General features: G+C 69.7%; 65 protein-coding genes and 1 tRNA gene (1 of these 66 running past the window's edge). 39 read left to right on the top strand and 27 right to left on the bottom strand.

Features of this window, described 5'->3' with window-relative positions:
- Positions 1-358, bottom strand: the 5' end (the start) of a protein-coding gene (locus Q8Q71_RS13070) for a serine hydrolase (RefSeq protein ID WP_305760036.1). 752 nt of this gene lie to the left of the window's left edge; the window shows 358 of its 1,110 coding nt (coding positions 1-358); it begins with the start codon at positions 356-358; its stop codon lies off the left edge, out of view.
- 67 nt (positions 359-425) lie between these two features.
- Here Q8Q71_RS13070 and ppk2 point away from each other — a divergent pair, with 67 nt between their 5' ends.
- Complete coding sequence (gene ppk2, locus Q8Q71_RS13065; protein ID WP_305760035.1) at positions 426-1,172, top strand: polyphosphate kinase 2; 747 nt, start codon at positions 426-428, stop codon at positions 1,170-1,172.
- Here the strand turns inward: ppk2 and gluQRS are convergent, their stop codons facing one another.
- Complete coding sequence (gluQRS, locus tag Q8Q71_RS13060) at positions 1,173-2,021, bottom strand: tRNA glutamyl-Q(34) synthetase GluQRS (RefSeq protein ID WP_305760034.1); 849 nt, start codon at positions 2,019-2,021, stop codon at positions 1,173-1,175.
- 78 nt (positions 2,022-2,099) lie between these two features.
- Here gluQRS and Q8Q71_RS13055 point away from each other — a divergent pair, with 78 nt between their 5' ends.
- The 4 genes from Q8Q71_RS13055 to Q8Q71_RS13040 all read left to right on the top strand — a co-directional run bounded on the left by Q8Q71_RS13055 (position 2,100) and on the right by Q8Q71_RS13040 (position 5,057).
- The gene (locus tag Q8Q71_RS13055; RefSeq protein WP_305760033.1) at positions 2,100-2,756 is read left to right on the top strand and encodes a DNA-3-methyladenine glycosylase; all 657 of its coding nucleotides are present in this window, start codon (positions 2,100-2,102) and stop codon (positions 2,754-2,756) included.
- Entirely contained in the window at positions 2,753-3,403 is a 651-nt protein-coding gene (locus tag Q8Q71_RS13050) for a trimeric intracellular cation channel family protein (protein ID WP_305760032.1), read from the top strand. Before Q8Q71_RS13055 ends, Q8Q71_RS13050 begins: the two co-directional genes overlap by 4 nt.
- Positions 3,404-3,536: 133 nt before the next feature.
- Entirely contained in the window at positions 3,537-4,097 is a 561-nt protein-coding gene (locus Q8Q71_RS13045) for an HNH endonuclease (RefSeq protein WP_305760031.1), read from the top strand.
- Between the two features lie 66 nt (positions 4,098-4,163).
- The gene (locus tag Q8Q71_RS13040) at positions 4,164-5,057 is read left to right on the top strand and encodes a transglutaminase family protein (RefSeq protein ID WP_305760030.1); all 894 of its coding nucleotides are present in this window, start codon (positions 4,164-4,166) and stop codon (positions 5,055-5,057) included.
- Here Q8Q71_RS13040 and Q8Q71_RS13035 read toward each other — a convergent pair.
- The 3 genes from Q8Q71_RS13035 to rpmB all read right to left on the bottom strand — a co-directional run bounded on the left by Q8Q71_RS13035 (position 5,023) and on the right by rpmB (position 7,563).
- A complete protein-coding gene (locus Q8Q71_RS13035; protein ID WP_305760029.1) occupies positions 5,023-6,783 on the bottom strand; it encodes a M1 family metallopeptidase in 1,761 nt (586 codons plus the stop codon). The two genes, Q8Q71_RS13040 and Q8Q71_RS13035, sit on opposite strands and share 35 nt — an antisense overlap.
- Before the next feature lie 64 nt (positions 6,784-6,847).
- Entirely contained in the window at positions 6,848-7,180 is a 333-nt protein-coding gene (locus tag Q8Q71_RS13030; RefSeq protein ID WP_305760028.1) for an MmcQ/YjbR family DNA-binding protein, read from the bottom strand.
- Positions 7,181-7,263: 83 nt separating this feature from the next.
- A complete protein-coding gene (gene rpmB, locus Q8Q71_RS13025) occupies positions 7,264-7,563 on the bottom strand; it encodes a 50S ribosomal protein L28 (protein ID WP_305760027.1) in 300 nt (99 codons plus the stop codon).
- A gap of 216 nt (positions 7,564-7,779) precedes the next feature.
- Between rpmB and Q8Q71_RS13020 the strand changes: the two genes are divergently transcribed.
- Positions 7,780-8,259 carry a DUF3617 family protein gene (locus Q8Q71_RS13020; protein ID WP_305760026.1) on the top strand — a complete coding sequence of 160 codons (480 nt, stop codon included), beginning with the start codon at positions 7,780-7,782 and terminating at the stop codon, positions 8,257-8,259.
- Here the strand turns inward: Q8Q71_RS13020 and Q8Q71_RS13015 are convergent.
- Positions 8,256-8,624 (bottom strand): hypothetical protein, encoded by a 369-nt coding sequence (locus Q8Q71_RS13015; protein ID WP_305760025.1) that lies wholly within the window; start codon positions 8,622-8,624, stop codon positions 8,256-8,258. The two genes, Q8Q71_RS13020 and Q8Q71_RS13015, sit on opposite strands and share 4 nt — an antisense overlap.
- A gap of 129 nt (positions 8,625-8,753) precedes the next feature.
- Here Q8Q71_RS13015 and Q8Q71_RS13010 point away from each other — a divergent pair, with 129 nt between their 5' ends.
- Positions 8,754-9,116: a cytochrome c gene (locus Q8Q71_RS13010; RefSeq protein ID WP_305760024.1), complete on the top strand. Its 363-nt coding sequence runs from the start codon at positions 8,754-8,756 to the stop codon at positions 9,114-9,116.
- A 59-nt stretch (positions 9,117-9,175) separates the two neighbouring features.
- Here Q8Q71_RS13010 and Q8Q71_RS13005 read toward each other — a convergent pair whose 3' ends face one another.
- The 6 genes from Q8Q71_RS13005 to Q8Q71_RS12980 form a co-directional block, all read right to left on the bottom strand.
- A complete protein-coding gene (locus tag Q8Q71_RS13005) occupies positions 9,176-9,733 on the bottom strand; it encodes a CarD family transcriptional regulator (protein WP_305760023.1) in 558 nt (185 codons plus the stop codon).
- A gap of 257 nt (positions 9,734-9,990) precedes the next feature.
- Positions 9,991-10,731: a DoxX family protein gene (locus Q8Q71_RS13000; protein WP_305760022.1), complete on the bottom strand. Its 741-nt coding sequence runs from the start codon at positions 10,729-10,731 to the stop codon at positions 9,991-9,993.
- Positions 10,732-10,792: 61 nt separating this feature from the next.
- Entirely contained in the window at positions 10,793-11,134 is a 342-nt protein-coding gene (gene fdxA / locus Q8Q71_RS12995) for a ferredoxin FdxA (protein WP_304928867.1), read from the bottom strand.
- A gap of 147 nt (positions 11,135-11,281) precedes the next feature.
- Positions 11,282-11,566 carry an RNA-binding S4 domain-containing protein gene (locus Q8Q71_RS12990; RefSeq protein ID WP_305760021.1) on the bottom strand — a complete coding sequence of 95 codons (285 nt, stop codon included), beginning with the start codon at positions 11,564-11,566 and terminating at the stop codon, positions 11,282-11,284.
- Positions 11,563-14,058, bottom strand: coding sequence for a helicase-related protein (locus tag Q8Q71_RS12985; protein ID WP_305760020.1), 2,496 nt, complete (start codon positions 14,056-14,058; stop codon positions 11,563-11,565). Before Q8Q71_RS12985 ends, Q8Q71_RS12990 begins: the two co-directional genes overlap by 4 nt.
- 202 nt (positions 14,059-14,260) lie before the next feature.
- The gene (locus Q8Q71_RS12980; protein ID WP_305760019.1) at positions 14,261-14,500 is read right to left on the bottom strand and encodes an excalibur calcium-binding domain-containing protein; all 240 of its coding nucleotides are present in this window, start codon (positions 14,498-14,500) and stop codon (positions 14,261-14,263) included.
- Positions 14,501-14,580: 80 nt separating this feature from the next.
- Here Q8Q71_RS12980 and Q8Q71_RS12975 point away from each other — a divergent pair.
- A tRNA-Arg gene (locus Q8Q71_RS12975) sits at positions 14,581-14,657 on the top strand.
- A gap of 163 nt (positions 14,658-14,820) precedes the next feature.
- Here the strand turns inward: Q8Q71_RS12975 and Q8Q71_RS12970 are convergent.
- A complete protein-coding gene (locus Q8Q71_RS12970; RefSeq protein ID WP_305760018.1) occupies positions 14,821-15,228 on the bottom strand; it encodes a DUF983 domain-containing protein in 408 nt (135 codons plus the stop codon).
- A gap of 121 nt (positions 15,229-15,349) precedes the next feature.
- On the opposite strand from Q8Q71_RS12970, the gene Q8Q71_RS12965 reads away from it, so the two are divergent.
- Positions 15,350-15,862 carry a CinA family protein gene (locus Q8Q71_RS12965; protein ID WP_305760017.1) on the top strand — a complete coding sequence of 171 codons (513 nt, stop codon included), beginning with the start codon at positions 15,350-15,352 and terminating at the stop codon, positions 15,860-15,862.
- A 37-nt stretch (positions 15,863-15,899) separates the two neighbouring features.
- A complete protein-coding gene (locus tag Q8Q71_RS12960; protein ID WP_305760016.1) occupies positions 15,900-18,746 on the top strand; it encodes a hypothetical protein in 2,847 nt (948 codons plus the stop codon).
- A 26-nt stretch (positions 18,747-18,772) separates the two neighbouring features.
- Here the strand turns inward: Q8Q71_RS12960 and Q8Q71_RS12955 are convergent, their stop codons facing one another.
- From Q8Q71_RS12955 to Q8Q71_RS12945, 3 genes are all read right to left on the bottom strand, one after another.
- Complete coding sequence (locus Q8Q71_RS12955; RefSeq protein WP_292029467.1) at positions 18,773-19,051, bottom strand: HU family DNA-binding protein; 279 nt, start codon at positions 19,049-19,051, stop codon at positions 18,773-18,775.
- Positions 19,052-19,169: 118 nt separating this feature from the next.
- Entirely contained in the window at positions 19,170-19,934 is a 765-nt protein-coding gene (gene fliP / locus Q8Q71_RS12950; protein ID WP_305760116.1) for a flagellar type III secretion system pore protein FliP, read from the bottom strand.
- 53 nt (positions 19,935-19,987) lie between these two features.
- Entirely contained in the window at positions 19,988-20,263 is a 276-nt protein-coding gene (locus Q8Q71_RS12945) for a flagellar biosynthetic protein FliO (protein ID WP_305760015.1), read from the bottom strand.
- A gap of 115 nt (positions 20,264-20,378) precedes the next feature.
- On the opposite strand from Q8Q71_RS12945, the gene flgB reads away from it, so the two are divergent.
- From flgB to Q8Q71_RS12930, 3 genes are read left to right on the top strand one after another with little or no spacing between them, the layout of a single operon-like run.
- Positions 20,379-20,786 carry a flagellar basal body rod protein FlgB gene (gene flgB / locus Q8Q71_RS12940; protein WP_305760014.1) on the top strand — a complete coding sequence of 136 codons (408 nt, stop codon included), beginning with the start codon at positions 20,379-20,381 and terminating at the stop codon, positions 20,784-20,786.
- A gap of 14 nt (positions 20,787-20,800) precedes the next feature.
- Positions 20,801-21,220, top strand: a complete 420-nt coding sequence (gene flgC, locus Q8Q71_RS12935) for a flagellar basal body rod protein FlgC (RefSeq protein WP_305760013.1) — start codon at positions 20,801-20,803, stop codon at positions 21,218-21,220.
- A gap of 10 nt (positions 21,221-21,230) precedes the next feature.
- Positions 21,231-21,530 carry a flagellar hook-basal body complex protein FliE gene (locus tag Q8Q71_RS12930; protein WP_305760012.1) on the top strand — a complete coding sequence of 100 codons (300 nt, stop codon included), beginning with the start codon at positions 21,231-21,233 and terminating at the stop codon, positions 21,528-21,530.
- 11 nt (positions 21,531-21,541) lie between these two features.
- Here the strand turns inward: Q8Q71_RS12930 and Q8Q71_RS12925 are convergent, their stop codons facing one another.
- Complete coding sequence (locus tag Q8Q71_RS12925) at positions 21,542-22,396, bottom strand: 2OG-Fe(II) oxygenase (protein WP_305760011.1); 855 nt, start codon at positions 22,394-22,396, stop codon at positions 21,542-21,544.
- An 84-nt stretch (positions 22,397-22,480) separates the two neighbouring features.
- Between Q8Q71_RS12925 and Q8Q71_RS12920 the strand changes: the two genes are divergently transcribed.
- Positions 22,481-22,864: a VOC family protein gene (locus Q8Q71_RS12920; protein WP_305760010.1), complete on the top strand. Its 384-nt coding sequence runs from the start codon at positions 22,481-22,483 to the stop codon at positions 22,862-22,864.
- Positions 22,865-22,867: 3 nt separating this feature from the next.
- On the opposite strand, the gene Q8Q71_RS12915 is transcribed toward Q8Q71_RS12920, so the two are convergent.
- The 3 genes from Q8Q71_RS12915 to folE are packed head-to-tail and all read right to left on the bottom strand — an operon-like array spanning position 22,868 to position 25,390.
- Positions 22,868-24,019, bottom strand: coding sequence for an acyltransferase (locus Q8Q71_RS12915; protein ID WP_305760009.1), 1,152 nt, complete (start codon positions 24,017-24,019; stop codon positions 22,868-22,870).
- A 57-nt stretch (positions 24,020-24,076) separates the two neighbouring features.
- Entirely contained in the window at positions 24,077-24,778 is a 702-nt protein-coding gene (locus Q8Q71_RS12910; RefSeq protein ID WP_305760008.1) for a hypothetical protein, read from the bottom strand.
- 36 nt (positions 24,779-24,814) lie between these two features.
- The gene (gene folE, locus Q8Q71_RS12905; protein ID WP_305760007.1) at positions 24,815-25,390 is read right to left on the bottom strand and encodes a GTP cyclohydrolase I FolE; all 576 of its coding nucleotides are present in this window, start codon (positions 25,388-25,390) and stop codon (positions 24,815-24,817) included.
- A 110-nt stretch (positions 25,391-25,500) separates the two neighbouring features.
- Here folE and fliQ point away from each other — a divergent pair, with 110 nt between their 5' ends.
- The 10 genes from fliQ (at position 25,501) to flhA (ending at position 35,861) form a co-directional block, all read left to right on the top strand.
- Positions 25,501-25,764: a flagellar biosynthesis protein FliQ gene (fliQ, locus tag Q8Q71_RS12900; RefSeq protein WP_141627527.1), complete on the top strand. Its 264-nt coding sequence runs from the start codon at positions 25,501-25,503 to the stop codon at positions 25,762-25,764.
- 8 nt (positions 25,765-25,772) lie between these two features.
- Complete coding sequence (fliR, locus tag Q8Q71_RS12895) at positions 25,773-26,543, top strand: flagellar biosynthetic protein FliR (RefSeq protein ID WP_305760006.1); 771 nt, start codon at positions 25,773-25,775, stop codon at positions 26,541-26,543.
- Positions 26,536-27,612 (top strand): flagellar biosynthesis protein FlhB, encoded by a 1,077-nt coding sequence (gene flhB / locus Q8Q71_RS12890; protein WP_305760005.1) that lies wholly within the window; start codon positions 26,536-26,538, stop codon positions 27,610-27,612. Before fliR ends, flhB begins: the two co-directional genes overlap by 8 nt.
- 95 nt (positions 27,613-27,707) lie before the next feature.
- Positions 27,708-29,333, top strand: a complete 1,626-nt coding sequence (gene fliF, locus Q8Q71_RS12885; protein WP_305760004.1) for a flagellar basal-body MS-ring/collar protein FliF — start codon at positions 27,708-27,710, stop codon at positions 29,331-29,333.
- A gap of 11 nt (positions 29,334-29,344) precedes the next feature.
- Entirely contained in the window at positions 29,345-30,370 is a 1,026-nt protein-coding gene (gene fliG / locus Q8Q71_RS12880; protein WP_305760003.1) for a flagellar motor switch protein FliG, read from the top strand.
- Between the two features lies 1 nt (position 30,371).
- Complete coding sequence (locus Q8Q71_RS12875; protein WP_305760002.1) at positions 30,372-31,025, top strand: flagellar assembly protein FlbE; 654 nt, start codon at positions 30,372-30,374, stop codon at positions 31,023-31,025.
- A complete protein-coding gene (gene fliN / locus Q8Q71_RS12870) occupies positions 31,025-31,357 on the top strand; it encodes a flagellar motor switch protein FliN (RefSeq protein WP_305760001.1) in 333 nt (110 codons plus the stop codon). Before Q8Q71_RS12875 ends, fliN begins: the two co-directional genes overlap by 1 nt.
- 57 nt (positions 31,358-31,414) lie before the next feature.
- A complete protein-coding gene (locus tag Q8Q71_RS12865) occupies positions 31,415-32,809 on the top strand; it encodes a sigma-54 dependent transcriptional regulator (protein WP_305760000.1) in 1,395 nt (464 codons plus the stop codon).
- Positions 32,810-32,811: 2 nt separating this feature from the next.
- Positions 32,812-33,747 (top strand): class A beta-lactamase, encoded by a 936-nt coding sequence (bla, locus tag Q8Q71_RS12860; protein WP_305759999.1) that lies wholly within the window; start codon positions 32,812-32,814, stop codon positions 33,745-33,747.
- 20 nt (positions 33,748-33,767) lie between these two features.
- Positions 33,768-35,861: a flagellar biosynthesis protein FlhA gene (gene flhA, locus Q8Q71_RS12855; RefSeq protein ID WP_305760115.1), complete on the top strand. Its 2,094-nt coding sequence runs from the start codon at positions 33,768-33,770 to the stop codon at positions 35,859-35,861.
- A 15-nt stretch (positions 35,862-35,876) separates the two neighbouring features.
- Here flhA and Q8Q71_RS12850 read toward each other — a convergent pair whose 3' ends face one another.
- A complete protein-coding gene (locus Q8Q71_RS12850) occupies positions 35,877-36,617 on the bottom strand; it encodes a hypothetical protein (RefSeq protein ID WP_305759998.1) in 741 nt (246 codons plus the stop codon).
- An 85-nt stretch (positions 36,618-36,702) separates the two neighbouring features.
- Between Q8Q71_RS12850 and Q8Q71_RS12845 the strand changes: the two genes are divergently transcribed.
- The 5 genes from Q8Q71_RS12845 (at position 36,703) to Q8Q71_RS12825 (ending at position 40,473) form a co-directional block, all read left to right on the top strand.
- Positions 36,703-38,235 (top strand): CHASE3 domain-containing protein, encoded by a 1,533-nt coding sequence (locus Q8Q71_RS12845; RefSeq protein WP_305759997.1) that lies wholly within the window; start codon positions 36,703-36,705, stop codon positions 38,233-38,235.
- A complete protein-coding gene (locus Q8Q71_RS12840; protein WP_305759996.1) occupies positions 38,232-38,657 on the top strand; it encodes a response regulator in 426 nt (141 codons plus the stop codon). Before Q8Q71_RS12845 ends, Q8Q71_RS12840 begins: the two co-directional genes overlap by 4 nt.
- Positions 38,654-39,712, top strand: coding sequence for a sensor histidine kinase (locus Q8Q71_RS12835; protein ID WP_305759995.1), 1,059 nt, complete (start codon positions 38,654-38,656; stop codon positions 39,710-39,712). Before Q8Q71_RS12840 ends, Q8Q71_RS12835 begins: the two co-directional genes overlap by 4 nt.
- Positions 39,713-39,714: 2 nt before the next feature.
- Entirely contained in the window at positions 39,715-40,167 is a 453-nt protein-coding gene (locus Q8Q71_RS12830) for an NUDIX domain-containing protein (protein WP_305759994.1), read from the top strand.
- A 123-nt stretch (positions 40,168-40,290) separates the two neighbouring features.
- Entirely contained in the window at positions 40,291-40,473 is a 183-nt protein-coding gene (locus Q8Q71_RS12825) for a CsbD family protein (protein WP_305759993.1), read from the top strand.
- A 70-nt stretch (positions 40,474-40,543) separates the two neighbouring features.
- Here the strand turns inward: Q8Q71_RS12825 and Q8Q71_RS12820 are convergent, their stop codons facing one another.
- From Q8Q71_RS12820 to Q8Q71_RS12795, 6 genes are all read right to left on the bottom strand, one after another.
- Positions 40,544-40,957 (bottom strand): hypothetical protein, encoded by a 414-nt coding sequence (locus Q8Q71_RS12820; RefSeq protein ID WP_305759992.1) that lies wholly within the window; start codon positions 40,955-40,957, stop codon positions 40,544-40,546.
- An 81-nt stretch (positions 40,958-41,038) separates the two neighbouring features.
- On the bottom strand, positions 41,039-41,545 hold the full coding sequence (locus Q8Q71_RS12815; protein WP_305759991.1) for a hypothetical protein: 507 nt from the start codon (positions 41,543-41,545) through the stop codon (positions 41,039-41,041).
- 35 nt (positions 41,546-41,580) lie between these two features.
- Positions 41,581-42,759 (bottom strand): VWA domain-containing protein, encoded by a 1,179-nt coding sequence (locus Q8Q71_RS12810; RefSeq protein ID WP_305759990.1) that lies wholly within the window; start codon positions 42,757-42,759, stop codon positions 41,581-41,583.
- Positions 42,759-43,619: an energy transducer TonB gene (locus Q8Q71_RS12805; RefSeq protein ID WP_305759989.1), complete on the bottom strand. Its 861-nt coding sequence runs from the start codon at positions 43,617-43,619 to the stop codon at positions 42,759-42,761. The genes Q8Q71_RS12810 and Q8Q71_RS12805 overlap by 1 nt, the downstream gene beginning before the upstream one ends.
- Before the next feature lie 40 nt (positions 43,620-43,659).
- A complete protein-coding gene (locus tag Q8Q71_RS12800) occupies positions 43,660-44,187 on the bottom strand; it encodes a GNAT family N-acetyltransferase (protein ID WP_305759988.1) in 528 nt (175 codons plus the stop codon).
- Between the two features lie 16 nt (positions 44,188-44,203).
- Complete coding sequence (locus tag Q8Q71_RS12795) at positions 44,204-45,208, bottom strand: zinc-binding alcohol dehydrogenase family protein (protein WP_305759987.1); 1,005 nt, start codon at positions 45,206-45,208, stop codon at positions 44,204-44,206.
- Positions 45,209-45,293: 85 nt separating this feature from the next.
- Between Q8Q71_RS12795 and Q8Q71_RS12790 the strand changes: the two genes are divergently transcribed.
- The 10 genes from Q8Q71_RS12790 (at position 45,294) to Q8Q71_RS12745 (ending at position 52,697) form a co-directional block, all read left to right on the top strand.
- On the top strand, positions 45,294-45,671 hold the full coding sequence (locus Q8Q71_RS12790) for a helix-turn-helix domain-containing protein (RefSeq protein WP_305759986.1): 378 nt from the start codon (positions 45,294-45,296) through the stop codon (positions 45,669-45,671).
- Positions 45,668-46,588: a histone deacetylase family protein gene (locus Q8Q71_RS12785; RefSeq protein WP_305759985.1), complete on the top strand. Its 921-nt coding sequence runs from the start codon at positions 45,668-45,670 to the stop codon at positions 46,586-46,588. The genes Q8Q71_RS12790 and Q8Q71_RS12785 overlap by 4 nt, the downstream gene beginning before the upstream one ends.
- A gap of 62 nt (positions 46,589-46,650) precedes the next feature.
- Entirely contained in the window at positions 46,651-47,301 is a 651-nt protein-coding gene (locus tag Q8Q71_RS12780) for a histidine phosphatase family protein (RefSeq protein WP_305759984.1), read from the top strand.
- Positions 47,302-47,317: 16 nt separating this feature from the next.
- The gene (locus Q8Q71_RS12775; RefSeq protein WP_305759983.1) at positions 47,318-47,962 is read left to right on the top strand and encodes a peptidylprolyl isomerase; all 645 of its coding nucleotides are present in this window, start codon (positions 47,318-47,320) and stop codon (positions 47,960-47,962) included.
- Positions 47,963-48,029: 67 nt separating this feature from the next.
- Positions 48,030-48,278 (top strand): exodeoxyribonuclease VII small subunit, encoded by a 249-nt coding sequence (locus Q8Q71_RS12770; RefSeq protein WP_305759982.1) that lies wholly within the window; start codon positions 48,030-48,032, stop codon positions 48,276-48,278.
- Positions 48,278-48,625, top strand: coding sequence for a tRNA-binding protein (locus Q8Q71_RS12765; RefSeq protein ID WP_305759981.1), 348 nt, complete (start codon positions 48,278-48,280; stop codon positions 48,623-48,625). The genes Q8Q71_RS12770 and Q8Q71_RS12765 overlap by 1 nt, the downstream gene beginning before the upstream one ends.
- Before the next feature lie 38 nt (positions 48,626-48,663).
- Positions 48,664-49,533: a polyprenyl synthetase family protein gene (locus tag Q8Q71_RS12760; RefSeq protein ID WP_305760114.1), complete on the top strand. Its 870-nt coding sequence runs from the start codon at positions 48,664-48,666 to the stop codon at positions 49,531-49,533.
- 4 nt (positions 49,534-49,537) lie between these two features.
- On the top strand, positions 49,538-50,101 hold the full coding sequence (locus tag Q8Q71_RS12755) for a demethoxyubiquinone hydroxylase family protein (RefSeq protein WP_305759980.1): 564 nt from the start codon (positions 49,538-49,540) through the stop codon (positions 50,099-50,101).
- Positions 50,102-50,265: 164 nt separating this feature from the next.
- Positions 50,266-52,173: a 1-deoxy-D-xylulose-5-phosphate synthase gene (gene dxs / locus Q8Q71_RS12750; RefSeq protein WP_305759979.1), complete on the top strand. Its 1,908-nt coding sequence runs from the start codon at positions 50,266-50,268 to the stop codon at positions 52,171-52,173.
- A gap of 62 nt (positions 52,174-52,235) precedes the next feature.
- A complete protein-coding gene (locus tag Q8Q71_RS12745) occupies positions 52,236-52,697 on the top strand; it encodes a hypothetical protein (RefSeq protein WP_305759978.1) in 462 nt (153 codons plus the stop codon).
- Positions 52,698-53,078: the final 381 nt, after the last annotated feature.

Raw genomic sequence — 53,078 nt, 5'->3', positions numbered from 1 at the left:
CGGGATCGATCGTGAGGCCGGGCAGGGCCTCGGCCAGCGGCATGGCCCAGCGGGCGCGGCCCTGCTCGACCAGCCGGCCGAAGACGGCGGCGGTCATGGCCTTGGTGTTGGAGCCGAGGTGCCAGCGGTCCCCCAGCGTCGCCGCCGCCTCGTGCCCGGCCCGGCGCACGCCCCGGACCCCGGCCCAGCCGAGGCCCTCGCGCGTGACGACGCCGGCGGCGAGGGCCGGCGGGGCGGTCTCGGCGAAGACGGCGTCCAGCGCGGCTTCGGCCGCCGCTTCGCGGGCGCGGGCCGGAAAAGGGCCGGCGAGGGGCAGGGCGGCGGCTCCGCCCAGCAGGGCGCGGCGCGTGACGATCATGGCGGCCTCCATCGTGATCCGCCCATCCTGCATTGCCCCGCCCGCGGCCGGAGCGCATCGTGCCGGCATGGGCAAGACATCCGATTATCAGACCGAACTGGAACGCCTCCAGCTCAAGCTTGTCGAGGCCCAGGCCTGGGCCATCGATAAGGGCGTCAGGACCCTGATGCTGTTCGAGGGCCGCGACGCCGCCGGCAAGGACGGCTCGATCACCCGGCTGACCGAATACATGTCGCCACGCCAGACCCGGGTCTTCGCCCTGCCCAAACCGGGCGAACGCGAAGCCAGCCAATGGTATTTCCAGCGCTACGTGCCGCATCTGCCCGCCGCCGGCGAGACCGCCATCTTCAATCGGTCCTGGTACAATCGCGCCGGGGTCGAGCCGGTGATGGAGTTCTGCACCCCGGCCCAGCACGACCAGTTCCTGAAGGACGCGCCGCGGTTCGAAAAGCTGCTGACCGATTCCGGAATCCTGCTGATCAAATTCTGGTTCGACATCTCGAAGGCGGAACAGGCCGAGCGACTGGCCGAACGGGTCGCCGATCCGCTCAAGCGGTTCAAGATCTCGCCGCTGGACGCCGAGGCGCAGAAGCGTTGGGACGCCTATTCGGCCGCCCGCGACCGCATGCTGGCCGAGACCCATTCGGCCCATGCGCCCTGGACCATCGTCGCCACCGACCACAAGAAGACCGCCCGTCTGAACGTCATCCGTCATGTGCTGACCCGGCTCGGCGCGCCGGGCGTCGGTGCGGAAAAGCCGGACAAGGACGTGGTCTTCGCGGCGGACAAGGCGGACGGCCGGCTGGCCCCCTGATCAGAAGCCCAGTTCGGCCCGCAGCGTTTCGGGGCGCAGCCCGCCCGCCCTCAGCTCCGCCAGGGTCACGGACCGGTCGCGCTTGGCGTAACGCCTGCCATCCTCGCCGACCAGAAGACGGTGGTGGCGATAGACGGGGGTGGGCCAGCCCATCAGCGCCTGGATCAGGACCTGGACATGGGTTGCCTCGAACAGGTCCCCGCCGCGGATCACATGGGTGACGCCTTGCAGGGCGTCGTCGTGGGTCACCGCCACATGATAGGCCGCGCCGGCGTCCTTGCGGGCCAGCACCACGTCGCCCGCGGCTTCGGGCCGGGCCGGGATCCGGCCCTGCTCTCCCCCGGGGCCACCGCCCTCCTCGACGAAGGCGAGGGCGGTCCAGGCCGCCTCGCCCAGCGCCTCGCGCGCACGATCCAGCGAGAGCCGCCACGCGAACGGCCGACCGTCGGCCAGCAGCGCCGCCTCCTCCCAGCCCGGGTGCGGGCCGGGCCGGGCCGCCTCGACGGGCCCGTGAGGCGCATCGCCGATGGCGTCCAGGATGTCCTTTCGTGTCCGGAAACAGCGGTAGAGCAAACCCCGCGCCTCAAGGTCGGCGACGACCGCCGCGTAGTCGGCGAGATGGTCGGACTGGCGGCGCACCGGTCCGTCCCAATCGAGGCCCAGCCATGCCAGATCCTCGAGGATGCCGGCTTCGAACTCGGGCCGGCAGCGTGTCGGGTCGATGTCCTCGATCCGCAGTAGGAAACGCCCGCCGGCCGCCCGGGCCGCTCTCCACGCCGTCAGGGCCGAAAAAGCATGACCCTTGTGCAGGCAGCCGGTCGGCGAGGGCGCGAAGCGGGTGACGAACATTCCCGCACGATAGCGACAACCGGACGCGATCACACCCGGCGCGCTTGTCCCGGGCGGGACCGGCGCTACGGTCGTCGCATGCAGACACCCTACTGGCTGGACGATATCGAGGCGGCCCGTCGGGCGGTGGTCGGGATCGACCCGGCGCTGGCCCGGGCCCACGCCCAGACCCCGGCTTTCGAATGGCGACGCCGCGTGGGCGGGTTCGAGGGCCTGTTTCACATGATCGTCGACCAGCAGGTCTCGCTCGCCTCGGCCGCTGCGATCTGGGCGCGTGTCGAAACGGGGCTGGGCGGAGAGGTGACGCCCGAACGCATGCTGGCCACGCCCATCGAGACCCTGCGCACCTTCGGCCTGTCGATCCAGAAGGCGACCTACGGCCACGAGATCGCCAGGGCCCACGTCGACGGCCGCATCGACTTCGACCATCTGGAGCGGCTGTCGGACGAGGAGGCCGCCGCCCGGCTGACAGCCATCAAGGGCGTCGGCAAATGGACCGCCGAGACCTTCCTGATGTTCTGCGAAGGCCGGCGGGACGTCTTCCCCGGCGGCGACATCGCCCTGCAGGAGGCGATGCGATGGGCCGACGGCGCCACCCTGCGTCCGACCGAGAAACAGGCCTATGTCCGGGCGGAGATCTGGCGGCCTCACCGCAGCGTGGCGGCGCATCTGCTCTGGGGATGGTATGGAGCGGTCAAGCGCGGCGTGGTCGTGCTGGAGGACCATCCCGCGTGAGCCCCATCGTCGATCCCGCCCTGACCGATCCCGAGACCGTCCTGGGCGCGCTCGACTTCGCCGGGGTGGCCGTGTTCGCCGCCACCGGCGCCCTGGCGGCGGCGCAACAGCGGCACGACCTGGTCACCTTCGCCTTCTTCGGCGCCATCACCGGGGTCGGCGGCGGCACCCTGCGCGATCTGCTGATCGGCGCGCCGGTCTTCTGGGTGCAGGATTGGCGCTACATCGCCGTCTGCCTGATCGCCTCGCTCGCGGTCTGGATGGTCGGAGCCAGGCCATGGCGGTTCCGGGCCCTGCTGTGGCTCGATGCGATCGGGCTGGCGGCCTATGGCGTGATGGGCGCCGCCAAGGCCGAGGCCTTCGACGTCGCGCCGCTGATCTGCATCGTCATGGGGGCCCTGACCGCCTGTTTCGGCGGGGTCGTGCGTGACCTCCTGGCGGGACAGCCCTCGATCCTGCTGCGGCGCGAGATCACCGTCTCGGCCGCCCTGCTGGCCGCCACGGTCTTCGTCGCCGCGCGCGCCCTCGGCCTCGACGCCTGGCCGGCCGCCCTGGTCGCCGCACCGTGCGGCTTCGCCCTGCGCGCCGGCGCCCTGGTCTGGGGCTGGAGCCTGCCGGCGTTTCCGGGGACCCCTTCGCGCGGCTGAACGTTGCGCAAGCGTCGTCCCGTCGTCATCGCCAAGCCGTCGAATCAGGGCTAGGCTTCGACCACAGCCAGGGAAGGAGACGTGTCTTCAGTCCGGTCGCGTCGATGATCCTCTCCCGAGCGGCGAGGGCCTGATGCAGGTCCTGAGCCGCCCCCCGTCCGGCTGGCCCGCGCTGGTGCTGAACGCCGACTTTCGCCCCCTGTCCTACTATCCGCTGTCGATCTGGCCGTGGGAAGAAGTGGTCAAGGCGGTCTACCAGGACCGCGTCGAGGTGGTGTCGACCTACGACAAGGTGGTGCGCAGCCCGTCGATGGAAATGGTCCTGCCCAGCGTCATCGCGCTGAAGAGCTATGTCGACCAGGATCGCCAGCCGGCCTTCACCCGCTTCAACGTCTTCCTGCGCGATGGCTTCGCCTGCCAGTATTGCAACGCCACCGCGGAACTGACCTTCGACCATGTCATCCCCCGCTCGCGTGGCGGGCGCACGACCTGGGAGAACATCGTCGCCGCCTGTTCGCCGTGCAATCTGAAGAAGGGCGGCCGCACGCCGCAGCAGGCCGGCATGCCCATCCGCCGGCCGCCGCACCGGCCCAGCGCCTGGCAGCTGCAGCAGTTCGGCCGCCGCTTCCCGCCGCATTACCTGCACCAGAGCTGGCTCGACTATCTGTACTGGGACATCGAGCTGGAACCGTAGGGTTCAAGGAACGGCGGCGGGCCCGCGCCGTTGACGACAGGCCCGTCCTGCTTCAGTCGAGCCCACATGAAAATCCGTGTCCGCGCCGACCTGGTCTATCGCTTCGATCCGCCGACGGACGCCATCTACAAGATCCAGGTCGCGCACTGGCCGGGCCAGACCCTCCTCGAGGAACGCCTGACCACGACGCCCGCCGTCGACTTCATCGAGGATGAGGACGAGGAGTTCGGGGGCCGCACCCTGCGCGCCCACCTGTCCGGCGAGGTGGCCCTGACCTATGAGGCGACGGTCGACAATGGCGTGCTCAAGGGCCTGCCGCCGGTCACGGTCCAGCACGACTGGAACGACCTGCCGGCCGAGGTGCTGACCTATCTCTGGCCCAGCCGTTACTGCCCTTCGGACCAGTTCGGCCGTTTCGTCGAACGCACCTTCGGCGGCACGACGGGGGGCGACCGGGTGCTGAGGATCCTCGACTGGATCAAGGCCGAGATCGACTACGAGCCGGGCGCCTCGGACAGCGAGACGACGGCGGCGCGGACCTTCATCGACCGGGCCGGCGTCTGCCGCGACTTCACCCACATGGGCATCACCCTGTGCCGGGCCTCGGGCATTCCGGCGCGGGCGGTCAGCGCCTTCGCGCACCAGCTTCAGCCGCCGGACTTTCACGCCATCTTCGAGGTCTGGCTGTCGAACGGCTGGTGGCTGGTCGATCCGACGGGCCTGGCCCCGGTCGAGGGTCTGGTGCGCATCGCCTGCGGCCGCGACGCCGCCGACATCGCCTTCCTGACCACCCAGGGCGCCTGCCAGCTGGTGCGCCAGTCGGTGACGGCGGAGGCGATCCAGGGGCTCAACGCCGCCCCGGTCCGGCCGTCGGTTCGCGGACGGGCCGCGGAGGATGCGTCCCCGGCGAAATCCGACGACCGCCTCAGCTTCCGCCCGCGGCCTTCCATGCCTCAATGAACTCCAGCCGGCGCAGGACCTTGTTGTCCGGGTCGATCAGGACGTGGGCGCCGTCCGGGACCGCGACCCGGTCCCGCCCGCCGGTCATGGCCACTGTCTGGCGGAGTCCGTCGATCTCGATCTCGACCGGCATGGGAAAGGCGGCTCCGTCGCCAGTGACCCACTCCAGGGCCAGTTCCCCGCTCTCGCGGGTCTGACGCAGGTCGGGCAGGGCGGCTTGGTACAGATAGCCGCTGAAGAACCAGGTCAGGTCCCGCCCGGCCTCCTCGTTGACGATGGCCAGGAATTCGTCGGTCGTGCCGTGGCGAGGCGTGAACTCGCCGGGCCGCGGCGTCGCCGTCCCGTAGACCAGCCGGGTCACCGACCGGAAGAAGGCCTCGTCGCCGATCAGCAGGCGCAGCGAATGGGCGATCAGCGAGCCCTTGTTGTACAGGTCCAGCCCCGGTCCGACCTCGTCCTTGTAAACCTCGTCCTCGGCCCGCTCCGTGCCGGAGACGACCGGGAACCGGTTGATCAGGTCGCGGCGCTGGTCCTGAAGCTGGGCCTGCATGAAGCGCTCGCCGTGCAGCCAGCGCAGGTAGAGGGGCTGCATGTAGCTGCCCAGTCCCTCGTGCAGCCACATGTCGTCCGCGTTGCGGTTGGTCATCTGGTTGCCGAACCACTCGTGGGCCAGCTCGTGGTGCAGCAGCCAGTCGTAGCCCTTGCCGTCGAGCTGGTAGGCGTTGCCGTAGGCGTTGATGGTCTGGTGTTCCATGCCCAGGTGAGGGGTCTCGACCACGCCCATCTTCTCGTCGCCGAAGGGATAGGGACCCACCGTCGCCTCGTAGAAGTCCAGCATCGGCGCGAACTGGGCGAACAGGGCCGCGACCTTGTCCGGATCGTCGGACCGCAGATGCCAGTAGGACATCGGGATCACATTGCCGAACCGGCTGCGGTAGTCGGCCCGCACCTCGTCATACGGCCCGATGTTCAGGGCGATGGCGTAGGTGTTGGGATGGGCGGCGCTCCAGTTCCAGGTGGTCCAGCCGTCGCCGTGATCGACCACGTCGAGGAATCGCCCGTTCGACGGCGCCGACAGGTTGGACGGCACGGTAATGTGCAGATCCACCCGGGCGGGTTCGGCGAGGGGGCTGTCGATGCAGGGCCAGAACAGGTCGCAGCCTTCCGGCTGGACGGCCGTGGCGATCCACGGCGTCCCGTCCGCCGTGGCCCCCCAGACGAAGCCCCCGTCCCATGGCGCCTGGGGCGCGACGCGCGGGGCGCCGGAATAGGCGATGCGCACCGACACCGTCTCTCCAGCCGCCAGCGTGCGCCCGAGGCGAATCGTCATCCGGCCTTCGGGGTTGTCCCATTCGTCGTCGGCCGACAGTTCGTCGCCGTCCACCTGCACCGACGACACCGTCAGCAGGGTGTCCAGTTCAACGACCACGGCGGTCAGCGGCGCGGTGGCGGTGAAGTCCAGCACCGCGACGGCGTCGATGGTCTTCGTTTCGGGCATGACCCTGATCGACAGATCCGCCTTGTCGAACTGCATGGCCAGTTGTTCCGGTGTGCGGGGCTGGTCGGTGCCGAGGGTGAAGGCGGTCGATTCGCGCATCGCCGTGGCGGCCGGCGTTGGCTCGGCGGCGGACGCAACCGCCCCGGGCAAGGTCGGCGTCGCGGCGCAGGCTGCGAGCGCGAGAACGGAGACGCCGGTCAGGACGGCGCGGAGGGTTTTGCAGGACACGACGGCTCCCCGGAAACGACCGTCTCAGCCTAGAGACGGGGGCGTTGCGTGCAACCCGAAAGCCTTACAGGCCGCGCGCCTCGCGCTGGGCCTTCGTCGCCCGCCGCGCCCAGGCCTTGTCGATCTGTTCGCGCAGCCGGTCGTCGTCGGCGGCCTCGTAGCGCACCAGCACCGCCGGCCAGCCTTCGAAATGCGGCGTCTTGAAATAGGTCTGCGGCTCGGTCTCCATCAGAAGGTCGATGTCGCCATGGTCGAGCGACAGGGAGACGGCGTCGGGCAGGCGGGTGTCGTTGATCAGCAGCTTGCCGCGCAGGCGCACGCACCGCGCGCCGTGCACCGTCGACTCCTCGACCTCGGGCAGGGACAGGGCATAGGCGTACATCTCGTCGCGGGTCATGGGGGCAGTTTGCCGCCGTCGCGGCCAAACAAAAAGGGCCGACGTTTCCGCCGGCCCCTTCAAATCTTGCGGCTGTCGCCCGTTCAGGCGGCGGCGGCCTGTTCGGCGATCCGGGCCTTGACCTGGCGCTTGATACGCTGGGCGGCCAGCGAAAGCTGCTCGTCCCGGGCCTTGACGATAAACGGGTCGAGGCCGCCCTTGAAGTCGAGGGTGCGCAGGGCGGCGTTCGAGATGCGCAGGCTGAAGGTCTGGCCCAGGGCCTCCGACGTTACCTTGACCGTCTTCAGCGACGGCAGGAAGCGGCGCTTGGTCTTGACGTTCGAGTGGCTCACGCTGTGGCCGACCATCGGGCCGATACCGGTGAGTTCGCAGCGACGCGACATCTGACTATCCTTGGCGGAGCGGTCCGCGAGACGGGGCGGACACGTGAAACAGAGGCGCGCAGGGACGGGTCCCCGCGCGAGAGGGGCCGTATAGTGGAAGTCACCGCGCTACGTCAAGGCTTGTGGCGGCGCGCCGCCTGTTCAGCCAGCGTTCAATTCCCGCCATATATCCCCATTAGTCATGTCGCCAACGTCCGTCGTCGAGGGGTCCGTCCTGTGAAGCCGTCCATCCTGATCCGCATTGTTCCGGTGCTCGCCGGCGCCCTGTTGCTGGCCGCGCCGGCGACCGCGCCCATGGCGGGTCCCGCCGCGCCGGTTCAGCCCGCCGAGCCGCCCGTGCTGGCCGGCTATTGGGAATACACCACCAGCGCGCTCGGCAACCGCGACACCGAGACCAAATGCGTCCGGCCCAGCGAGATCAACCGCTTCTTCGGCGGCCTGTCGACGCGCCACTATCAGTGCACCTATCCGGTCCGCGAGGTCGGCAATGGCAACGCCCGCTTCGAGGGCAATTGCGTCAGCCGCAGCGGCCGTCGCGTCCGGGTGCGCCTGAACGGGACCTATCAGCCAGAGCAGTTCAGTTTCCGCGGCGGGGCCTCGATCCGCGCCGCCGGGATGTGGAGCCCGTATATTCCGGCCACCATCACGGCGCGCCGCCTGGCGGCCCAGTGCCCGGCCGGGGCCGAGTATTTCTAGACTTCGGCCACCCGCGCCACGACGTAGGTATGCTGGCCGCCGGAGGGCGACGTCAGGCTGACGTACTCTCCGGCGACGAACCGCTCGTCGGCGAATCGGAATCCGAGGGCGTCCCCGGCGTCGCCGCCGTCGAGGTCCAGGGTCCAGCTCCCGCCGGGACCGTGCCGCAGGCGACCCGTTCCGGCCGTCTGACCGCTCAGGAAGCTCCGCACATGACCGCGCTCGGGCTCCGCGCGCAGCGCGTCGCCGTCCAGCCGGCCCTCGGCGTCGAGCGGCGCGACGATGTCGTACCCTTCGGTGGGATCGCCCGCCGGGTGGTCGGCCTCCCGCGCGAGTTCGAGCCGGATGTGGTGGAATTGGGTCATCGTATCGCCTCGCTGGAACGGGTTTCGCCGGGAGAATAGGCCGGTCCCGCGTCGTCCGTCTTGTCTTGAGTCAAGCCGGGCGCGGAGTCCGCATGATATACGACGATCCTGACCGGGAGGAATCGGACGATGACAGGTCGACTATGGATGGTTCTGGGGGCCCTGGTCCTCGCGGGCTGCGCCGGGGAAGCCGTCCGCCAGAACGGAACCGAGCCCGTCGTCATGGGATCGGCGGACCGGGGCGCCATTCTCGTGCGACAGAAGTGCGCGGGCTGCCACGCGGTGGAACGGTCCGGGGACAGCCCCATGCACGCCGCGCCGCCATTCCGGGACATGGGTGTCCTGTATCCAGTGCGCGACCTCCAGGAGGCCTTCGCCGAGGGGCTGGTCACCGCCCACCCCGCCATGCCGGCCTTCGAGCTTCAGCCGACCGAGATCGCCGACCTCATCGCCTATCTCGAAAGCGTCTCCGGGACCGGTCCGGGCCGGTGAAAATGCAAAAGGCCCGGGATCGCTCCCGGGCCTTTGGTCTCTAGCGACGCGCGTCGAAATCAGGCGGCTTCGGCCTCGGCTTCTTCCGCGGCCTCGGCGGCGGCGATGACGGCCTTCTTGGCGCTCAGCGACCGGGCCAGCAGCTGGACGGCGGCGTCCTTGTCGATGCGGTTGGCGGCGGCGACTTCGCGGGCCATGCGGTCCAGGGCCGATTCATAGAGCTGACGCTCCGAATAGGACTGTTCCGGCTGGCTGTCCGCGCGATGCAGGTCGCGGACCACCTCGGCGATCGAGATCAGGTCGCCCGAGTTGATCTTGGCCTCGTACTCCTGGGCGCGGCGCGACCACATGGTGCGCTTGATGCGGGCGCGGCCCTTCAGGGTCGTCAGCGCCTTGGTCACCACGTCGTCGGCGGCCAGCGAGCGCAGGCCGGCCGTCTTGGCCTTCTTGGTCGGGACGCGCAGGGTCATCTTCTCGTGGTCGAAGGTGACCACATAAACTTCCAGCGACATGCCGGCGACTTCCTGGACCTCAACCGCCGCGACCTTGCCGACGCCGTGCGCCGGATAGACGACCGCGTCGCCAACCTTGAATTCCAGTCCGCTCTTGTTCGTCATGTCATTCCTTTCCCGGCGCAGGGTGGATGAGGCGGCAACGCAAAAGACGACAATGCACTGTCCGGCGACGGGGAACCGTCAACGGCGCAGCTTTGTCAGTCGTCAGGAGCGAAAACGGATCACCAAACCTCTGGCCGACCCCGCCTTCGTGGGCGGAGTTCTGTCGCAAACGCGGGCGGCGCGAGAAAATCGCTTACCGCCCGACCCAATGACAGGAACCTATCACAAAACTTCGGAATTTCAAAACGTCCACAGCGTCAGCGCGTGCGGGACGGGAAATCCCCACCGTTTCGGGCCAGGGCGCCGTTCACGGTCCAGACCACGCCGGTCAGGGCGAACGCCAGGGCCATGAAGGTCCACTCTGACCCGCTGCTCGGCGCGGCGGCGATCCGGGGCAGGTGAACCACTAACACCCAGGAGGTGAACATCGCTCCGACGAGAGCCGTGGCGGGCCGTCCGAAGACGCCGCTCACGACGGCGAGCCCCGCAACGGTCTGGCCGGCGCCTGTGGCCCAGGGCCACAGGGCCTGGCCGGGCATCCACGCCGGGATCATGCCGGCGATGGCCGCGGGATACATCAGATGCACCGCGCCGAAGAGGATCAGCATCGCCCCGACGACGATCCGGGCCGCGAGTCGCGCGCCGTCGCTTTCCGGCTTGATCAGCAGACAGAGAGCCGCCGCGATGGCCACAGCCTGGGCCGCAGAGACCCAGAGGGTGACATCCGTCGGCGCCGCCAGAAGTCCGGAAATCTGGAGGGCCAGCGACACCCCCATCAACGTGACGAGGAGCAGCGCGCCTCGGTCGCGGTATCGGGCGACCAACAGGCCGGGGCCGCTGACCAGCAGAATTCCGCCGTTGATCAGGGCGACGATGCGGTTGGGCGCCTCGACGGGCTGAAGCCCCTCGATCAGCTGTTCGGTCGCGACGCCGATCACGCCCAGGGCGGTGATCCCGGCCGCCAGCAGCCAGAGGCCGGGCTTGTCCAGATCAGGCATTCGTCCGTCCCCCGCTCAAACGGAGAAGATCACATCGAACGCCGGCTCGCCAGCGGTACGCTCAGGAACCCTTGCCGGGCTTTTCGGAGAAGTATTTCTCGAACTTGCCGGTCTCGCGTTCGAACGCTTCCGCGTCGGCGGGGGGCGTGCCCTTGACGGTGATGTTCGGCCAGACCTTGGCGTAGTCGGCGTTGACCATCAGCCATTTGCCGTCGGGTTCGTCCTCGGTGTCGGGCTTGATGGCGTCGACCGGGCACTCCGGTTCGCAGACGCCGCAGTCGATGCATTCGTCCGGCGCTATGACGAGGAAATTCTCCCCCTCGTAGAAGCAGTCGACCGGGCAGACCTCGACGCAGTCCATGAACTTACATTTCACGCAGGCGTCGGTGACGATGTAGGTCATGAGGCGGTCTGGGGCGCTATCGGCTGGCGGGAGGAACGGGCAGCGCACATGACCCCGCCGACGAACGCTGTCAACCGAGGGGAAGCCGCAGTCGGGGCGGTGAGGCGGAGATGTCGCACCGCGATCCGCATCCTTCGGCCGCGGGTGTCACCCCTCGGGGCCGGACAGGGTGTAGAGCGTGCGGGCTTCCCCGGCCGGACCGCGCCGCTCGCCGAGCCCGGCGACGGTCAGCTCCACCAGCCGGCCGCCGAGGGCGAAAACCAGCGCATCGCCGACGTGGACCGGGCGGCTCGGCTTGTCGAGCCGGCTCTGGGCGCCGTTGTGTGTCAGCCTCACCATGCCCCGCTCGACCATGGCCGCGGCGAGCGACCGCGACTTCGCGAAGCGCGCGCGCCACAGCCAGACGTCGACACGGCAACCCGTCTGGCTCATGCGGTTCCGGTCGGGGTGCGAGGGACCCGTCGCGGGCGACGGCGTCCGGCCCGCGCGGCCGCGGGCGGCGCCGTCAGGACCGACAGGGCGGCGAACGGCGAGTCCTTCGCGGGACGCGGCCCCCGGGCGTCGCCGTCCGGTTGCTGCGCCCGCGTGGTTTTCAAGGCGGCGGTCAGAATCTTCGCTTCCTCGAGGCTGAGACCCAGTTCGGCCAGATCGTTCTCGTTTAGCCGCCCGTCGCCGCGCGCCTTGCGTTCGGTCAGCGCCTCGAGCATCTCCACCGGGGCCGCGAACCGGCCGGCGGCGCGCAGACCGAACGCCGACATGGCCCGCGCGGAGGGCGCAGGCGCCGGCAGCGGAGACAGGCCCGCGTGGGGACGGAATCCCTCGCCGGCCACAAAGGCCTGGGCCAGCGCCCGGGACCGGCTCTTCGACAGGGCGGGCAGCCAGACCGAATGGGACCCCATCCGCACGCCGAACGTCTTGAGCGTGCGCCGCTCGACCTGGCTCAGCGCGGCCAGGTCGCGGTCCACCTCGCGCCGGTCGAGGATCCCGCCGGCCTCCAGCAGGCGGAAGGCGATGCCGCGCGGCAGGCCTTTCAGGGCGCCGCTCTCGATGGCCGTCTTCAACCGTCGCAAGGGTTTCAGCGCCCGGCCCGCCTCGCCGGCCAGCCAGGCCTCAAGCCGCCGCTGGGCCCGCTCGCGCGCCGCCACGGGGCCCAGCTCGCCCGGCAGCCGCACCCGGGGCGCGAACCAGTCGCCGCCCGCCACCTGGCCGGCCCGCACGCCGCGCCACAGCACGGCTCCGTCCGGGGTGACGCCGAAGGCCGCATCCTCATCCGCCGCCAGCCGGCCCAGCCGACGCGCGATTTCAGGCGTCACGGCCTGCCGCGCCGCATGGCGCAACGCCCGGTCCTCCAGGGCGCTGGAACCCCGGTCGATCTGGAAGTCCACGCCGAGCAGCCGCCCGACCGCATGGCCCTCCACCACCACGGCGCCGTCTTCCTCCACTTCGGCGACCGCGTCCTCCCGCACGTTCAGCGCCCGCATCAGGGCGGTGGTGCGCCGGTCCACGAACCGGGCCGTCAGACGTTCGTGCAGCACGTCCGAGAGGCGCTCCTCCAGCACCCTGGTGCGGTCCCGCCAGCCCTGGGCCTGATCCAGCCAGTCCGGGCGGTTGGCGATATAGCTCAGCGTCCGCACGCCGCTGAGCCGCGCCGACAGCTGGTCGATCTGGCCGTCGTCGCGGTCGAGCCCGGCGAACCGCGGCGCGATCCAGTCCTCGGTCAGCCGCCCGCGCCTGCCGGTCAGGGCCTGGAAGATGTCCTTCGCCAGCCGTCCGTGCTCGTCCAGCGTCGTCTTCTGGAAGTCGGGAAGCTGGCACGCCTCCCACAGCCGCATGATGGCTCCGCGCGAGCGCCCGACCCGCGCCACCTCCTCGTCCTTGATCAGCCGCCGCAGCAGGGTCTCGTCCAGCGCCGGCTGCGTCAGGCTCAGCCCCGCCCGTCCCGGCGTCACCACCAGCGAACGCAACAGGTCGGGCAGGGTGTCGAAGTCCAGCCGGGCGTTCCTCCACTCCGCCCCCTCGACCGGATCGAAGCGGTGCTCGACCACCTGTTCGACCAGATCGGGATCCAGCTCCAGCGCCTCGCCGGTCACCCCGAAGGTCCCGTCGCGCAGGTGCCGTCCGGCCCGGCCGGCGATCTGGCCGATCTCATGCGCGTGCAGCCAGCGGGTGCGCCGCCCGTCGAACTTTCTCAGGCCGGCGAAGGCGACGTGGTCGACCTCCATGTTCAGCCCCATGCCGATGGCGTCGGTGGCCACCAGGAAGTCGACCTCGCCGGACTGGAACAGCTCGACCTGGGCGTTGCGGGTGCGAGGCGAGAGGCTGCCCATGACCACCGCCGCGCCGCCGCGCTGGCGCCGGATCAGTTCGGCTATGGCGTAGACCTGCTCGGTCGAGAAGGCGACGATGGCGCTGCGTCTGGGCAGGCGGGTCAGCTTCTTGGAGCTGGCGTACGACAGGGTCGACAGGCGCTCGCGCTGGACGATCTCGACGTCGGGAACCAGCGCGCGCATCAGCGGCGCCATGGTCCCGGCTCCCAGGAACATGGTCTCGAAGCGGCCGCGGGCGTGCAGCAGCCGCTGGGTGAAGACGTGGCCGCGTTCGGGATCCGCGACCAGCTGGATCTCGTCGACGGCCAGGAACTCCACCGACCGTTCCATCGGCATGGCCTCGACCGTGCAGACGAAATAGACGGCGCGCGGCGGGACGATCTTCTCCTCGCCGGTGACCAGGGCCACCGCCGCCGCCCCGCGCCGCTTGACGATCCGGTCGTAGACCTCGCGCGCCAGCAGCCGCAGCGGAAGGCCGATCATGCCCGAGGCGTGGCCCAGCATCCGTTCGACCGCCAGATGGGTCTTTCCGGTGTTGGTGGGGCCCAGCACCGCGACGACGCGCGAGGGGGCCATGCCGGTGGCGCGGTCGCTCATGATCCTGAAAAGGTGGCTCTTCCCGTCCGGTTCCTCAAGCGCGGCCATGGCGTTTCAGCGAGGTGTGAACGGCCACGGCTGTTTCGCCGGAACAGGGGCGAAACGAATCAGGACCGAATCACCGACACGGCCCGATTCGGGGTTTGTTCACCCCAAGATATTGTATCTTAAGACGGATTAACCACAATCCTGAAACAGGAGGTCACCGGGATTCGCAGGCGACCCCGTCGTTGTCGCGATCCAGCGGCGGCCGGTAGCCCGGTTCTCCACGCCGGATGTTCTCCCGACCGGCCGCCCGGGCGGCGGTGCAGTTGGCGAAATAGACCTCCCGCGCGGGGGGCGCCGACCGGGGCCGCTCGCGAGCCGGCGGATCCCGGCGGGGCGATTCCCGGACCTGGCCCGGCCCGGTCAGGCCCAGGATGGCCATCAGCAGCAATGTCACGGCCCGCGCCCCTGAAAAATCGTCGGAGCGGCCGCGAGACGCTTCCCCGCCGCGCGATCACCCGCTAGGTCAGCCTGCGTGACCCCGTAGCTCAGCCGGATAGAGCAAGGCTTTCCTAAAGCAGAGGTCGGGGGTTCGAGTCCCTCCGGGGTCGCCATCTACCGCTTCCGCTGGAAAATCATCGCGGCGGCCATCCCCAGGATGACGGCGGGCACGAGGATCAGCAGCCACGACAGTATGCGCTCGATGTCCATGGCCGCGCCCCTCCCCGGGACGGGCGCAGGGGGCGCGTCGCCGCGCCGGAAGTCAAACGGCGCGGATCACCGCCACTTCGACCCCTCGCCGTGCTTACCGACGCTCTCGAACTCCGGCGGGGCGGCCTTGTGGATGTACTGTTCCGACACCAGCCAGCCCTTCAGCGGCCGCAGCACGGCCAGGCAGCCGAGGACCAGCAACGGCATGGTCACGATCAGATGGACCCAGATCGGCGGGTGGACGGCGAACTCGAACCACATGAACAGGGCCATGCCGACGATGCCGACAACGCTCATGCCGAAAAAGGCGGGGCCGTCGGCCGGCTCGGCGAACCCGTAGTCCAGACCGCAGGCCGGGCAGGCGTCGCGGATGGTCAGAAACCCCTTCAGCAGCGGGCCCTCGCCGCAGCGCGGACAGCGACAGCGCAGGCCGGTCGAAAGGGTGTTGAGAGCGGGATACTGGGGGTCGGTCACGTTCGGATCCTCACGGGCAGACGACGCCGCATGTCGGCGCGCCGGCGCCCGGCCGCAACGCGCCGTGATGTCGCGGGAACGGGCGGGACAGCGTGACCGTTGCGCTGCCACAGGAGCCCGTATGACCGAAACCCTCAGCCCCGCCCTGCCGAACGACATCGAGGCCCTGATCGAGGCCGTGCTGAAGGGCGCGGAGAGCCGCGACGTCACCCTGGCCACGGCCGAAAGCTGCACCGGCGGCCTGATCGCCTCGGTCCTGACCGACGTGGAAGGCCGGTCGCATGTCTTCGAGCGCGGCTATGTCGTCTATACGGACGACGCCAAGGCCGACGAACTGGCCGTGCCGCCCCGGCTGATCGCACGGAACGGTGCGGTTTCGGAGCCGGTCGCGCGGGCCATGGCCGAGGGCGCGCTGAGGGCATCGGGAGCTGGCGCGGCGGTGGCGGTCACCGGCTTCGCGGGGCAGGCGGGTCCGGATGACGAGCCCGGTCTGGTCCATTTCGCCGTCGCGGCCTCGGGCGCGCCGACCGTCCACGAGGAGCACCATTTCGGCGACATCGGCCGGGGGCCCTGCCGCCTCGAATGCCTGCGTGTGGCGTTGCGGATGCTGGAGGCGGCGGTCATCAACCGTTAACCGCGTTGAAAGGCCGGTCGCGCGAGGGTGCGCGCGTATGTCCGGGGCCTCCTCCAGCAAGCGCGTTCTCAGAACCACCGTGGCCGCCGCCGCGGCGGGCGCGGTTCTGTTCGCGCCCCTGGCCCCGCTGGCCCAGGAGGCCGCCGCCCCGCTGGATCCGGTCTCGATCCGCATCGGGGCCAATGCGGAATTCACCCGTATCGAATTCGCCGGCGTGGTCGGGGCCCGGTCGCGGGTTCGGCGCGAGGGTCGTGACGTCGTCGTCCGCATCGGTTCGACCGCCGCGCCGGACATCTCGCGGCTCAGGGTCGATCCGCCCCGGGGCGTGGAAGCGGTCGAGACCCGCGCGGTCCAGGGCGCCACCGAACTGGTGCTGACCCTCGCCGAGGGCGCCGACGTCCGCAGCGGCTCGGCCGACGGCGCGGTGTGGCTCAACCTCTATCCGACGGCCCCGGCGGCGGCGCCCGCCGCCGCGCCGGCCGTCCAGACCGTCGCGGTCTCCGCGAGGGCCACGCCCGCCAAGGTCAGCCTGTCCTTCGCCTGGCCGACGCCGGTCGGCGCCGCCGTCTTCCGGCGCGGCGAGGCCGTCTGGGTCGTGTTCGACACGCCCGCCCGCCTCGACATGCCCGGCGACGGACAACTCGGTCCGGCCTCCGACGCCCGCTGGACCGCCGGCGCCGATCATGTCGCCGTGCGGATCGCCGCGCCCGAGGGGCTGGCGGTTTCGGCCGTCGCCAGCGGCTCGACCTGGACCGTCGTCATCGGCGGCCAGCCGGTGGCCGTCGAGAGCGTCGCCGTCGACCGCGAGGACGGCGGCGAGCCCGCCCTGGTCGCCCGCATGGCCGGCGCGACCCGGGCCGTCTGGCTGACCGACCCTCTCGCCGGCGACCGCTTCGCCGCCGTCACCGCCCTGGCGCCTGGCAAGGGGTTCGCCGACCGCCGCCGCACCGTCGACCTCGCCCTGCTGCCGACCGCCCAGGGACTGGCCGTGGAAACCCTCGCCAGCGATCTCGCCATCCGGGCCGAGGGGGATCTGGTCACCGTCAGCCGGCCCGGCGGCCTGACCCTGTCCTCGCCCTCCGCCGCGCTGGATGCGGCGTCGGTCGACGACGGCGCGCCCCGCCGCGCCAAATATCCGGCCCTGATCGTGGCGGAATGGGCCGAGACGGGCCATGCGGGCTTCTCCGCCCGCTATCGCCAGCTTCAGGACGCCGCGGCCCAGGAAGCCATGGCCGCCGGCGACGATCCCCGGGCGCCGGCCGAGGCGCGCTTCGCCCTGGCCCGTTTTCTGGTTGGCTCCGGTCTCGGCTACGAAGCCGTCGGGATTCTGAACAGCATCGTCGCCCGGGCCCCCAACATGGCCGGCGAACCGGAGCTGCGCGGTCTGCGCGGCGCCGCCCGCGCCTCCATCGGCCGCATGGAAGAGGCCCAGGGCGATTTCGCCTCGGCGGCCGTCGCCTCCGATCCCGCCTCCGCGCTCTGGCGCGGCTATATCGCCTCGAACCAGGGCGACTGGGTCGCCGCCCGCCGCGCCTTCGCCTCCGGCGCCCCGGCGATCGACGACTTTCCGACCGCCTGGCGGGCCCGGTTCGGGGCCGCCCACGCCATGGCCGCGATTGAGACGGGCGAGCTCGACTCCGCCCGCGCCCTGCTGGCCTACAGCTTCAGCCAGGACGCCCCGGCGGCCGATCAACTGGCCGCCCGCCTGGTCCAGGCGCGGCTGTTCGAGCTGGACGGTCAGTCGGACCGCGCCCTGGCGATCTACACGGCCGTCGGCCGCGCGCCCCTGGACGCCGTCTCGGTGCCCGGCAAGCTCGGCGTCGTCCGCCTGTCGCTGGCCAAGGGCGCGATGAAGGCCGACGCGGCGGCGGCGGCGCTGGAAGCCCTGCGCTGGCGCTGGCGCGGCGACGCCACCGAACTGGCCGTGATCCGCCAGCTGGGCCAGCTGTATCTGTCGCAGGGACTGTACCGCGAGGCCCTGACCGCGCTGAAGGGCGCCGGTCCCGGCCTGAACCGCCTGGAGGGCGCCGCCGACATCCAGGCCGACCTGGGCAGCGCCTTCCGGATGCTGTTCCTCGAGGGCGGCGCCGACGGCCTGCAGCCGGTGCAGGCGCTGGGCCTGTTCTACGACTTCCGCGAACTGACCCCGATCGGCGCCGACGGCGACGAGATGGTGCGCCGCCTGGCGCGCCGCCTGGTCGACGTCGACCTGCTGGACCAGGCCGCCGAACTGCTGAAATACCAGGTCGACAACCGGCTGGAAGGCGTGGCCAAGGCGCAGGTCGCGACCGATCTGGCCGCCGTCTATCTGATGGACCGCCAGCCCGAGCCTGCGCTGCAGGCGATCTGGGGGTCGCGGACCACCATCCTGCCGGCCGCCCTGAACACCGAGCGCCGGTCCCTGGAGGCCCGCGCCCTGATGGAGCTGGGTCGCTTCGACCACGCTCTGGAGGTGCTCGGCGCCGACGTCTCGCCCGAGGCTCGCGAGGTCCGCGCCGAAGTGTTCTGGAAGCAGCGGAACTGGCTGCCGGCGGCCGGCCTCTACGAGGGGCTGCTGGGCGATCGCTTCGGAAATCCGGCCGCCCTGACGGCGGCCGAGGAGGCCCGGCTGATCCGCGCCGGCGTCGGCTATTCCCTGGGCGGCGACAGCGCCGCCCTGACCCGCCTTTCGCGCAACTACCGGCCGTTCGTGGCCGGGGCGCGGGCGAAGACGGCCCTGTCGATCGCCCTGGACGACGGCGTCCGCGGCGGCGCCGCTCCGGGCGACTTCGCCGGCCTCGCCGCCTCGGCCGACACCTTCGCCGGCTGGGTCGCGGCGATGAAGACCGAACTCAGGACGAAAACGGGCGGGAACCGACCCGCGGCGCCCGCCCGTCCTGCGTAGGCGATCCCCCTGGAAGGGGGAGGACCTTACTTGTTCACCGCATCCTTGAGCGGCTTCGACACGCGGAAGCGCACGGCCTTGGAGGCGGCGATCTTGATGGTCGCGCCGGTGGCCGGGTTGCGGCCTTCGCGGGCGGCGCGGGCGGCGGTGTCGAACACGCCCAGGTTCGAGATGCGCACGTCGCCGCCGCCGGTCAGCGACTTGTGGATGTTCTTGACGAGGGCGTCGAGCATGCGGCCGGCGTCGGCCTGGCTGACACCGGCGTCCTTGGCGACGGCGGCGATGAGTTCTGCTTGGGTGGTCATGTGGGTCGTTTCCCGATGTGAGCTCGTCCCGATTCAGGGACGATGACGGACGGATTGACGCCGCTTTTTCTTCCCTTGGCAAGCGACTTCGCCGCTGTAAGGCCCACGGGCTGGGGATTTACCCGGTCCCGGACGCTCTCTGGAAGCTCTCGACCAGGCTTCCGGCGACCAGTCTCCAGCCGTCCACGAGCACGAAAAAGATGAGCTTGAACGGCAGGGAAATCACCACCGGAGGCAACATCATCATGCCCATGGACATGAGCACGCTGGCGACTACCAGATCGATCACAAGGAACGGAACGAAAAGGAGAAATCCGATCTCGAAGGCCCGCTTCAGCTCGCTGATCATGAAGGCCGGGGTCACCACCCGCAGGGGCAGGTCGGCGGCCGCCGTCGGGGCGTCGAGATTGGACAGGCGAACGAACAGGGCCAGGTCGTCCCGGTCCACCTGGCCCAGCATGAAAGTCTTCACAGGTTCCGACGCCGCATCGAAGGCCTGGGGCAGCTCCATCTGCTGGTCCAGCAGGGGGCGGATGCCCGAATCATAGGCGTCCTGCCAGGTCGGGGCCATCACGATGGCGCTCAGGAACAGGGCCAGGGACACCAGCACCGCGTTCGGCGGCGACTGCTGCATGCCCAGGGCGGTCCGCAGCAGCGACAGCACCACGACGATGCGCACGAAGCTGGTGGTCATGATGACGATCGACGGGGCCAGCGACAGCACGGTCATCAGCCCGACCAGCTGAACGACCCGTTCGGTCAGGCCCGATCCGGTGCCGAGATCGACATTGATCGCCGCTCCCGGCCCACCCGTCGCCACGTCCTGGGCCAGGGCCGCCAGCGGCCACAACAGGCAAAGGGCGGTAGCGATCAGCGAAAGCATCGCCGCGTGCTTCAACTCGGCCCTGGTGGGCAGGGCGAATACGCCCTTCAGCGTCACTGGCCCGCCTCCGGCCCGCGCGGTTCGATCAGTTCGCGGCCCTCGCCCAGAATCAGCAGCCGCTCCTCGTCGTCGATCCTGACCAGCACCAGCCGCCGCGCGGGGTCCAGCACCAGGGTCTCGACCACCTGCATCCGCCGCGCCCCGCGCTCGGCGCTGAGCCGGGCCAGCAGTTGCGGCGCATAGCGGCGCGCCGCCCAGGCGGCCAGGCCGATGATGCCGAGGGTGAAGGCCAGGGCGAACAGGGCCCGCAGCAGGTCGAGAAAATTCATGCGTCAGACTTCGCCCGTCATGGTTAACGCCGCGTTGAGATAACTCCCCGTTAACCATGCAGGCGGCAGTTTCTGCCCATCTCATGAAGGGCGATCCGCGCCCGAGGAGTCGCCCGTGGGCTTCGCCGACCTGCCGCTGCTCAGCCAGATCAAGGGCCGCCTGTCCTGGCTGGACGAGCGCCAGCGCGTCATCGCCCAGAACGTCGCCAACGCCGATACGCCCGGCTACGTGGGCCGGGACCTGAACCAGCCAGCCGATTTCGCCGCCGCCCTGCGCGAGGGTGGGGGCGGGGTGCGGATGGTTCGGACCAGCGCCCTGCATATCGCTCCGGCCGGCCCGGTCGCCCGTTTCGAGACGCAGACGGCCCCTGATTCGGAGACCACCCTCGACGGCAATTCCGTCGTGGTCGAGGAACAGATGCTGAAGATGGCCGAGAGCCGCATGGCCTACGACGCCGCCATCGGCTTCTACCAGAAGTCCATGCAGATGCTGCGCATGGCCGCCCGCCCGCCCGGCCGCTGACAGAGGGATAGCCGATGCCCGACCCGATCCCGCCCCGCAACTCGGCCATGGCCGTCGCCGCCAGCGCGCTCAAGGCCCAGCAGTCGCGCATGCGCGTCATCGCCGAGAACATCGCCAACGCGGAATCGACCTCGCCCGTCGCCGGCGGCCAGCCGTACCGCCGCCAGATTCCGGTCTTCCAGGCGCGCGAGATCGACGGGGCCACCGGCGTCGCCCTGGCCGAGGTCAGGACCGACGCCGGCGAGTTCCGCTCCGAGTACGACCCGGCCCATCCGGCCGCCAACGCCGAGGGCTATGTGCTGCGCCCCAACGTCGACACCCTGATCGAGGCCATGGACATGCGCGAGGCCCAGCGCGCCTACGAGGCCAACCTCAACGTCATTGAGACGGCGCGTTCGATGGACGCCCGCACCCTCGATCTGCTGAAGAAATAGGGACTGAGCCATGAACCCCCTGATGGCGGCCAAGGCCTATGCGGCGATCCAGGACGGCGCCCTGCCGACGGGGGGCGCGGCCGGCGCCGGTCCGTCCGGCTTCGCCGACATGCTGACCAGCGTGATGGGCGACATGACCGCGACCTCGCGCGCCGCCGAGACCCAGATGGCTTCGGCCGTCCAGGGCCAGGGCAGTCTGATCGACGTGGTCACCGCCGTCTCCTCGGCCGAGGCCTCGCTGGAAACCGTGATGGCCGTGCGCGACCAGGTCATCTCCGCCTATCAGGAGATCATGCGGATGCCGATCTGACCCCGTCCGGGTCAGAAGGTCCGCGCGCGTCCGCGCAGCCACTGCGACAGCACCCATTTCTCGCCCCGGGTCGGCGGCAGACCGGCATGGCGGGTGCGCCGGTCGACCCCGCCGTCCGGCAGGGTGTTGGCCCATAGCAGGGCGTCCCCCTTGCGGCCCCGATGGCGCAGGCCCCCGGCTTCGAACGCCGTCTCCCCGCCCTCGAAATCGTCATTGAGAAAAACCAGGCAGGTGGCGATCCGCTGCCCCCCCGCGCGAAGGTCGGCGGCATAGGCCGGGTTGGCCGGGTCCAGCCAGTCGACGTGCCAGTCGAAGGTCTGGCCGACCGCGTAATGCAGCACCTGGCTCCATTCCAGCCCGGGAACCGGCAGCCCCGCCGCCCGCGCGATCCTTTCGCGCACCACGGCCAGGACCACGTCCATCCGCTCCAGTTCGAACCGGGCCGCGGCATTGGTCCGCACGCTTTCGCGCCGGCCCTCGCCCGTGTCCGGATCATAGACCAACGCCGGCTCGGCCACGGCTTCGGCCCGCGCCTTCAGCCAATCGCAGACCGCCGCCGGCAGGAAGCCGTCGATGGCGAAGATGGCCGGCTCCTGGCTCAGCGCGCTGGGCGCTGGCGAGGCCAGCCATGCGGCGATATCGACGCCGGACGGCGTGTTGGACAGCAGATCCAGCTCCAGGCCCGCCGTCGCGTGGCCGGACCGGGCGGCCTGCGCCAGTCGCTCCAGCGCGAGGCTCCAGTCCTGCGGCGTACCCAGTCCCATGGCCGACAACACCGCCAGCCGGTGCAGGGCGTCGCCATCGCCGCGCCGCGCGGCCTCGCTCAATGCGATCGGATCGACGGGGGCGGGGGTGGTGGTGGTCACCCCGCCGTTCTAGGCCGCGAAGGCCCCGACGGGAACCCGACCCCGGAGCGGGACGCTCGGCATCCATCACCCCGGAGCACCATCATGCTGAAGGACCGCAATTCTTCCGCCATCGTCGCCGTGAGCGACATCGATCGCGCCCGCGTCTTCTACGAGGAAGTGCTGGGCCTGACCCTCGTGCCGGGCCAGGACGAGAAGGAGGTGCTGGGCTTCCGCACCGGCGACACCCGTCTGACCGTCTACCGTTCCGACTTCGCCGGAACCAACAAGGCCAACGCCGTCACCTGGGAGATGAAAGGCGATCTCGTCGAGACCGTGAAGGCCCTGAAGGGCAGGGGCGTGACGTTCGAGCACTACCCCGACATGGGCCTGACCCTGAACGGCGATATCCACGAGGCCGGACCGGCCAGACTGGTCTGGTTCAAGGATCCGGACGGCAACATCCTTCACCTGGTCGAGGGGATGTAGGGCTCAGCCCTCCAGCGAGACCACCGGCTGGGTCGCGACCCTCGGACGCGACCGCGACTGACCCTTGAGCCAGGCGCGAATGCGGTCCTGGATCGGCGTGTCGACGATCTGGTGGAACAGGAAGGCGAAGACGAAGGCCGCCATCACCCCGGCGCCCCACAGGACCCACTGCGCCGCGACCGGCAGGGCGAATTTGGCGATGGCGACATTGGCCACGCCGAACCAGGCGATGCGCACCACCTCATTGGTGATGAACATCGAGAACGAGACCTGCGCCGCCTTCTCCACCCATTTCGACGGCCGCGGGGTAGGGATGGCGCCGGCCGCGAGAATGATGACCGAGATGCAGGCCAGCGAGACCAGGGCGTGTTTGTCGAAATACTGGACGAAAGCCAGCATCAGGGCCGCGGCGATCCCGGACCAGCCCGCCAGCTTCGGCGCGATCCAGACCTTCTGCGCGAACCAGGCCAGGGTCATGCCCAGGAAGAACAGCGGCAGGGCCCGGATGAAGCCGAAGCCCATCGGCATCTGGTAGACCGGATAACCCAGCAGGCTCCAGGTCAACTGGTTGACGATCAGATACAGGCCGACGCCCAGCGCCAGAACGCTCCACGGCCCCATCCGGACGAGCGCCTTCAGAATCCACGGAAAGGCGAGATAGCAGCCGATCAGGGCCGAGATCGACCAGCTCGGCGCGTTCCAGCCGTAGCCGCCTGGAATCCCGAACGCCTGCACCAGTCCCAGCTGGGCCGGCAGCTGGTCCCAGGCGAACCACTCCGGCGCCCGGGGGCCCACGCCGATGGCCGTTCCCCCGACGACGAGGGCGACCAGGCTCAGCCCCATGATGATGTGCGCCGGCCAGACCCGCAGGAACCGCTTGGCGAAGAAGTCGCCGGCCGACATCCGGCCTCCGGCGATGGACGCGCCATAGACGCGCATCAACACATAGCCGCTGTCGATCAGGAAGAAGTTGGTCAGCAGGAATCCGCCGCGCTCGAACACCGGATGCAGTCCATCGGCCAGCGGAACGGGCCCCGCGCCCTGGAAGTGATGCAGGATGATCAGGGCGGCCACAATGAAACGCAGGGCGTCCAGCCACCCGCCGCGCACGATGGGCGGTGTCTCGTTTCGGGTCGAAATCGCGGTCCAGGCCATGGAAAACACCTCTTCTGAGGCGAATTCCGCAAGGACCGGGCCGCTGTGGCGGGGTGATCAGGCCCGGCCGCAAACGTAGATGGTGCAGGTCGACAGGCCGCCGGTCAGCGGATTGTCGAATGCGACCACCTCGGCGTCGACCCGCTCGAAGACGGCCTCGAGCAGGGCGGTGAAGGCCGCGTCCGGTCCCTCGTCCGACCACATGGCGAAGACCCCGTCGTCGGCCATGCCGGCCCGCAGCCGCCGCAACCCCGCCTCGGCGTAGAAGCGCGCGTGATCCGGATGAAGCAGGTTGCGGGGCGAGTGATCGATGTCGAGCAGGACGACGTCGTAGCGGTCCGCCGGCGCGCGCGGCGCGTCGAACCAGCCGAAAAAATCGCCCTGTCGGAGATGGCAGCGCGGCTCATGGCCGAGACTTTCGCCGAGCGGGACAAGGCCGGCCTCATGCCACTCGATCACCGGCGCGAGGGCGTCGACGACTTCCACGGACGTCACCCGGTCGTCGGCGAGGGCGGCCCGGGCGGTGTAGCCCAGCCCCAGCCCGCCCACCAGGACCCGCAGCGGCCCATCCTTCGCCGCCGCGAGGCCGCGGACGGCCAGTTCGGTCTCGCCCACCGTGAACAGGCTGGACATCAGGTGCTCGTCGCCGAGGATGACCTCGACCACGTCGGCGTCGATGGCCGCGACCCAGCGCCGCCGCAGGACCAGCGGTCCCATGGCGGTTTCGCGATAATCCAGTTCCTCGATCAACCGGCCCACGTCAGGCCCCTTCCGAACCGGCCGCAAGCGGGCGCGTCACCCCCGCACCAGCCGCAGGAATTCTTCCCGCGTGCGCGCATCGTCCCGCACCACGCCCAGCAGGGCGCTGGTGGTCAGGCTGGCGCCCGGAGCGTCGACGCCCCGCATCGTCATACAGCTGTGCTCGGCCTCGATGACCACGCCGACGCCCTGGGGGCGGAGGACTTCCTCAATGGCGGTCGCGATCTCGGAGGTCATCTTCTCCTGGATCTGGAGCCGGCGGGCGTAGCCGCGCACAACCCGGGCCAGCTTGGAGATGCCCACCACCCGGTCGGTCGGCAGATAGCCGACATGGGCCACGCCGACGACCGGCAGCATGTGGTGTTCGCAGAAGCTGACGAAGCGGATGTCCTTGAGCACCACCAGCTGGTTGTAGCCGCCGACCTCCTCGAAGGTCCGCTCCAGATAGGCGCGCGGCTCGACCTCATAGCCGGCGAACAGCTCGCGATAGCTGCGCGCCACCCGCGCCGGGGTGTCGAGCAGGCCTTCCCGGTCGGGATCGTCCCCCGCCCATTCGATCAGGGTGCGCACGGCGGCTTCGGCGTCGGACTGGGAGACGGGGGGCTTGGTCATGCTTCGCTTTACGCCGGGCGGGGCGGTTCGATCCAGCCGGTGCGTCATCCTAACCCCTCGTTAACCACGCTCCCGGCATTTTCTGCCCGGTATCCCGGAGTATGATTTCGATGAACGGCGCGGAAGTTCTGGATGTGGGGCGCGACGCCCTGTGGCTGACGATCCAGCTGTGCGCCCCGATCCTGCTGGTCGGCCTGGTGGTCGGCGTGGTCATCGGCCTGGTCCAGGCCCTGACCCAGATCCAGGAACAGACCCTGATCTACGCGCCCAAGATCATCGCCATCTTCGTCAGCCTGCTGCTGTTCCTGCCGCTGATGGGCGCTCTGCTGGGCGGCTTCATGCGGACCATCGCCGCTCGCATCGCCGGCATGTGACCTGACGGGTGGAGCCTTACGCCACATCGGACCAGGTCTGGCAGGGGGCTCTGATCTTCGCGCGGATCGGCGCCGTGCTGATGATGATCCCGGGAATCGGCGAGAGCTATGTGCCGCCGCGCATCCGCCTGTCCCTGGCCCTTGTCGTCAGTCTGGCCCTGTGGCCGGTGATCGCCGGGGCCTTGCCCGCCCTGCCGGAAACCGTCGGCGGCATGGCCGGCTGGATCATTCGCGAGGTCATCGTCGGCCTGATGATCGGCGCCCTGCTGCGCTCCTTCACCACCGCCCTGGCGACGGCGGGCGAGATCGTCGCCCTGCAGACCACCCTCGCCTTCGCCCAGACCGCCAACCCCATGCAGGCCCAGCCGGGTTCGACCATCGCCGCCTTCCTGATGTTGCTGGGCACGACCCTGGTCTTCGCCACCAACACCCATCACCTGTTCATCGCCGGCCTGGTCGGTTCGTACGAGCTGATCGCCCCGGTCCGTCCGCTGGTGACCGGCGACTTCGCCGAACTGGCCATCCGGACCTTGGGGGATGCCTTCATGCTGGGAGTCCAGCTGTCCGCGCCGCTGCTGGTCTTCGCCCTGATCTTCAACCTCGCCTCGGGCCTGGTCGGCCGGGTCATGCCGTCGTTCCAGGTCTTCTTCGCCGCCGCCCCGCTCAGCATCCTGCTGGGCCTGTCGGTCTTCGCCCTCAGCCTCGGCGTGCTGGGCACGGTCTTCATCGACCGCTACCGCGCCCTGGCCAATGTCTTCGTCGGAGGCGCCGGTGGCTGAAGGCCCCGATCCCGAGTCGAAGACAGAAGAGGCGACACCCCGAAAACTCGCGGACGCCCGCAAGAAGGGTGACGTCGCCAAGTCGCCTGACGTCGCCGCGGCCCTGTCCCTGACCGGCGCGGCCGCCGTGGTGCTGATGTCCGGCGGCTGGTTCGCCACCTCCATGGCCGAGCAACTCCTGCCCTTCATCGCCGCGCCCCACACCATGCTGGGCGGGCTGGAGACGGGGGCGGGGGTCGAGATCGGCGCCATGGCCCTGTGGGCCGTCGCCCCCTTCCTCGGCGTGGTCATGCTGGCCACCATCCTCGGCGGCGTCGGCGGCAACGTCGCCCAGTCGGGCCTGATCTTCACCGCCGAGAAGCTGAAGCCCGACTGGTCCAAGGTCAGTCCGATGAAGGGCTTCCAGCGCATCTTCGGCCCCGACGGGCTGGTCCAGTTCCTCAAGACCTTCCTCAAGCTGCTGGCCGTCGGCCTGATCTGCTGGCTGGTGCTCAAGCCGCATCTGCGCGAGCTGGAGAACATGGCGGCCATGCCGCCGGCCCTGATCCTGCCGTTGGCGCGGGACCTGGCCATCGCCCTGATGACTTCGACCATCGTCTTCCTGGGCTTCACGGCCGGGGCCGACTTCCTCTGGCAGAAATTCCGCTTCGCCGAGCGGATGAAGATGTCCAAGGAGGAACTGAAGGAGGACTATAAACAGTCCGAGGGCGACCCGCACGTCAAGGCGAAGCTGAAGCAGATCCGGGCCCAGCGCAGCCGCCAGCGGATGATGCAGAACGTTCCGAAAGCCACGGTCATTGTCGTCAACCCGACCCACTATTCCGTGGCCCTGCGCTACGAGCCCGGCGAGGGCGATCCGGCCCCCATCTGCGTCGCCAAGGGCGTCGACGCCCTGGCCCTGCGCATCCGCGAGGTGGCGCGCGAGCACAATGTGCCGATCGTCGAGAACGTGCCCCTGGCCCGCGCCCTCTACGCCGCGGTCGATATCGACGAGACCATCCCCCGCGAACATTTCGAGGCGGCCGCCAAGGTCATCGGCTTCGTGATGCAGAAGCGGAAGAAGCGTTGATCGTTCAAGGGTCTTAACCCGCCATTTACCATGCGCCCGGCATTTTCTGCCTGGCGGGCCTCCAGTGGTACCCGTGAGTAATCGGGGCGGGACGCGTGGGCGGCTTCACGGCGGCGTTGCAGAGATTCGGAATCGGTCGCCTGGCCATCCTGGTGGGGGTGGCCGTGGGCGTGGCCGCCGCCTTGACCATCGGCGTCAACATGGTCGGCCGGGCGCCGGACGCCCTGCTGTATTCCAACCTCGACCTGCGTGAAGCCTCCGAGGTCACGACCGCCCTGGACGGCGCCGGCATCAAATATTCCTCCAGGGGCGACGGCTCGACCATCTTCGTCAGCCGCGACGAGGTCGGCGAGGCGCGCATGCTGGTCGCCGGCAAGGGGCTCGTGACCTCGGGCAGCGTCGGCTACGAGATCTTCGACAACCAGTCGGTGCTGGGCCAGACGGAATTCCAGCAGAACCTCAACGAGAAGCGCGCTCTCGAGGGCGAGCTGGCCCGCACCATCCTGACCATGCGCGGCATCAATTCCGCCCGCGTCATGATCGCCCTGCCGCGCCGCGAACTGTTCCAGTCGGACGCCGCCGAGCCCACCGCCTCGGTGGTCGTCGGCGTCACCGGCGGTCAGCTGTCGTCAGCCCAGGTCCAGGCCATCCGCAACGTCATCGCCTCCTCGGTGCCCAATCTGAAGCCCGAGAAGGTCACCCTGACCGACACCTCCAACCGCACCCTGGCCGCCGGCTCCGACTCCGAGGGATTCAGCGCCGCCTCGGCCCAGGAGGCGCGCGACTCGACCGAGGCCCAGCTGCAGGCCCGCATCATGGACATCGTCGAGGGCGTCGTCGGCGTCGGCGGTGCCCGCGTCCAGGTCACCGCCGACATCGACCACAGCCGCTCCACCACCCAGGAGCAGCGGTACGATCCGGACGGGCAGGTGGTGCGCTCGACCTCGACCAATGGCACGGAAAGCGCCGACACCACCGGCGTCAACGACGGCGGCGCAACGGCCGCGAACAACATCCCCGGCGGCGAGGCTCCGGCCACGACCCCGCTGGGGTCGCGCGACACCGCCAACACCGAAACCACCAACTACGAGATCTCCAACACCACCACGACGACGGTGAAGGAAGCCGGCGAGATCAAGCGACTGGCCGTCTCGGTCGCGGTCGACGGCCGATGGACGCCGGCGGCCAATGGCGGCGCCCCGACCTACGCGGCCCGCACGCCGGCCGAGATTGAGCAGATCAAGGCCCTGGTCGCGGCCGCCGTCGGCATCGACGCCACGCGCGGCGACAAGATCGAGGTGCTGAACGTCCGCTTCAACCGCGACCTGGCGGTGGTCGGCGGCGAGGAGGCCGGCTCGTCGCTGTTCAACTTCACCAAGAACGACATCATGCGCGGCGTCGAGCTTCTGGTGCTGCTGGTCACCGGCCTGCTGCTGATCTTCTTTGTCCTGCGCCCGCTGCTCAAGTCGGCCACGGGCGGGGGCGCCGGCCAGCTGCAGCTGGCCGGCTCGAACGGCGCCCCGGTGACCTCGCTGCAGACCACCATCATGGGCGGCGCCATGCAGCAACTGCCCGGTCCGTCCGAGATGGATCAGCGGCTCGACATCGCCCGCATCGAGGGTCAGGTGAAGGCCTCCTCGGTCAAGAAGGTCGCGGACTTCGTCGAGAAGCACCCCGATGAATCGACCTCGATCCTGCGCAGCTGGGTGCACGAAGGCTGATGGCGGCGCGCATGGTCAGCAAGAAGCCGGCCGTAGAGGACGCCAGGAAACTGACCGGCCCCGAGAAGGCCGCCGTCATCCTGCTGTCGCTCGGCGAAGACCACACGCGCCTGTGGCAGGGTCTCGACGAGGACGAGATCAAGGAAATCTCCCAGGCCATGGCGTCGCTGGGCACGGTCAGCGCCTCGGTGGTCGAGGAACTGCTGGTCGAGTTCGTCTCGGGCATGAGCGGTTCGGGCGCCGTGATGGGCAGCTTCGAACAGACCCAGCGCCTGCTGGCCTCCTTCATGCCCTCCGACCGCGTCGAAGGCCTGATGGAGGAGATCCGGGGTCCCGCCGGCCGGACCATGTGGGACAAGCTCGGCAATGTGAACGAGGCCGTCCTCGCCAACTATCTGAAGAACGAATATCCCCAGACGGTCGCGGTGGTCCTGTCCAAGATCAAGGCGGACCACGCCGCCCGGGTGCTGACCAGCCTGCCCGAGGACTTCGCGCTCGAATGCGTCCAGCGGATGCTGCGCATGGAGCCGGTCCAGCGCGAGATCCTCGACAAGATCGAACAGACCCTGCGCACCGAATTCATGTCGAACCTGGCCCGCACCTCCAAGCGCGACAGTCACGAGATGATGGCCGACATCTTCAACAGCTTCGACCGTCAGACCGAGGCCCGCTTCATCGGCGCCCTGGAAGAGCGCAACCGCGAGGCGGCCGAGCGCATTCGCGCCCTGATGTTCGTGTTCGAGGATCTGGCCAAGCTGGACCCCGGCGGCATCCAGACCCTGCTGCGCGCGGTCGAGAAGGATTCCCTCGCCCTCGCCCTGAAAGGGTCGTCGGAATCCCTGCGGGAACTGTTCTTCTCCAACATGTCCGAGCGCGCGGCCAAGATCATGCGCGAGGACATGGAGTCGATGGGTCCCGTCCGCCTCAAGGACGTCGACCAGGCCCAGATGGCCATGGTCCAGGTCGCCAAGGATCTCGCCGCCAAGGGCGAGATCATGCTGGTCGGCCAGAGCGGCGACGACGAGTTGATCTACTGACATGACCCATCAGCCGATCAGCACCCCCTTCGCCTTCGACACCGAGTTCGACGCCTCGGGCGTCGTCGTGCAGGCCGCCGCCTTCCGCCCGGTCAAGCGCGCCTATACGCCGCTGGAGGTCGAGGAGCTGATCGCCCGGGCCCGTCAGGACGCCCGCAACGAGGTCCTGGCCGAGGTCGACAGCATCCAGGCCATGGCCCTGTCGGCCATCGGCGAGGCGCTCGCCTCGGCCGCCCCGGCCCTGACCCAGGTCGCCCGGGCCCACCGCGAGCAGTCGGCCGAGCTGGCCCTGGCCGCCGCACGGGTCGTCGCCGCCTCGGCCCTCGACCGCTTTCCGGCCGCGCCCTTGCAGGCGGCGCTCGAAGCCCTGGCCCAGGAAATCGACGCCTCGCCCCGTCTGGTGATCCGCACCGGCGATCTCGACGAGGCGGGCCGCGGCCGGATCGAACAGCTGTGCGCCGACGCCGGCTTCTCGGGCGTCGTCGCCTTCCGCGACGGGCCCGGCATGACCGCCGCCGCCTTCCAGCTGGAATGGGCCGATGGCCGCGCCGCCTTCGACCCCGACGAAGCCTTCGCCCGCATGGGCGAGGCCCTGAACTCCGCCCTCGCCGCCGAGGCCGGGCATGCTGAAACCCTCACTGAAGGGAGGCCGTAATGGCGTCCGACACCATGGCCCTGGAGGAGTTCCCGGACTCCGTCGCGATGACCCTGACCGAAGAGGCGGGCGAGAAGACCGCCCACGATCTGGCCCCTGTCTTCGACGTGCCGGTCAATATTTCGGCCGTGCTGGGCAAGGCGCACATGTCGGTCGCCCAGCTGCTGAAACTCAATCGTGGATCGGTGCTCGAGCTGGACCGCAAGGTCGGCGAGGCCATCGACATCTTCGTCAACAACCGTCTGGTCGCCCGCGGCGAGGTCGTCGTCGTCGAGGACCGGCTCGGCGTGACCATGACGGAAATCATCAAGACCGAGGACAGCAACGCCTGACGGCGTTGATCGAGCGGCCTCCGGGCCGTCGTGCGTAGAGATTGGAGGAGAAGACCCATGCGGCTTCTGGTGGTTGGCAGGCTCAGCGGACAGCTGGCGACGGCGGTGAAGATGGCCATGGCGCACGGCGCCAAGGTCAGCCACGTCGAGCGCGGCGATCAGGCGACCGAGCAGTTGCGGCGGGGGCAGGGCGCCGACCTGCTGATGGTCGACTACCGCATCGACATCGCCGCCCTGATCGCGGCCAACGAGGCCGAACGCATCCATGTGCCGGTGGTGGCCTGCGGCGTCGACGCCGACGCCAATGACGCGGCCAACGCCATCCGCGCCGGGGCCAAGGAGTTCATCCCGCTTCCCCCGGAAGCCGACCTGATCGCCGCCGTCCTGTCCGCCGTCGCCGACGACGACCGCCCCCTGATCTCGGCCGACCCGTCGATGAAGGCGGTGGTCATGCTGGCCGACCAGGTCGCCCGCTCGGAGGCCTCGATCCTGATCACCGGCGAAAGCGGCGTCGGCAAGGAGGTGATGGCCCGCTATCTCCACGCCGGATCGAAGCGCGCCGACCGGCCCTTCATCAGCGTCAACTGCGCCGCCATCCCCGACAACCTGCTGGAATCCGAACTGTTCGGCCACGAGAAGGGGTCGTTCACCGGCGCCATGGCCCGCCGCATCGGCAAGTTCGAGGAAGCCGACGGCGGCACCCTGCTGCTGGACGAGATCTCCGAGATGGACGTGCGCCTGCAGGCCAAGCTGCTGCGCGCCATCCAGGAGCGGGTCATCGACCGCGTCGGCGGGACCAGGCCGGTGCCGGTCAACATCCGCATCATCGCCACCTCGAACCGCGACCTGGCCAAGTCGGTGGCCGAAGGCACGTTCCGCGAGGACCTGCTCTATCGCCTGAACGTCGTGAACCTGCGCCTCCCCGCCCTTCGCGAACGGCCCGGCGACATCGCCGTCCTGGCCGATCATTTCGTCAGGAAATACGCCGCCGCCAACGGCGTGCCGGTGCGGCCGATCTCCGCGGATGCGAAACGCGCCCTGGTCTCCCACCGCTGGAACGGCAATGTTCGCGAGCTGGAAAACGCCATGCACCGCGCCGTGTTGCTGGCGGTGGGGCCCGAGATCGACGTCGAGGCCATCCGCCTGCCGGACGGCCAGCCGCTCAGCGCCGGCGCCCACGGCGCCGCGAGCCATGACAACCCCGCCGCCCGCGCCGCCCAGACGGCCGACGCCGTCACCCGCGCCCACGTCGGCCAGACGGTGGCCCAGATGGAGAAGACGCTGATCCTCGACACCCTGTCGCACTGCCTCGGCAACCGCACCCACGCGGCCAACATCCTCGGCATCTCGATCCGCACCCTGCGCAACAAGCTGAACGAATACGCCGACGAGGGGACGCAGATCATCGCCCCGCAATCGGGCGTCGCCGCCTCCGGCTACGCGGCGGCCTGAACATGGGTGTGGAAACGGACCGCAGAAGCGTCCTGACCGGGCTCGGCGCCCTCGGAGTCATGGGCTGTTCGCAACAGGCCGCGTCCGACGTCGCGCCCCAAGAGCGGCCGGCGGGGCCGGCGGTGATCGTACCGAGAGAAGCCATCGACTTCTCGGCGCTGGAAGAGCGTGGCGGCGGTCGGCTCGGCTTCGCCGCCATGGACATGGCGAACGGGCGGAACCTCGCCTGGCGCAGCGACGAGCGCTTCGTCTACTGCTCCACCTTCAAGATGTATCTGGCCGCCGCCACCCTGCTGCGTATCCAGGCGGGAGAGGAGCGGCTGGATCGCGCCATCCCGATCACGTCCGCCGACATGATCAACCATGCTCCGGCCACCGGCCCCGCCGTCGGCTCGACCCTGACCATCGAACAACTGATGAAAGGGACGGTTGAACTGAGCGACAACCCCGCCGCCAACATCCTGATCCGCGAGCTGGGAGGCGTCGACGCCCTCCGCTCCTTCTACCGCGGCATCGGCGACGACAGCACGCGCGTGGATCGTCTCGAGCCGGAGATGAACCGGCAGGACGGCGACAAGGACACCATCAAGCCGGCCCGCTCCCTCGGAAACATCATCCGCCTGCTGGTGTCTCCCGCCACGCCGTTGACCGAACCCTCGAAGGCGCTCCTCATGCGCTGGCTCATCGACACGCCCACCGGCCAGGGGCGGCTCAAGGCGGGCGTTCCGACGGGCTGGACTGTCGCGCACAAGACCGGCACCGGCGGATACGGCCCGACCAACGATATCGGCGTCCTCTATCCGCCCGGGGGCGGGGCGATCGTCGTCGCCGCCTATTATCACGCCACCCCGGCCTCATCCGCGGCGGCGAACGACGCCGTCATCGCCGAGGCGACCCGCCTCGCCCTCGCCGCCCTCGGTCACGGCGCCGCGGCATGACCGACGTCCCCGCCTCGCCCATGATGAAGGACGGCATGGCCCGTCCGACCGGGCGCGACATGCTGGGATGGGTCGTGCGCGGCGAAGTCGCCATGGCGGTCGGCGTCATCGGCGTCATCCTGCTGTTGATCCTGCCGATCCCGAAATTCCTGCTCGACCTGCTGCTGGCCATCTCGCTGGTCTCGTCCGTGCTGATCCTGATGACCGCGGTGATGATGAAGCGGCCGCTGGACTTCGCGATCTTCCCGACCGTGCTGCTGGTCGCCACCCTGTTCCGGCTCGGGCTCAACCTGGCTTCGACCCGCCTGGTGCTCAGCCACGGCCACGAGGGGCCCGGCGGCGCGGGTCAGGTGATCCAGGCCTTCGGCAGCCTGATGATGGGCGGCAGCTTCATCATCGGCATCATCATCTTCGCCATCATCCTGGTGGTGAATTTCGTGGTTATCACCAAGGGCTCGACCCGCATCGCCGAGGTCTCGGCCCGCTTCACCCTGGACTCCATGCCGGGCAAGCAGATGGCCATCGACGCCGACCTGTCGTCCGGCCTGATCGACGAGGAGACCGCCAAGCGCCGGCGCAAGGAGCTGGAGCAGGAATCGACCTTCTTCGGGGCCATGGACGGCGCATCGAAATTCGTCCGCGGCGACGCCGTGGCGGGCCTGATCATCGTCTTCATCAACGCCATCGGGGGCATGCTGATCGGCGTCATCCAGCACCAGATGCCGATGGGCGAGGCCGCCAACTCCTACGTCGCCCTGACCATCGGCGACGGCCTGGTGACCCAGGTCCCGGCCATCATCATCTCCATCGCCGCCGGCTTCCTGGTGTCCAAGGCGGGCGTCGAGGGCACCGCCGACAAGGCCCTGGTCGCCCAACTGGCCACCAACCCCGTCAGCCTCGGGGTCGTTTCGGGCGCCGCCGGCCTGATCGGCCTGATTCCGGGCATGCCGCTGATCCCGTTCGCCGCCCTGGCCATCGGCGCCGGTTTCATGGCCTGGCGTCTGGGCCGCCAGCGGCTCAAGCCGCGACCCAGCGAGGCCGAATTGGCCGCCACCGCCTCGGGACCGAAGGAGGATGTCGAGGAGCCCATCGGCACCGCCCTGACCATCGACGAGGTCAAGATCGAACTGGGCTATTCCCTGCTTTCGCTGATCAACGACCTGGAGGGCCGCCGCCTGACCGACCAGGTCCGCGCCCTGCGCCGCTCGCTGGCCCAGGAGTACGGCTTCGTCATGCCGTCGGTGCGCATCCTCGACAACATGCGCCTCGGCACCCAGGGCTACGCCATCCGCATCAAGGAGATGGAGGCCGGGCAGGGCGAGGTCCGTCTCGGCTCCCTGATGGCCATGGACCCTGCCGGCCGCCAGGTCGAACTGCCGGGCGAGCACACCCGCGAGCCCGCCTTCGGCCTGCCCGCGACGTGGATCGACGAAAGCCTGCGCGAGGAAGCCACCTTCCGCGGCTACACCATCGTCGACCCCTCGACGGTGCTGACCACCCACCTGACCGAGATCCTCAAGGAGAACATGGCCGACCTGCTCTCCTACGCCGAGGTGCAGAAGCTGCTCAAGGAACTGGGGACCGAGGAGAAGAAGCTGGTCGACGAACTGATCCCCTCGGTCGTCACGGTCACCACCCTGCAGCGCGTGCTCCAGACGCTCCTGCGCGAAAAGGTCTCGATCCGCGACCTGGCCGCCATTCTGGAAGGCCTGGCCGAGGCCGCGCCGCACACCTCGAGCGTCACCACCTTGGTCGAGCATGTCCGCGGTCGTCTGGCCCGCCAGCTGTGCTGGCAGCACAAGGGCGACGACGGCGCCCTGCCGATCGTCACCCTGTCGCCGGAATGGGAGCAGGCCTTCGCCGACGCCCTGGTCGGCCAGGGCGAGGACCGGCAGCTGGCCATGGCCCCGTCGCGCCTGCAGGACTTCATCCGCGCCGTCCGCGACGTATTCGAACGCGCCGCCATGGCCGGCGAGACGGCCGTCCTGCTGACCGGACCGCAAATCCGCCCCTACGTCCGCTCGATCATCGAACGCTTCCGCGGCCAGACGGTGGTGATGAGCCAGAACGAGGTCCATCCGCGGGCCCGGCTGCGGACCGTCGGGACGGTCTGAGCGTCCCCGGGAAGACTACTGGACCTCGGTCCATCCTCCCGCCGACGCCGCCCGCGCCGCGTCGTTCGCGGGTCGCGCCACCAGGCCGGACTGGGTGATCCAAACCTCGTATTTGGCTCCGTCGGCCATCGGCATATAGGCCCCGCCGCCGTACAGGGTGTCGACGGCGTCGACATAGCGGCGGTACTTCCGCGCCGCGTCCCAGGCGCTGATGCGCCACGGAAGCCAGTCCGGTCCGGCGTCGCCCCCGGTCAGCGGATGTACGCTGCGGGCGCCGTTGATCTCCTGCTCGATCGACCGGTAGCGGCCGGACAGCCGGTCCAGCCGGTACTGCGTGTCCAGGCCCAGCACATTGGCCCACGGCTTCCATTTCAGCACCTGGGCCTCGATGCGCCATTCGTCGCCGTGCAGCGGATACAGGTTGCTGACGCCGGGCGCGTTCTCGCCCCGGCCGGGCTGCATGACCGTGGCCTCGAAATACTGCGGTCCCAGTTGCCGGGTCTCGACCGTGGCGACCGGCCGCTCATAGGTCAGCCGGCCATAGGTCTGGACGTCGAGCGCCAGCAGGGCCGCGATCGTCGCCGCCGCCAGAAAGCCCGCGCCGCCCGCGCCGACCAGAAATCCGCTGAACACCCGCCCCCGGAACAGAGCGCCCAGGCCCCTGAACAGCAACACCAGTCCGAGCAATCCGACGATCGCCGGAACAACCCACCACCACCACACCATGTCGTTCTCCCCCGATCCTGACGGGCGCACCTTTACCCTAAATCCTCAGAACGGCGAGGGTTTCTCCCGATACGCGACTGGACAGGGCCAAACGCGCCGCTAATGCTCGCCGCCGATGAGTCCGGCGCTCCGCTCCACGCTGCAGGCCTTCAGCCAATTCATGCGCACGCCGACGCTCGGCCGGCGCGTGGCGGGTCTGCTGGCGCTGGCGATCATGCTGCTGCTGGCCGTCAACCTGGCGGTGTTCGTCATGATCCGGCGCACGGCCGAGTTCAACGACACGGTGGAACAGGCCCAGCAGGTTCGCCTGCTCTCGCGCGAGGCCCTGACCCGGCTGGTCGACGCCGAGACCGGACAGCGCGGTTTCCTGCTGACCGCACGCCCGGATTACCTCGCTGTCCATGAAGAGGCGATCCGCGATCTGCCGGAACTGTTGTCGGACCTGACCGGCCTCACCGGCGACGATCCCGATCTGGGGCCGCGCGTCGAACGCATCCGGGAGCTTGCGGACCAGCGCCTCGACGTCATGGACCGCACCATCGCCCTGGCCCGCACCGGCCGCATCGGCGAAGCGGTCAGCCTGATCCGGGGCGGTCAGGGCAAGACCCTGATGGACGCCATCCGCGTCGAGATCGCCGCCATCGACGAGATCCAGGCCACCCGCCTGCAATTCCGCACCCGCCAGTCCGAATGGGCGGCCAATGTCACCGTCCTGGCCAACGCGCTCGGCGGGGCCCTGATCCTGGTTCTGGCGGGCGCCAGCATCTGGCTGATCCGCCGCTATGTGATCGAGATCCAGGACGCCCGCGCGGCGCTCGACCGGATGAACGCCGGACTGGAGCATCAGGTCCGTAGCCGCACCTACGAACTGACGCGCGCCAACGAGGAGATCCAGCGCTTCGCCTATATCGTCAGCCACGATCTGCGCGCGCCGCTGGTCAACATCATGGGCTACACCTCGGAGCTGGAACTGGCCGGCCAGGTCGTCGACCGCCAGATCGCGGCCATCGAGACCCGGGCCCCGAAGTCGGTCGATCCCGCCGCTGTGACCGCCGTCCGCGAGGACATCCCCGAGGCCATCGGCTTCATCCGGGCTTCGACGGCCAAGATGGACCGGCTGATCAACGCCATCCTCAAGCTGTCGCGCGAGGGCCGCCGGGCCCTGACGCCCGAACGGCTCGACATGACGGGCATGGTCCGCGGCATCGCCGACTCCGTCCGCCATCAGACCCAGGCCGCCGACGCCGAGATCGCGATCGAATCGCTGCCGGATCTCGAAAGCGACCGCCTGTCGATCGAACAGGTGTTCGGCAACCTCGTCGAGAACGCGGTCAAATACGTCGATCCGTCCCGGCCCGGCCGCATCGTCGTTTCGGGCGAGGAGATCGCCGGGGGGCGGGTGGTCTACCGCATCGCCGACAACGGCCGCGGCATTTCCGATCGCGATCACGAGCGGATTTTCGAACTGTTCCGCCGGTCGGGCCGGCAGGATCAGCCGGGCGAGGGTCTCGGCCTGGCCTTCGTGCGCAACAGCGTACGCCGCCTCGGGGGCGAGATCACGGTGGAGTCGGAACTTGGAAAGGGCTCGACTTTCATACTGAAATTCCCCACACGCCTCCTCCTCCCGGACGCCGGAGACTACGCATGACCAGTGCCGTCAAGATCGTGATGGTCGAGGACGATCTCGGCCACGCCAAGCTGATCGAAAAGAACATCCGGCGCGCCAATATCGCCAACGACATCGTGCATTTCGCCGACGGCGGCTCGGCCATGGACTATTTGTTCAGCCATGAGGTCCGCATGAACGGCCCCATGCTGATCCTGCTGGACCTCAACCTGCCCGACATGTCCGGCACCGACATCCTCGTGAAGGTGAAGGGCGACGAGCGCCTGAGGCGCGCGCCCGTCGTCGTGCTGACCACGACCGACGACAAGGTCGAGATCGACCGCTGCTACGACCTGGGCTGCAACGTCTACATCACCAAGCCGGTGGACTACGAAAGCTTCGCTGGCGCCATTCGCCAGCTGGGACTGTTTCTGTCGGTCATGCAGGCCCCGGACATCGAGTGAGTGAACGCGTGAGGACCCAGGGCGAGGTCATCCGTCTGCTCTACATCGACGATGACCGCGGATTGTCGCGGCTGGTCGAGAAGGAGCTGGGGCGACACGGTTACGCCGTCACCTGCGCGCCGGACGGCGACGCGGGCCTGCAGATTCTCGTCGACCGGCCCGGCGATTTCGACGCCGTCGCCCTGGATCACTACATGCCGGGGCGCGAGGGTCTGGACGTCCTGCCGGACATCATCGCCCTCGAGAACCCGCCGCCGGTGGTCTATGTCACCGGGGCCCAGGAGGGTCGCATCGCCGTCGCCGCCCTGCGCGCCGGCGCCGCCGACTATGTCATCAAGGACGTGTCCGAGGACTTCACCGCCCTGCTGCGCAACGCCCTCGAGGATGCCCTCCACCGACGCCGTCTCCAGCGCGAGCACGACGAGGCCCAGGAAGAGGTCCGTCTGGCCCGCGACCGCGCCGAGGCCATGCTGCGCGAGGTCAACCACCGCGTCGGCAACTCCCTGCAGCTGGTCTCCAGCTTCATGTCGCTGCAGCTGCGCCACCTCGTCGACGAGGGCGCCCGCGCCGCGCTGAAGGAATCCCAGGCCCGGATCGAGGCGGTGGCCCACGTCCACCGCCGGCTCTACACCTCGGGCGACATGATCTCGGTCGCCATGGACGAATATCTCGAGGGCCTGATCGCCGAACTCGGCAAGTCGATGGGCCCCGGCGGCGCCGCCCCCCGGATCACCCTCGACGCGGAACCGATGCGGGTCTCGACCGACCAGGCCGTGTCCCTGGGGGTGGTGGTCACCGAACTGGTCACCAACGCCGTCAAATACGCCTACGCCCCGGGCGAAGGCGGCGAGATCCGCGTCACCCTGCAACCCGACGGCGCCGGCCGGGCCCTGCTGACCGTCGAGGACGACGGCCCCGGCATGGGGGAGGGCGCGATCAGGGGCACCGGTCTGGGCGGCAAGATCGTTTCGGCCATGGCGTCCGGCCTCCGCTCGGCGGTCGAGTTCGACAAGGCGCACAAGGGCGTGCGCGCCCGCCTGGCCTTCGATCTCTGAGCATGGGCCGGCCGCTGCAATTCGGAACGGCCGAGCCCGGTCTGGACCACCGGACGCGCGCCACGGCCTTCGGGCTGGTCGTCCATGAGGGCCGCCTGGCCTGTGTACGCGTCGACCGGGGACGGGGCAGCTATCACGATCTTCCCGGCGGCGCCGTCGATGGCGACGAGACCGAGGAACAGGCCCTGATCCGCGAGTTCGTGGAAGAGGCCGGCATGACCGTCCGCCCGCTCGCCCGCATCGCCGGGGCCGCCCAGTATTTCCGCAAGTCCGACGGCCAGCCGATCAACAACACCGGCGGCTTCTGGAGCGCCGAAATGCTGTCGCTCGACGCCGCCGCCAAGGTCGAGGCCGATCACCAGCTGGTCTGGCTGGATGCGGCCACGGCGATCAGGTTGCTCCGCCATGACGCCCACGCCTGGGCGGTGGCGGTCTGGCTGCGGCGCGGGGCCTGACCTCCGCGGCCCGGCGCCGCGCGGGCCCGGTCCATTGACGCGGAGGGGGAACGGGTCCCGCCCGGTCCCGTTATCCTTGCACGAGACGCCGCCTCCCGACGGCGTCCAGCAGAGGATCATCCCATGCCCGATCACGATCGCGTCGAAGGCGCCGCCCGCAACCTCGAAGGCAAGGCCAAGGAACTCGCCGGCAAGGTCACCGGCGATCAGAAGCTGAGGGCCGAAGGCGAGGCCGACCAGGTCTCCGGCAAGGTCCAGAACGCCGTGGGCGGTCTGAAGGATACGCTTCGCGACAACCGGAACTAGACTTTCCGGCTGCCGAATCGACGCCGCGTCCTCACCCCGGGGCGCGGCGTCGTCATGTCAGGCTTCCGGTTCAGCGAGGCCGCAACACCGCTTCAAGCGCCCGCGACGCTGCGCTGGACGGGTCGCCGCAGAGGATCATTCCGGACGACGACGATCCGTCCTCGCCGCGCCGGCTGTCCTGCCGCGTCGTGCAGCGTCCGCCGAAGGCCGTGCCGCTGACGGCCGCCGGAGGATCATCCGCTCCCGAGGCGACGAGGGTCGCCGCCGGCCGCGGACGGAAACCGGGCAGGCGGGCGCGCAGGGCTTCCCCGACGCGGTGTTCGCAGGCCTCGAGCGACTCGCTCGACCGTCGGACCAGGGGGCTGCAGTTCGACAGCACGAAGCCGTAGGGGTCGCGCAGGGCCCAGTCCGGAATCTCGAGTTCCGGCGGGTCGCCGGCCGCCGCCGAAAGCTGGATCGTCATCGCCATCATAGCCAGCAGCATCGCCCGCCCCCGTCTTCGGGGCGCACTGTGCATGGCCGGACGCGGGCGTCTCCTTTCCGGACCTGACGACGCCGGAAGGGCCTAGTCGCGGCCGCCCAGCCGGATTCTCAGACCCTCGTCGCGAACCTCCTGTCCGCCGACCGTGCATTCTTCCCGGAACGACACCGCGCCCTCGGCGGTGACGCTCGGGCGTGAGGTGCAGGACCGTTCCCGAAGGTCGGGGGCGGACGGCGCGCTGCGGGCCGGGGCGCCGCACTGCAGGGCGTAGCGGTCGCCCGCCGCCTCCTGGCGGCAATTGTCCGCCGCGCCCGCCGGCGCCAATCCGTCGGGAAGGGCGGCGCCCAGATTGGCGGCCAGGGCCATGCGAACCCGCTGCTGGCAGGCCTCCATCGGTTCCGCGGCCTTGCGCACCAGCGGGCTGCACTCGGCCCGTTCATAGCCCCAGGGGTCGGTCCGGGCGTAATCGGGAATGGCGGGAACCTCGGCTGTCCCGACAGCCGCGACGGGAGGCGGCGGGGCCGGCGTCTCCCACACCACCTGGCCGGGCGTGGCCTGCTGGAGCAGGACGGCGACAACGATGGCGAGCATGGCTTGGCCTCCCGTGACGAACGCCTCAGCCTAGCCTATTTGGCCAGCGCCCGCATCGCCTTCTCCAGCCCTTCCAGCGTCAGCGGATACATCCGCCCGTCGACCAGTTCGCGCACCATCCCGACCGAGGCCGAATAGCTCCAGTACCGCTCCGGCGACGGGTTCAGCCAGGCGACCTTGTCCCACTGCTGCGTCGCCCGCTTCATCCAGACGGCGCCCGCCTCCTCGTTCCAGTGCTCGACCGAGCCGCCGGGCATGGTCACCTCATAGGGGCTCATGGTGGCGTCGCCGACGAAGATGGCGCGCCAGTCGCCGGGGTATTTGTTCAGCACCTCCCAGGTCGGGATCTTCTGCTCGTGCCGGCGCCGGTTGTCCTTCCACACCCCCTCGTAGAGGCAGTTGTGAAAGTAGAAGAATTCCAGGTGTTTGAACTCGGTCTTGGCGGCCGAGAACAGCTCCTCGCACATCTTCACATGGGCATCCATCGAGCCGCCGATGTCGAGGAACAGCAGCACCTTGATCGTATTGCGCCGCTCAGGCCGCATGTGGATGTCCAGCCAGCCCTGACGCGCCGTGCCGTCGATGGTGGCGTCCATGTCCAACTCGTCCGGCGCGCCCTGCCGGGCGAACCGGCGCAGACGGCGCAGGGCCACCTTGATGTTGCGCGTGCCCAGTTCGACCTGGTCGTCCAGATTGCGGTACTCGCGTTTCTCCCAGACCTTGACCGCGCGGCCCTGCCGCCCCGGCCCGCCGACGCGCACGCCCTCGGGATTGTAGCCGCCGTGGCCGAACGGGCTGGTCCCGCCGGTGCCGATCCACTTGCTGCCGCCTTCGTGCCGGCCCTGCTGCTCCTCGAGCCGCTGTTTCAGCGTCTCCATCAGCTTGTCGAACCCGCCCAGCGCCTCGATCTGCGCCTTCTCCTCGTCGGTCAGGTATTTTTCGTTGAGCAGCTTCAGCCAGTCCTCGGGCACGTCCAGCGACGGCTCCTCGCCCGCGCCGACGGTCTCGATCCCGGCGAACACCTTGCCGAACGCCTGGTCGAACCGGTCGTAGTGCTTCTCGTCCTTGACCAGCACCGCCCGCGACAGGTGGTAGAAGTCATCGACCTTCCGCCCCGCCACGTCCCTGTCCATGGCCTCCATCAGGTGGAGCCATTCCTTCATCGACACGGGAACCCGCGCGTCTCGCAGGGCGGTGAAGAAGGGAAGGAGCATCAGTCAGCCATTTCGGGAATGGCGCACGACCATCGCGCGCAGTAGCGATCCCTCACCGCGATCCAGATGGCCCGCTCGTTGGGGTCCGCAAGATCGGACGTCGCGACCGCCATCTGTTCGGGCGTCGGGACAGGGGACGACGGCAGGGTTCCATCGGCAAGATAGGCCGACATTTCCGACTCCGCCGACAGACGCGCGACCATCAGGGTCTGGTTGTGGATGAAAATTTCATCGCCGAGCGGTCGAAGCTCCCGAAGCCAGTCCCGGACAATCTCGCGACGGTCACCGGCAAGACCGTCAAGCAGGGCCTCCTCTTCGGATTGCACGGAGACGTCGAGGCCCTGAAGGACAATCCGGCGAGCCAGGGCGAGGGCGGCGGGCGTCGGCTCGGGTCCCTCGTACGGGACGGGCGCCCACGCCGCCTCCTCGAGCGTCTCGGTCGAGAACTCGATATTGAAGGTGACCTCTTCGCGCACCGGGACGCCGTCAAGCATGGCGGGTCGGACAATCCCGGTCCGGGCGACTTCCAGGGCGGCGGCCTCGAAGCCCATGCCCTCCGGCGCGGCGCTGACGACCTCGCAGTCCTTCGGCAGACCCTGCTCTTCCGCCTGGCAACTCAAACGGACCCTGCCGGAGATGCCGATCCCGGCGGCGAAACCCGGCGTCAGTTCGCCGGCGACTTCGACCGACGGCGGATTGATCCAGCGGGCGGGTTCGAAGTCGCCGTCGGCGGCGTTGTCCGGCCTCTCCGCCGCTCCGACGGGGAGGCGGTCGACCGGCGGCGACGCCTGAGGGTCCCTGATCGCGGTGGGATCCAGGAGGCAGGTCGCCAGGGCCAATGACGTCAACGTCGCAATCACCAGACATCTCCATTCTATCGGCCGTGAGAAAGGGCGATATTCAGCCCCGCCGCAAGATGAACTCGTCATCCAGCCAGCGCCCGACCGGATACTGGTACTCCCCGGCCTTCACGAACCCGTAGGCTTCATACAGTTTCTGCGCCTTCAGGTTTCCGCTCCAGACGCCGATCCATAACGAGCCGTCGGTGTGGGCCTCCATCCACTCGAGCGCCACGGCCAGCAGCTTCGTCCCCAGCCCCATTCCCTGCGCGGCCCTGGCCACATACAGACGCCGCAGTTCGGCATGGCTCGGCTTCGCGTCCGGATGGGGCAGGGTGTTCGGCCCGGTGTTGGCGAAGGCCAGCAGGTCGCCGTCGCGTTCCGCCACCCACCAGGCCGCCCCCGGCTCCGTCAGCTTCGCCCGGATCGCCTCGGGGCTGAAGCTGGCGTCGAGGAAGGCGGTCAGATCATCCGCCGGATAGGGGATGGCGAACCCCTCCACGAAGGTGTCGATGAAGGTCTGGCGCCCCAGCACGCCGAGGGCTTCGGCGTCGGCGTCAACGGCGGGGCGGATCACGGGTTCGGTCATGACCCGCCCCTTAGCCTCAGAATCCGGTCAGGGCGAGCTTGCCGATGGTGGTTCCGCTCTCCAGTCGCCGGTGGCCCTCCCGCAAGGTTTCGGCCGAGATCGGCCCCAGCACTTCTGTCAGGGTCGTGCGAATACGTCCCGCGTCGACCAGCGCCGCCACCCCGGACAGGATATCGTGCTGCCGGACCATGTCGGGCGTGCCCTGCACCGATCGGGTGAACATGCTTTCAAAGGCAAGGCCGACCGATTTCGACTTGAGACCGTCGATGGGCCCGGGCGGCAGGTCGTCGATGACGCCGATCACGCCCTGCGGGGCCACGGCGCGGATCAGGGCCTCGAAATGCCGGGGCGTCTGGGTCAGGGAGGCGATGTATTTCGGCGCGCGTTCGCCAGCGGCGATCAGCGCCTCGTCCAGCGGGCCGCTGTGATCGATGACCGCGTGCGCCCCCAGGCCGAAACTCCAGTCGCGCGTCTCGGGTCGCGACGCCGTGGCCACCACTCGCAGTCGGGTCCTGGCCCGGGCGATCTGGATCAGGGCCGAGCCGACGCCGCCGGCGCCCCCGACGACCAGCAGGGTCTCGTGCTCGTCCACGCCTGCCCGCATCCGGTCGAACAGCAGCTCCCACGCCGTGAGCGAAGTCAGCGGCAGGGCGGCCGCCTGGGCGAAATCCAGCGACCGCGGCTTCGGCCCGACGATCCGCTCGTCCACCGCCTGGCGCTCGGCGTTCGAGCCGGGGCGGTTGATCTGTCCGGCGTAAAAGACCTCGTCGCCGACCTTGAACAGACTGGCCTCGGGCCCGACGGCCGTCACGATTCCGGCGGCGTCATAGCCGAGAATGTCGGGCGCGCCGTCACCGGGCGCGCGGCTGAGCCGCACCTTGAAGTCGACCGGGTTCAGGGCGACGGCCCGGACCTCGATCAGCAGGTCGCGGGGCCGCAGCTCGGGCTCGGGAGCTTCGACGTCGGCGAGTGCGGCCGGATCGGCGACGGGACGCGGGCCGGGGGTTACGATGGCTTTCATGCCTGGACTCCATTGCGGGTCCCGCTCAGCTGATGCATCGTCGCGCACCGTACAAGTACGCCATTTTTGTGCAGATAGTACCCGAATGGATACCGCATCCAGCCTTCATCAAAACCCCATCCGCCGCCGTGTCCGGGGCGGCGAATGCGTGGTCGACGCCGCCCTCGACGTGATCGGCGGCAAGTGGAAGGGGATGATCGTCTATCAGCTGCTCGACGCCGGTCCGCTGCGCTTCAACGCCCTGCGCCGCGAGGTCGGCGACATCACCCAGCGCATGCTGACCAAACAGCTGCGCGAACTCGAGGACGACGGCCTCGTGTCCCGAACCGTCTACGCCGAGGTGCCGCCGCGCGTGGAATATCGGCTGACCCCCGGCGGCGCGGCCCTGGCCCCGGTGATCGCCGCCCTCAAGGCATGGGGCGAGAGCCACCTGCGCGTCCCCGCGACCCGGGAAGCGGCGTGAGCGCCGCCCTCTTCACCCACCCCGACATGCTGGACCACCGGCCCGGTCCCGGTCATCCGGAGCGGCCCGAGCGGCTCCAGGCCGTGCTCGACGCCCTCGACGCCGCCGACCTCGATCTCGACCGCCGCGCCGCGACCCAGGCCGCCATCGCCGACCTCGAACGCCTGCACCCGCCCGCCTTCGTGGCCCGTCTGCTGACCGCCTCTCCGGTCGGGGGGCTCAACGTGCTCGATGCCGACACCATCCTGTCGCCCGGCAGCGTCCGCGCGGCCCGCCTCGCCGCCGGCGCCGTGATCGACGCCGTCCGCGCGGTGGCCCGGGACGAAACAGCGCGCGCCTTCGCCGCCGTCCGCCCGCCCGGCCATCACGCCGAGCCGGACATGCCGATGGGCTTCTGCCTGTTCTCCAACGTCGCCGTCGCCGCCCGCGTGGCCCAGGCCGAGGGCCTGGCCCGCGTCGCCGTGATCGATTTCGACGTCCATCACGGCAACGGCACCCAGGCGGCTTTCGAGGCCGACGACAGCCTGTTCCTCGGCTCCATCCACCAGATGCCGCTCTATCCCGGCAGCGGCGCGGCCTCCGAGACCGGCGTCGGCAACATCGTCAACGCGCCGGTGGAGCCCCACGCCGCCCGCGGGACCTGGCGCGCCGCCTTCGCGGACCGTCTGATGCCGGCGCTGGAAGCCTTCGCCCCCGACCTGATCCTGATCTCCGCCGGCTTCGACGCCCACCGCCGCGATCCGCTCGCGCATCAGAGCCTGGAGGCCGAGGATTTCGCCTGGGCCACCCGCGCCGTGCTCGAGGTCGCGAGATCGTGCTGTGGCGGCAAGGTTGTGTCCTCGCTCGAGGGCGGTTACGACCTAGAGGGGCTGGGCCGTTCCGCGGTCGCCCACGTTCAGGCCTTGGGGGAGGAATAGAGGACGGTTCGCCAAAGGCTTCTTGTCCGATCATCATGCCCGCCCCCGCCCGAGACTCAGTGATGGCCCACCCGCCGGTGTCCGCGCCGACAGAATCCGCGCCGGCGCCGGCTCCCCGGGCCGCCGCCCTGGTCTCCGTCCGCCCCGGCGCCATCGTCCTGGCCCGCCACGGCGAGCCGGCCCTGTCGCGCAAATGCCTGCTGACCTCGGACCAGTACCGCGACTGGTGGGCGAAATACGAAGTCGGCGGCCTGCGCGCCGGCCAGACCCCGCCGCCCGAGCTGCTGGCCACGGCCGAGGGCGCCGGCGCCATCTACGCCTCGACCCGTCCCCGCGCCCAGGAAACCGCCGCCGCCATCGCCGCCGGCCGCGAGGTGATGTCGGACGCCCTGTTCATCGAGGCCCCCCTGCCGCCGCCGCGCTTTCCGTCGTGGTTCAGGCTGCCGCCGAAATACTGGGGCGTGGTCGCCCGCATCTGGTGGCACGCCTTCAACCACCACGAAGGTCAGGAGACCCGCGCCGAGGCGGAAGCCCGCTCCGAGGCCGCCGCCCGGGCCCTGATCGCCCGCGCCGAGAGCGGCCAGGACGTGCTGGTCCTGGCCCACGGCTATTTCAACCACATGGTCGGCAAGCGCCTGCGCGCCGACGGCTGGGACCTGGTCCACAACCAGGGCTTCAAATACTGGTCCCAGCGACGCTACGAGCGGCGCTGACGACGGGGAGAGGACGATGAACCGGCGGTCCCTCATCTCCTGCGTCCTCTGCCTCGCCGCCGCGGTGTGGGGTCCCGGTCCGGTCTCGGCCCGGGTTCCCGTTCAGGATCCGGCGGAAGCGCCCGCGCCGGCCGTCGCCGTTCGGGTGGCGATCGAAACCACGGCCGGAACCATCCTCGTCGAGACCGACCCGCGCGCCCCGGTCACCGCGGCCAACTTCCTGCGCTATGTCGACGAGGGCCGCTTCGACGGCACGGATTTCTACCGCGGCATGGAGCTCGGCGCCGGGACCGGCGTGGTCCAGGGCGGGACCAGCAATGCGCCGGAACGCGTCCTGTCGCCCATCGCCCACGAGCCGACCAGCCAGACCGGCCTTCGCCACGTCGACGGCGCGTTGTCCATGGCCCGGTTCGACCCGGGCACCGCCGACGGCGACTTCTTCATCATCGTCGGCAATCTGCCGGGCTTCGACGCCGGCCGCGCCGCCCCCGGCGATCCGGGCTTCGCCGTCTTCGGGCGGGTGGTCGAGGGCATGGACGTGGTCCGCGCCATTCTCGCCGCCCCGAAATCCCCTACCGAAGGCGAGGGCTTCATGCGCGGCCAGATGCTGGACCCCCGCGTCCGGATCATCTCCGCCCGCCGGGTCCCGCCCGCCGGATAGCAATTGCCGAACCCGGACGCCGGTCTCCGCTTGAGGCCAGCCCCCGCCCCCTCTAGGGTCGCTGGCGATGACCGACGCCGCCCCCATCCCCGCCGATCTCAGCTTCGAGGACGCGCTCCAGCGTCTCGAGGGCATCGTGTCCCGGCTCGAGTCCGGCCAGGCGCCGCTGGAGGAATCCATCGCCCTCTACGAGGAAGGCGCGCGGCTCAAGGCGCACTGCGAGAACCGGCTGAAGGCCGCCCAGCTGCGCGTCGAGAAGATCGTGGTCGGCCCCGACGGCCAGGCGAAGGGCGTCGAACCGGCCGGGTTCAGCTGATGCCGGCCGCCGGCCAGATCGCGTTCGACGACTTCCTCAAGGTCGATATCCGCGTCGGTCAGGTCCTCGCCGCCGACCCCTTTCCCGAGGCGCGCAAGCCGGCGTGGAAACTGACCATCGACTTCGGCCCCGACATCGGAACGAAGAAGTCCTCGGCCCAGATCACCGTCCACTACGCCCGCGAGGAGCTGGTCGGCCGCAAGGTCGCCGCCGTGGTCAACTTCCCGCCGCGCCAGATCGGGCCCTTCATGTCCGAAGTGCTGACCCTGGGTTTCCCGGACGCGGCGGGCGAGGTCGTCCTGATCGGCGTCGACCGCGACGTCCCCGTGGGCGGGAGGCTGTTCTGATCCCCGTCCTCGCCGCCAACTCTCCCGAGCAGACGGTCATCGACCGGGTGGCCGAGATCGCCGATCTGGTCACGGTCGCCCTCGACGAACTGCTGCCCCGCGCCGACGGACCCGAATCGCGCCTGACCGAGGCCATGCGCTACGCCGCCCTGGGCCCCGGCAAGCGGCTGCGCCCCTTCTTCGCCCTCGAGGCCGCCAATCTGTTCGACATCGAGGAACGGCCGGTGCTGCGCGCCGCCTGCGCCCTCGAATGCGTCCATGCCTACAGCCTGGTCCACGACGACCTGCCCTGTATGGACGACGACGACGTCCGCCGCGGCCGGCCCACCGTCCACCGCGCCTATGACGAGGCCACCGCCGTCCTCGCCGGCGACGCCCTGCAGACCGCCGCCTTCGACATCCTGCTGCACCCCGACACCCACGACGACCCCGCCGTGCGCTGCGAACTGGCCGCCCGCCTGTCGCTGGCCTCGGGCGCGCGCGGCATGGCCGGGGGCCAGATGATCGACCTGCTCGGCGTGCGCGACGACCTGGGCGGCGTCGCCCGCATGCAGCGGCTCAAGACCGGCGCCCTGTTCACCTACGCCTTCGAGATTCCCCTGATCATCGCCGGCGCCCGCGAGACCGAGCGCCAGGCCCTGACCAGTTTCGCCCACGACATCGGCCTGGCCTACCAGATCGTCGACGACCTGCTGGACGTCGAGGGCGACGAGGACATCCTCGGCAAGGCGGCCAACAAGGACGCCTCCCAGGGCAAGACCAATTTCGTCACCCTTCTGGGCATAGAGGCGGCGCGGCACAGGGTCACCCACCTGGCCGACCAGGCCCGCGCCCATCTCGACGTCTTCGGCCCCGACGCCGAAATCCTCAAGACCAGCGTGGACTACGTGCTTCAGCGCCGGTCCTGATCCCATGAAGGCCAACACCTCGATCGCCGCCCGCATCCTCAGGGTCAACCACGGCGGCGAGCATGGCGCGATCAGCATCTACAGCGCCCAGATCCTCGCCGCCCGGCTGCGCGCGCCGGACCTGCTTCCGTTTCTTCGCGAAGCGCTCGCCCACGAGCGGTCGCACCGCGTGCGGTTCAGAAGTCTGATGCCGGCGCGCGCGGCCAAACCGTGCCGGATGATGTGGATATGGGGGGTCGGCGGCGGCCTCCTCGGCCTGTTGACGGGTCTGCTGGGACGCGAAGCCATCCTCGCCTGCACCGAGGCGGTCGAGGGGACCGTTCACCGGCATCTCAATGACCAGATCCGCTGGGCGGCCGGCCGGGACGAGGGTCTTCGGGCGGTGATCCAGGATATCCGGATCGAGGAACTCGCGCACCTCGGCTACGCTGTCGACCAGCGCACCCGTCCCGGCTTCGGGTGGCTGGACCGGCTCGTTTCCGGCGCCACGGAAGCCCTGATCTGGATTTCGACGCGGGGGGATTCGGTCCGGCTGGCCCGCGAACTGGCCCGAAGCCCCGCCGCCTGAGGCTCCCGCATGTCCCCGGCGACATCGTGGACACTCGCCTGTCCCTGCGTCAGAGGCTAGATGCATCGATCCTGCATCGTTTTTCCAGACCGCGTCGATCCGAACCGCAGCGAAATGCGCTACAGGGTGTTGGAAGACCAATGGCTTAGGTACGAACCGTCCGCATGCCCGACACCCCGCTCCTCGACCAGGTCCACCTGCCCGCCGATACGCGGGGCTTCGACATTCCCCAGCTGCGCCAGCTGGCCGACGAGCTGCGGGTGGAGACCATCGACGCGGTCTCCGTGACCGGCGGGCACCTCGGGGCCGGCCTGGGCGTGGTCGAGCTGACCGTCGCCCTGCACCACGTATTCGAGACGCCGAAGGACATCCTGATCTGGGACGTCGGCCACCAGTGCTATCCGCACAAGATCCTCACCGGCCGCCGGGACCGCATCCGCACCCTGCGCCAGCCCGGCGGCCTCTCGGGCTTCACCAAACGGTCGGAGAGCGAATACGACCCCTTCGGCGCGGCCCACGCCTCGACCTCCATCTCCGCCGCCCTCGGCTTCTGCGCCGCCCGCGACCAGAAGGGCGAATCGAACAAGGTCGTGGCCGTCATCGGCGACGGCTCCATGTCCGCCGGCATGGCCTATGAGGCCATGAACAACGCCGCCGAGACAACCAAACAGCTGGTCGTCATCCTCAACGACAACGACATGTCGATCGCCCCGCCGGTCGGCGGCATGAGCGCCTATCTGGCCAAACAGGTCTCGGGCGGCGCCTACCGCAATTTCCGCCGCTTCGGGAAGTCGGTCGCCGAACACCTGCCGCGCCCGTTCCGCAATGCGGCCCGCAAGGCCGAGGAATACGCCCGCGGCATGATCGTCGGCGGCACCTTCTTCGAGGAGCTGGGCTTCTACTACGTCGGGCCGGTCGACGGGCACGACATGGACAACCTCGTCCCCATCCTGAAGAACGCCGCCGCCATCACCGACCGCCCGGTGATCGTCCACGTCGTGACCCAGAAGGGGAAGGGCTACGCCCCCGCCGAATCCAGCGCCGACAAGCTGCACGCCGTCGCCAAGTTCGACGTCGTCTCGGGCAAACAGTCCAAATCCGTCTCCAACGCCCCCAGCTACACCAAGGTGTTCGGGACCGAGCTGATCAAGCGCGCCGCGCTCGATCCCTCGATCGTCGCCATCACCGCCGCCATGCCCTCGGGCACCGGTCTGGACCTGTTCGGCCAGGCCTTCCCCGAGCGCACCTATGACGTCGGCATCGCCGAACAGCACGCCGTCACCTTCGCCGCCGGCCTCGCCGCCGACGGGATGAAGCCGGTCTGCGCCATCTATTCGACCTTCCTCCAGCGCGGCTACGACCAGGTCGTCCACGACGTCGCCATCCAGTCGCTGCCTGTGCGCTTCGCCATGGACCGCGCCGGTCTGGTCGGGGCCGACGGCGCCACCCACGCCGGCAGCTTCGACATCGGCTACATGGGCGCCCTGCCGGGCATGGTGCTGATGGCCGCCGCCGACGAGGCCGAGCTGGCCGCCATGATCGCCACCTCGCTCGAGATCGACGACCGTCCCTCGGCCTTCCGCTATCCGCGGGGCGATGGCGTCGGGGTCGAGATTCCGGAACTTGCCGCCCCGCTCGAGATCGGCAGGGGCCGCGTCGTCCGCGAGGGCACGGCGGTCGCCATCCTGTCGCTGGGCACGCGGCTGCAGGAGTCGCTCAAGGCCGCCGACGCCCTGGCCGCCCGCGGCGTCTCGGCCACCGTCGCCGACGCCCGCTTCGCCAAGCCGCTGGACGCCGACCTGATCCTGCGCCTCGCCCGCGAGCACGAATGCCTGATCACGGTGGAAGAGGGGGCCATGGGCGGCTTCAGCGCCTTCGTGCTGCAGATGCTGGCCGAAAAGGGCGCGCTCGACGCGGGCCTGAAGATCCGCACCCTGTGCCTGCCCGACGTCTTCCAGGACCAGGACAATCCCGCCGCCATGTATGCGACTGCCGGCCTCAATGCCGAACACATCGCCGCGGCGGCCCTGCAGGCGCTCGGAGTCGAGGCGACACGCGCCGTTCGGGCCTGAGACCGAACGCAACCCCTCGTCCCCGCAGCCGTTTCCATGCGGGGCTTTGAGGGTTGAGCATCATGAAGTCCGTTATCCTGTCCGTCGCTGCGGCGATGAGCCTGGGCGCCGTTCCGTCGGCCATGGCCCAGGAGGCCGGGGCCGCGCCGGCGTCCGGTCCGATCGAGATCATCCGCGCCGCCGATACGACGATGACCTGCGCCGCCATGGCGGACGAGGCGGCCGGGCTCAGCGAGGCCATGGGCGGCGAGCCCGGCGGCGGCCTGTTCGGCCGGCTGGGCGGAGTCGCCCGCGCCGGAGCGGCCATGGTGATTCCGGGCGCAGGCCTCGTCATGGCCGGAACCGACGCCCTGACCGCGCCGGAACGCGAGCGCAAGGAGGCCGAGGCCGCCGCCGTCCGCCACCGCTGGTACTATCTGAACGGCCTGTATGCGGGCCGGAACTGCCAGGCCGCAGCCGACGCGGCCGGACCGACTCCAGCCACCCCGGCCGACGCCGCTCCGCCGGTCGAACCGGGGTCGTGAGCGAAAGCCAGCCTTGGCATTCCTTCTCCCTCGAGGGGAGAAGGAAGCCGTGACGCTGCCCCGTCAATATAGTCGCGTTGAGCAAAAAATATCCTCCCTAATCAACGCCTTCTGCTTTTGAAGCGGGTTTTTCCCATCACCCCCTCCCGGCGGGCTTATCCTTGTGTCCATCCCGTCGCGGGGGAGGGCGTCTGGCGCCAGGGCCATCAACGTGCGGCGGGGTGCGATCGAGCGGGAAATGTCGTCCTGTAATCGTCGCCCGGACCCTTGCGCGGCTCATCCTGCGGCTTGTGGAATAACGGGGGCGTGGGGGCGGCGGACTGCCCGGGGGGTCGAAACCCCGGGGCCCGGGAGGCCTGGAAGCCTTCCGCCCGTCGCAGG

This window comes from Brevundimonas sp., from assembly GCF_030704825.1.
Lineage (GTDB): Bacteria > Pseudomonadota > Alphaproteobacteria > Caulobacterales > Caulobacteraceae > Brevundimonas.
This window is presented reverse-complemented; position numbering and strand designations above follow the sequence as displayed.

Coding starts and splice junctions, on each gene's coding strand:
- fliQ (WP_141627527.1), top strand. CDS start 25,501: ATGAACGGCGCGGAAGTTCTGGATGTGGGGCGCGACGCCCTGTGGCTG.
- Q8Q71_RS12965 (WP_305760017.1), top strand. CDS start 15,350: ATGACCGAAACCCTCAGCCCCGCCCTGCCGAACGACATCGAGGCCCTG.
- dxs (WP_305759979.1), top strand. CDS start 50,266: ATGCCCGACACCCCGCTCCTCGACCAGGTCCACCTGCCCGCCGATACG.
- Q8Q71_RS13015 (WP_305760025.1), bottom strand. CDS start 8,624: ATGACCCAATTCCACCACATCCGGCTCGAACTCGCGCGGGAGGCCGAC.
- Q8Q71_RS12915 (WP_305760009.1), bottom strand. CDS start 24,019: ATGGCCTGGACCGCGATTTCGACCCGAAACGAGACACCGCCCATCGTG.
- Q8Q71_RS13005 (WP_305760023.1), bottom strand. CDS start 9,733: ATGACGAACAAGAGCGGACTGGAATTCAAGGTTGGCGACGCGGTCGTC.
- fdxA (WP_304928867.1), bottom strand. CDS start 11,134: ATGACCTACATCGTCACCGACGCCTGCGTGAAATGTAAGTTCATGGAC.
- Q8Q71_RS12810 (WP_305759990.1), bottom strand. CDS start 42,759: ATGCTCCTTCCCTTCTTCACCGCCCTGCGAGACGCGCGGGTTCCCGTG.
- Q8Q71_RS12790 (WP_305759986.1), top strand. CDS start 45,294: ATGGATACCGCATCCAGCCTTCATCAAAACCCCATCCGCCGCCGTGTC.
- Q8Q71_RS13055 (WP_305760033.1), top strand. CDS start 2,100: ATGCAGACACCCTACTGGCTGGACGATATCGAGGCGGCCCGTCGGGCG.
- bla (WP_305759999.1), top strand. CDS start 32,812: ATGGGTGTGGAAACGGACCGCAGAAGCGTCCTGACCGGGCTCGGCGCC.
- flgC (WP_305760013.1), top strand. CDS start 20,801: ATGCCCGACCCGATCCCGCCCCGCAACTCGGCCATGGCCGTCGCCGCC.
- Q8Q71_RS12795 (WP_305759987.1), bottom strand. CDS start 45,208: ATGAAAGCCATCGTAACCCCCGGCCCGCGTCCCGTCGCCGATCCGGCC.
- Q8Q71_RS12830 (WP_305759994.1), top strand. CDS start 39,715: ATGGGCCGGCCGCTGCAATTCGGAACGGCCGAGCCCGGTCTGGACCAC.
- folE (WP_305760007.1), bottom strand. CDS start 25,390: ATGACCAAGCCCCCCGTCTCCCAGTCCGACGCCGAAGCCGCCGTGCGC.
- ppk2 (WP_305760035.1), top strand. CDS start 426: ATGGGCAAGACATCCGATTATCAGACCGAACTGGAACGCCTCCAGCTC.
- Q8Q71_RS12820 (WP_305759992.1), bottom strand. CDS start 40,957: ATGCTGCTGGCTATGATGGCGATGACGATCCAGCTTTCGGCGGCGGCC.
- Q8Q71_RS12955 (WP_292029467.1), bottom strand. CDS start 19,051: ATGACCACCCAAGCAGAACTCATCGCCGCCGTCGCCAAGGACGCCGGT.
- Q8Q71_RS12930 (WP_305760012.1), top strand. CDS start 21,231: ATGAACCCCCTGATGGCGGCCAAGGCCTATGCGGCGATCCAGGACGGC.
- Q8Q71_RS12945 (WP_305760015.1), bottom strand. CDS start 20,263: ATGAATTTTCTCGACCTGCTGCGGGCCCTGTTCGCCCTGGCCTTCACC.
- Q8Q71_RS13030 (WP_305760028.1), bottom strand. CDS start 7,180: ATGACCCGCGACGAGATGTACGCCTATGCCCTGTCCCTGCCCGAGGTC.
- Q8Q71_RS12845 (WP_305759997.1), top strand. CDS start 36,703: ATGAGTCCGGCGCTCCGCTCCACGCTGCAGGCCTTCAGCCAATTCATG.
- Q8Q71_RS13000 (WP_305760022.1), bottom strand. CDS start 10,731: ATGCCTGATCTGGACAAGCCCGGCCTCTGGCTGCTGGCGGCCGGGATC.
- Q8Q71_RS12990 (WP_305760021.1), bottom strand. CDS start 11,566: ATGAGCCAGACGGGTTGCCGTGTCGACGTCTGGCTGTGGCGCGCGCGC.
- Q8Q71_RS12875 (WP_305760002.1), top strand. CDS start 30,372: ATGACCCATCAGCCGATCAGCACCCCCTTCGCCTTCGACACCGAGTTC.
- Q8Q71_RS12840 (WP_305759996.1), top strand. CDS start 38,232: ATGACCAGTGCCGTCAAGATCGTGATGGTCGAGGACGATCTCGGCCAC.
- Q8Q71_RS12770 (WP_305759982.1), top strand. CDS start 48,030: ATGACCGACGCCGCCCCCATCCCCGCCGATCTCAGCTTCGAGGACGCG.
- Q8Q71_RS12745 (WP_305759978.1), top strand. CDS start 52,236: ATGAAGTCCGTTATCCTGTCCGTCGCTGCGGCGATGAGCCTGGGCGCC.
- Q8Q71_RS13040 (WP_305760030.1), top strand. CDS start 4,164: ATGAAAATCCGTGTCCGCGCCGACCTGGTCTATCGCTTCGATCCGCCG.
- Q8Q71_RS12865 (WP_305760000.1), top strand. CDS start 31,415: ATGCGGCTTCTGGTGGTTGGCAGGCTCAGCGGACAGCTGGCGACGGCG.
- Q8Q71_RS12920 (WP_305760010.1), top strand. CDS start 22,481: ATGCTGAAGGACCGCAATTCTTCCGCCATCGTCGCCGTGAGCGACATC.
- rpmB (WP_305760027.1), bottom strand. CDS start 7,563: ATGTCGCGTCGCTGCGAACTCACCGGTATCGGCCCGATGGTCGGCCAC.
- Q8Q71_RS12985 (WP_305760020.1), bottom strand. CDS start 14,058: ATGAGCGACCGCGCCACCGGCATGGCCCCCTCGCGCGTCGTCGCGGTG.
- Q8Q71_RS12825 (WP_305759993.1), top strand. CDS start 40,291: ATGCCCGATCACGATCGCGTCGAAGGCGCCGCCCGCAACCTCGAAGGC.
- fliG (WP_305760003.1), top strand. CDS start 29,345: ATGGTCAGCAAGAAGCCGGCCGTAGAGGACGCCAGGAAACTGACCGGC.
- Q8Q71_RS12755 (WP_305759980.1), top strand. CDS start 49,538: ATGAAGGCCAACACCTCGATCGCCGCCCGCATCCTCAGGGTCAACCAC.
- Q8Q71_RS12765 (WP_305759981.1), top strand. CDS start 48,278: ATGCCGGCCGCCGGCCAGATCGCGTTCGACGACTTCCTCAAGGTCGAT.
- Q8Q71_RS13010 (WP_305760024.1), top strand. CDS start 8,754: ATGACAGGTCGACTATGGATGGTTCTGGGGGCCCTGGTCCTCGCGGGC.
- fliN (WP_305760001.1), top strand. CDS start 31,025: ATGGCGTCCGACACCATGGCCCTGGAGGAGTTCCCGGACTCCGTCGCG.
- Q8Q71_RS12815 (WP_305759991.1), bottom strand. CDS start 41,545: ATGCTCGCCATCGTTGTCGCCGTCCTGCTCCAGCAGGCCACGCCCGGC.
- Q8Q71_RS13045 (WP_305760031.1), top strand. CDS start 3,537: ATGCAGGTCCTGAGCCGCCCCCCGTCCGGCTGGCCCGCGCTGGTGCTG.
- flhA (WP_305760115.1), top strand. CDS start 33,768: ATGATGAAGGACGGCATGGCCCGTCCGACCGGGCGCGACATGCTGGGA.
- Q8Q71_RS12775 (WP_305759983.1), top strand. CDS start 47,318: ATGAACCGGCGGTCCCTCATCTCCTGCGTCCTCTGCCTCGCCGCCGCG.
- fliP (WP_305760116.1), bottom strand. CDS start 19,934: ATGCTTTCGCTGATCGCTACCGCCCTTTGCCTGTTGTGGCCGCTGGCG.
- gluQRS (WP_305760034.1), bottom strand. CDS start 2,021: ATGTTCGTCACCCGCTTCGCGCCCTCGCCGACCGGCTGCCTGCACAAG.
- Q8Q71_RS12960 (WP_305760016.1), top strand. CDS start 15,900: ATGTCCGGGGCCTCCTCCAGCAAGCGCGTTCTCAGAACCACCGTGGCC.
- Q8Q71_RS12800 (WP_305759988.1), bottom strand. CDS start 44,187: ATGACCGAACCCGTGATCCGCCCCGCCGTTGACGCCGACGCCGAAGCC.
- Q8Q71_RS12780 (WP_305759984.1), top strand. CDS start 46,651: ATGGCCCACCCGCCGGTGTCCGCGCCGACAGAATCCGCGCCGGCGCCG.